Genomic DNA, 57,671 nt, shown 5'->3' on the forward strand with positions numbered 1-57,671 from the left:
GACCTCTGATTCGAAATATTTCGAATCAGAGGTCAGACCCCGATGTGATGCCGGAAACGTTTCGAATCAGAGGTCAGACCCCGGTGTGGTTCTTGCGGTAGGAGACCGGCAAGGCCGGAATCGGCTATGGTATCGGCAGCGCCGGCGTCGGGCCTGGCGCTGATGCCGCGCGACGGCCGAGTAGCGCCATGCCGACCAGCCCGGCCAGCGCAAGCAGCACGGCAATGATCTCCGCCTGGCTCGCATGCACGCCGCCGACGCTCATCACGGGATTGACCCGGATTTGCTCGATCGCAAAGCGCTCGATACCGGCCAGCACCAAATACACCGAGAACAGCCAGCCGCTCCGGAAGCGGTGCTTGCGCAACGCCCACAGCAGCGCGAAGCAGGCCAGCGCCATCGCCGTCTCGTACACCGAGGTCGGATACACGCCCGGCGCGGCGATCACTTCGCCGAAGATATTGTTGTCGTAGGTTTGCGCCCAGAACCAGGCCGGCAGCCACGCGGGTTTCAGCGCCATGTTGGCGACCGTGCCCCAGTCGCCGTCACCGGACACCTGGCAACCGACGCGGCCAAGCGCGTAGCCGAGCATCATGGCCGGCGCCACCGCGTCGAGCAGCGGGCGGATCGGCAATTTCCAGCGCCGCAGGCACACCACGCCGGCCACCGTGCCGAGAATCAGCCCGCCGAACACGCTCAGGCCCGATCGGCTGAAAATCATGCTCCACGGATTGAGAAGAAACTGCTCGGTATGCTCCAGGATATGGAACAGGCGCGCCCCGACAATGCCGACCAGCACCACGATGAACGCCAGGTCGCTGACGATGTCCTGCGGCGGTACCGCCACCTCGGCCACGACGCCATCGTCGCCCTTGACGCGCTTGTATGCCGGCCCGACCCGGCCATCGGCGTGCAGGCGCGCCAGTTCGCGCTTGAGGCAGGCGGCGCCGGCCAGGATGGCAAACGCGACCAACAGGCCGAAGGTGGCGATCGGCAACGGCAGGTCGATGCCGGTCAGGTCCTTGATGACATCGCTGAGATATGGATACGACATAAATTTTCCTTCGTCAGCAGAAAGTGTCGGGTCAGCGCGCTGACCCCAATTAAGAAATAGCTTGTGGAATACAAAACGCCTTCCGCCGGACAGGTCCAGGGGAAGGCGTTATCGCTACGGAATGCGGTGCACTCCGTTGACGTTCGTCAATTACGCGGAATCGCGGCCAGCTTTTTTACGCTCGTGCTCTTTCAGGTAGCGCTTGCGCAGGCGGATCGATTTTGGCGTGATTTCAACCAGTTCGTCGTCGGCGATGAATTCGACCGCGTATTCGAGCGACATCTGGATCGGCGGTACCAAGCGCACCGCTTCGTCGGTACCCGACGAACGCACGTTGGTCAGCTGCTTGCCCTTGATCGGGTTGACGACCAAGTCGTTGTCACGCGAGTGAATACCGATGATCATGCCTTCGTACACCGGGTCGTTGTGGACCACGAACATACGGCCGCGATCCTGCAGTTTCCAGATTGCGTAAGCAACAGCGGCGCCGTCGTCTTGCGAGATCAGCACGCCGTTGCGACGGCCAGCCATTTCGCCTTTCGAGTTGTCGACCGGTGCGTACTCGTCGAACACGTGGCTCATCAAGCCGGTGCCGCGGGTCAGGGTCATGAATTCGCCCTGGAAGCCGATCAGGCCACGCGCAGGAATCTTGTATTCCAGGCGAACACGGCCCTTGCCGTCCGATTCCATGTTCTGCAGGTCGCCACGACGACGGCCCAGTTCTTCCATGACGCCGCCCTGGTTGGCTTCTTCAACGTCGACCGACAGTTGCTCGAACGGCTCGTGACGCACGCCGTCAACCATTTTGAACACCACGCGCGGACGCGATACGGCCAGCTCGAAGCCTTCGCGACGCATGTTTTCGATCAGAATCGTCAGGTGCAATTCACCACGGCCCGAGACTTCGAAAATCGTGTCGTCGTCGGTTGGCGCAACGCGCAGCGCAACGTTGGCTTTCAGTTCGCGGTCGAGACGGTCGCGCAGCTGGCGGCTGGTGACGAACTTGCCTTCGCGGCCGGCCAGTGGCGAGTTGTTGACCATGAAGTTCATGGTCAGGGTTGGCTCGTCGACGGTCAGCATCGGCAGCGCTTCCGGGGTGTCCGGCTGGCAGATGGTCGAACCGATGCCGATTTCGTCGATACCGTTGATCAGCACGATGTCGCCGGCAACCGCTTCGTCGACCAGCACGCGCTCGAGGCCCTTGAAGTTCAGCACCTGGTTGATGCGGCCCTTGATCGGGGTCGAATCAGGACCGTTCAGGACGATCACGTCCTGGCCGGACTTGATGCGACCGCGCGAGATGCGGCCAATGCCGATCTTGCCGACGTACGACGAGTAATCGAGCGAGGTCACTTGCATCTGCAGCGGGCCGTCCGGATTGTCGTCACGCACAGGAACGTGCTTGAGGATGGCTTCGAACAGCGGGGTCATGTCGCCTTCGCGCACTTCCGAGTCCAGGCTGGCGTAGCCGTTCAGGGCCGATGCGAACACGACCGGGAAGTCGAGCTGTTCGTCGGTGGCGCCCAGTTTGTCGAACAGTTCGAACGTCTGGTTGATCGCCCATTCGGCGCGTGCGCCCGGACGGTCGATCTTGTTGACGACGACGATCGGCTTCAAACCCAGCGCCAGCGCTTTACGCGTCACGAAGCGGGTCTGTGGCATCGGGCCTTCTTGCGCATCGACCAGCAGCAGGACCGAGTCGACCATCGACAGCACGCGCTCGACTTCGCCACCGAAGTCGGCGTGGCCTGGGGTGTCGACGATGTTGATGTGGGTGCCTTCGTATTCAACCGCGCAGTTCTTCGACAGAATCGTGATGCCACGTTCTTTTTCGAGGTCGTTCGAATCCATTACGCGGGTTTCGACTGCCTGGTTTTCACGGAAGGTACCGGATTGGCGCAGCAGCTTGTCCACGAGCGTGGTTTTGCCGTGGTCAACGTGGGCGATGATAGCGATGTTACGAATTGCGCGTTTTGGATTTGACATGGTCGTAAGGAACGGAAATGTACGTGGTGTACGAAGGTGTACGGTGCTGCTTAAATCAGGAACCGACTAGTATAGCACGCTAAAGCGGCGTATTGCGCACCACCAATTTGAAAAGCCCTGCAATTTCAATGGCTTGCTGCTTTTTTCACCACAGACACGCACCGGCCCGGTGCAATTGTGCCGGCTTTTCGTGTCCGCGGCATGACAGGCGCCACGATTGCCAGGCCCGCCCCGGCGCAGCATAATCGCCTGTCTTTATAAATTGGAAATCATGATGAACGATCAAGCGGACAACGATAGCGGCACCGGTGGCTGGGACGCCATCAACGCCAGCCTGGCGCAGGCCTATCCCGGCCAGGAGCCACGCCACGCGGCGCCGGTGCTGCCAGCGAGCCTGGGCGGCGGCGATCCTCTGGACGGCATCAGCGCCTATTTCAGCACGCAGGGATGGCCGCACTGGCATTACGTTACCTACGGCCTGTCCGAACTGTACGGCAAGGAGTCCGAGGACCTGGACCACAGCGGCTATGGCCTGGAACTGACCTTCCGCCTGCGCGCGCTGCCGGGCCAGACCGAACCGCCGTCGTGGGCCTTCGATTTTCTGCAGAATCTGGCGCGCTACGTTTTCCGCACCGGCAATGTGTTCCAGGACGGTCACTGGATGACCGCCAACGGCCCGATCGCACTCGATACGCCTACCCGTATCTGCTCGATGGCCTTTGCCAGCGACCCGCAGCTACCGGCCATCGACAGCGTCAACGGCCGCGTCGAATTCGTGCAGGTCGTCGGCCTGACGCTCGAGGAAGAGCGCGCGGCAAACCAGTGGGCGCCAAGAAAATTGCTCGACGCCCTGCTGCCGCACATGCCGCTGTGGATCACCGACCTGGAGCGCGAGAGCCTGTTGGAGGCGCCGGATGTGGCCGAAGCTGTCGCCGCCGGCCTGGCGCGCGACGGCTCCTCCAGCGAGGCCCTGTTTACCGATGTGCTGCAGGTGGCCGAGATGGCCCCCTCCGGCGCCGCCGTCGGCCCGTCGTTCAAGGTCACGCTGGGTGCGCGCCAGGTTGCCAGCCTGCTTACCCTACTGCCCTTGCGACTGCCGTTCGGGCAGTTTTTCGTTTTGTCCGGCAGCGACTGGCAACTGTTCTTCGAGCCTGCCGAAGCCGACAGCGTGGTGCTCGAAGACACCATGCTGGTCGTGCGAATGTGCCCGGCGACGCTGGCCACCTTCACCTCGGCCATGGCGCCGCGCGAAGGTAGTTACCAGGTGGCGGGCCTGGCGCAGCTAACATGGTCGGTCCAGAAGACCCTGATCAGGGATGCCAGCGGGGCCGTGGTGCAAACCATCGGCTGATGCCCTGTCGGCCGGCACGGCAGCAGAGCACTGGCCAGCCATCACTCATACACCGTGCCAATCGCCAGCGGACGCGTCACGGCGTTCACCCTGGCCCCGGCCGGCAGGTCGGCAAAGCGCACCGTGACCACCTGGTACAGGCCCATCGAGCCATCTTCGAACGGATGCGCGGCCTGCGGCGCGAGCGCGCGTGGCGCCTGCGCGCCGTTTTCCAGCGCGACCTCGGGCGTTGATCCGGCCGGATACACGATCGTCACGCCGGCGCACTGCTTGCCCAGCAAGCGCATACGGTAACCCGAGGCGCGCTGCGCCGCCAGCAATTGCTCGCAGGCTTCGCGCAACAGGCTGGCGTCGTACAGGCCGTCGTCGCGCTCGCGGATGCTGTAGCGGCCGCTGAAGTAATAGTTGCCCTTTTGCCGGTTCAGGGTGATGACGGCGTCATCCTCGTAGGCCTGCTTTTCCATCGGCAGCACCGCCCGTCCCATGGCGTCGACCGGCACCTCGAAGCGGGTGCGCGCGCCGGCCACCGACAGGCGCAGGCCGTCGAGCGACAGGTCGGGGCGCAGCGGGCGCACTTGCAGATGCGCCTGGATCAGGGGCCGCGTGCGCACGAACGGGCCGAAGAAGGCAGCGGCCTTGTAGGCGCGCCGGTAGCCGATCCATTCCGGGTCGCGCTGCGCGTTCACTTCCACGGTGGTGATCGTATCAGTATCGGCAACAGGCGCGGCGGCCGGTGCGAGGGCAGGCAGGCAAGCGGCAAGCAAGAGCAATTTCGTCAGCGTTTTCATGAGCGGCAATACAGAAGGCGGGACCGTCATTCTAGTGCAGGGCCGCGCTAGCGCCATGTGCCGGAAGATAGAGACCGCGCATGACTTCCGGCACTGACCGGCGCCACCCGCCGTCACGTAAAATTGCAGCCTTGACAGCAAGCGCTCCCGGCGCATACAGGCGCCATGATGACATTCCGATTCGATCAGCTTTTCCCGCGTGCCGTATGGCCCCTGGCCTGCCTCCTGGTGGCGGGACCGGGCTTGGTGCTGCTATGGGGCTACACGCCCGATGCCGAGGAGTTCCATAGCGTGGGCGGGTACCTGGCCCGCAACGTGGCGGCCCGCTTCACGAGCGCGCCATCGGCCCTCAGCGCCGGCACCGACCGCATCGAACTGACCGTCCTGCTGCTGCGCATCCTGCAGACCGGCTGCGCCATCGGTTTTGCCGCGCTGGCCTGGCTGCGCGCCAGCGGAACGGCCTGCCCCGCCATGCTGCGCTCGCCGGCGGCGCTGGCGCTGCAATTGTGCCTGGCCGTGGTCGGCGACATGGGCCTGATTTATGTCTTCACCGCCCAGCTCGGCACACTTCCGCTGCGCGCCGCCATGCGCTGGCTGGCGGCCGCGATCGTCCTGGCATCGGGCACGACCTTGCTGACGATTGTGGCGCTGCGCATGTCCGATGGACGTTTTGTCATGGCCTGCACGCTCGCGGCCGCCGAAGCGATGATCATGTGCATCGTCACGGCGCTGGTGCTGGTGGCCCTGCGCGAACGGCGCGCGCGCGTGGCGCTGGCCGCGGCGCATGCCGAACTGCAGGCGACCCAGGCGTTGCTGACCGAAGCGGTGCGCGCCAGCGAGCGCATGCGCCTGGCGCGCGACCTGCACGACATGGCCGGCCACCACCTCACCGCGCTCAAGCTGCACCTGGACCTGGCCAGCCGCCAGGCCGGGGCCGCCGCCCCGCCGTCGCTGGCCACTGCCAGCACCCTGGCCGCCACCCTGCTGGCCGACGTGCGCCTGCTGGTGAGCAGCGAACGCGGCGGATGCGATATCGACGTGCGCCTGGCGCTGCAGACCCTGTGCGCCGGCATTCCGGCGCCGCGTATCGCACTCGACATCGGCGAGCGGCTCGGGATCGATTCGGCGGCGGTCGCCCATGCCGTGTTTTGCGCGGTGCAGGAAGCGATCAGCAACGCCATCCGCCATGCGGGCGCGGCGGTCATGACGATCGCCCTGCGGCGCGACGCCAACGGCGACCTGATGCTCGACATCGCCGACGACGGCCGTGGCAGCGGTGGCGCGGCCGAAGGCAATGGCTTGCGCGGCATGCGCGAACGGCTGGACCAATTGGGCGGCACGCTGCTGGCCGCCAACGGCGCGCCGCATGGCTTTGCGCTCAACATCCGCCTGCCGCAAGCGGGAGCGGCGGCATGATCCGCGTGGTGCTGGTGGACGACCAGATGCTGGTCAGGAGCGGCATTCGCGGCCTGCTCGACCTGACACACGATATCCGGGTGGTGGCCGAAGCGGCCAATGGCGATGAAGCGGTGGGCGTGATCGCGCAGGCGCAGGCCGACGTGCTGCTGCTGGACGTGCGCATGCCGCAGTGTTCGGGCATCGAACTGCTGCGCCGGCAACAGGGTTTGCTGCCGCCGACCATCCTCCTGACCACTTTCGACGATGACGAAGCGCTGTTCGAGGGCATGCGCGCCGGCGCGCGCGGCTTTCTGCTCAAGGATATTTCGCTCGAACGGCTGGCCGACGGCATCCGCAGCGTCGCCGCCGGCGCCACCCTGTTCCGCCCGGGCCTGACCGAGCGCACCCGCGCCGCCTACGAACAGGCCAGCGGCCTGGCGGCGCCGGCCTCCGGCGGCGCACGCCTGACCGCGCGCGAGACCGAAATCCTGGCGCTGATGGCGGCCGGCTTGAACAACGCCGAAATCGGCGCCGCGCTCGGGCCGAGCGAAGGCACCATCAAGAACCACGTCTCGAACATCCTCGCCAAGCTCGTTGTGCGCGACCGCGTGCGCGCGGTGCTGCGCGGGCTCGAACTTGGCTACATCTGACCACCCACTCCGACAGGAAACCATGACCATCCCAAGCCCGGCGCGCTACCGCGCCAGTGTCGCCGCCCTCACCCTGCTGGCCGCCATCGGCCTGCCCGCGGCGGCGCAATCGCCCTCCACCCAGATGCCGGAAGGCACCACCGATATCGATCTCAGCCTGATTGCGGCGGTGGTGCCGGTCAGCGAAGGCCGCAGCGGGATGAAGGCAATCGTGCTGCCGAGCATATCGGCGCAATGGAGCAACGGCATCTTCGCCGAACCGGGCGAGCTCGGCATGCAGCTGTCGGAAGACCCGATGCTCAAGTTCGGCCCCGTGCTCAGCTACGGCACCCGCTCGCGCCGCGCCGACGACCACGAAGACAAGCTGCGTCTGGGCATCGAGGTGGGGGCGTTTGCGAATTATCAGTGGGCGCACAACATCGGGCTGCATTCGAGCGTGATGTACGGCGGCGGCGACGACCGCAGCGGCGTGCGCCTGAACCTGGGCGCCGGTTACGGCATGCGGCTCTCGACGCACCAGTCGCTCAATGCCAACCTGGGCATGAATCTGGTCAACAAGGGCTTCATGCAATCGTATTTCGGGATTTCACCGGAGCAAGCGGCGCGCAGCCGCAGGCCGGTCTACCAGGCCAGGGCCGGGATCAAGAATATCGACCTGACGCTACGCTGGAATGTGGACCTGAGCACCAAGTATGCGCTCAGCACCGGCGTGAACGTCTCGCGCCTGATGGGCAGCGCGGCCGACAGCCCGCTGACCGACAGTCCGCACAACGTCGCCGCGTTCACGGCGCTGACCTATCACTGGTGATCGGCGGCGCCACCGTTGCGGCGCTTCCTGAACTGGCGCCAGGTGTCCACCACCAGCCATAGCGCCACCCCCAGCAGGCAGGCCAGGTGCAGCGCGCGCACCGACACCAGCCCGAGGAAAGGGTTGGCGCTCGATAAGGGCCACCAGGGCTCGGTGTCGCTGTGCATGATGGCGTCGAGCACGACATGCGAAAACGTGCCGAGGAAGGCGCCCATGCAGGAGGCGAACCAGCTGATCGACTGATCGGGCGCGCGCACCAGCCGCAGCACGAATTCGCTGACCGGTTTGCCGGTCAGCGCGGCCACGGCGCCGACCAGCAGCGCGCCCGGTACGCTGTGCGTGGGGCCGTGCACGATGCTGCTGCCGGCGATCAGGCGCACCAGCGGTTCCAGGTCCATCAGCACTTGCGCGCCGCCGAACACCATGAAGCTGAAATGACGCCCGCCGATGGCCTTCATCGCCGCGCCGGGGCCAAGATGGAAAGGTGTAAATGGCATCGCTAGCGGCCGTGCACGGCGCGCGCCGGCGCTGTGTCTACCTGACGGCAAAACAGGTCGCATGGTGAGGATAGTAAAATGGCGTTCACCTTAAGGCAGCGTTCATGAAAAAAAATCTACCCGGAATTATAGCGCTGATATACGGCGCGGCACTCGGCCTGGCTTCTCCTTCCGCCCTGGCGGCGTGCGAGGCGCATCCGGGCTATTTGTCGGAATTCGAGGGCACCATCGGCGGCAAGTACCGGATCGGCATGAGCCTCATCTTCGACAACCCGGGCGTCGACGGCGACTATTTTTACGTCTCGCAGCGCAAGGACATTGTCTTGCGCGGAACGATACAAGCCGATGGCCGCATCAAGCTGGCCGAATGGGACGAGCATGGCAAGGAGAGCGCCGACTTCGATCTGAGCCCGTCCAAGGAGTGCAACGCGCTCGATGGCGTCTGGCGCAAACGTGGCTCGGCCACCAGCCTGCCGGTGCACCTGACCAGCACCGGCGGCGGCAAGGGCGGCACTCACGACCGCTACTGGCGCGCCGGCGCCGAGACCGCAGAGGATGTGATGCGGATCAACCACGCAGCCTATACATTCTGGCTGGGCGTCAAGGAAGGCAACAAAAAGGTGGTGGCGGCGCAGATGCGCTATCCGGTCAATGTCAGCGTCGGCGGGCGCCGTACCAAGCTCAAGACCAGCGCGGCCTTGATCGCCAATTACGACGCCATTTTCACCGACAAATACCGGGCCGCCATCCTGAACGGCGTGCCGCACAATATGTCGAGCAACACCCAGGGCGTCATGCTGGGCCGTGGCGAAGTCTGGTTTAACGAGCAGGGCAAGGTTATCTCGCTGAACAACTGAGGACGCCCGGCAGCAACGCGCGGGATCGACCGCCAGCGTGTTCCCGGCAAACTCGCGCAGGCGAGCGGCGCTTCGGCCTCGACGGCGTGGCTGGCTGCTGCGGTCGCGGCGCCGAATAACTCTTGTCGGTGGATGCCGCAAAAAGTGGACGCCCCGTCCGCTTTGCTATTCGGACATCTCGGCCTTCCGGGCCGGGCGCGCCGCGCTCGGGGAGCCAGCGATAACGACCTGGACGGATTGTCCCAATCTTGTCATCAGATCCGACATGGCATCGATCGAGAACTTCTCGACCTTGAAGTGCGTGATATCCGACAGACGCGGGCGCGAAATGTCCAGCATGTTGGCGGCCTCCATCGCCGACAGTCCCCGCCTCGCGATCTCTCGGGTCAACCCGTCGACCATCGCGCGCTTGATGTTGTTGCGCTGCTCAATTTCGCGGTTGACCTTTTCCTGCATTCCTTTGGACGCCTGCTTGCCAAATCCCAGGTCTTCGAACACGCTCCCCCCGACCCGCGTCACGTGCATCACGCCATCGGGGTTTGCCGGCTTCGCTTGGTTTTTCATATCCAACTCCTCAAGGTGTCGTTTTGGGCGCCACAGTCTTCGGGGCCTTGGCCGCAGCCGCTTTCGCATCAGCTTGCGCGAGGGCGTAGCGCCGCTTTCCAATGTCGATGTCTTCTTTCGGCGTCTTGTTCGTCTTCTTTTGAAACGCGTGGAGCACATAGATCGCGTCGCCGAATTTAGCGACATAGAAGACGCGAAACCATCCTCCCGCCTTGTTGATCCTTATCTCGTAGGCGCCAGAGCCGACCTCGCCCATGGGAGCCGCGTCGACCGCATCCTCACCGCATTGGATACGATACAACTCCTCGCCCCCGGCCTGCTTCGCTTCGGCAGGAAATCCGGACATCACGTCTTTCGCGTCCCCCATCCACCGGACCTCTTTTTTGACCACCGGCTCGGCACGTGGGATTTCCGCCGACGGCGCCCTGACATTTTTTCGCACCGCGCGCGCCGGCCCGGGCCTGCTTTCGCTTGCTGAAAGGGGCTTTTTGGCCATCATGATTGTATCAAAACTTATACAGGGCGGGACGCTTTTGTCCAGCGACATGAGCAAGATCAGAGCATAGCGATGGCTAGGAGTCTGCGCGACCAGCGGCGCCTTCCGGAACAGTGCGCTTCGCGCTCCCCCTGCATCGTATAGATGCAAGAGTCGCGCATTCCCTGGAAATTATCAAGCCCAACATCCACATTGGGCATTGGCGGAAAAACGCGAAGACAGTCCCGGCGGGCGCGCCTCGATTGAGGTTCAAGGGCAAGCTCGACATAAGCATGGCCGGATAGTGATGTGGATCGGGCGGCAAATGGGATTCCAACTGCCGCCATGACTGTTCAGTTAAGTCAGTTCGGCTCAGTGCGCGGCGGCGATCAGGCGCTCGGGCGCCAGGATCGCGTATTCCTGCAAGTTCGCCGTGCCCAGCAGGCGGGTCTCGTGGTACACCCGCACCCGGCCCAGGGTTTCCGGCAAAGCCAGTCCTTCTTCCTTGCCGAGTGCCAGGCGCTGGCCTTGCAGGAAGCGCTTGGCCAGTTCCTCGGTCAATTGCACCGCCGGAAAACTCGACAGCAAGGCGTCGACCGGGGCCAGCAGGGTCAGTGGCGCCTCATGCGCCTGCAAGGCTTCCAGCGTCACCATGCCATCGATGGTCAGGGCGCCGACCTGGGTGCGGCGCAGCTGGATCAGGTGCGCGCCGCAACCGAGCGCGTGGCCGATATCTTCGCCCAGCACGCGGATATACGTCCCCTTGCTGCAAGTAACCGCCAACTTCAGCAGCGGCGTTTCGAACGAAATCAGTTCGAGCTTGAGGATGGTGACCGGGCGCGCTTCGCGCTCGAGCGTGATGCCTTCGCGCGCGTATTCGTAGTAGGCCTTGCCGTCGCGCTTGAGCGCCGAATACATGGGCGGCACTTGCATGATGGGGCCACGGAACTGCGGCAGCACCGCTTCGATCTGGGCCAGGGTGACGTCGACATCGCGCATGTCGATCGCTTCGCCTTCGGTGTCGCCGGTGGTGGTGGTGATGCCCAAATGAACCGTGGTCTCGTAGCTCTTGTCGGCTTCGAGCAAGTCTTGCGAAAATTTGGTCGCCTCGCCGAAGCACAGCGGCAATAAACCGGTGGCGAACGGGTCGAGCGTGCCGGTGTGGCCGGCTTTCTTGGCGTTGAGCACGCGCTTGGCCTTGATCAGCGCGTCGTTGGACGACAGGCCGACCGGTTTGTCGAGCAGCAGCACGCCGTCGACCAGGTCGCGCACCCTTTTGATGTGGGCTTGTTTCATGCTGGCTTAGTCGGCGTCGGGCTTGCTGGTATCTTCCGGCACCGGGTCCGGCTCGGCATCGGCGGCGCGGGTGGCGTTGGCCTGGTCGATCAGGAGCGACATTTCCATGCCGCGCGAGGTCGAGGTGTCGTGCACGAAGTGCAGCATCGGCAAGGTGTGGATGTGCAGGCGCTTGCCCAGCTGGTTGCGGATGAAGCCGGCGGCGGCGCCGAGGCCGTCGACCGTGTTCTTGATCGCATCCTTGTCGTCCTTGAACATGGTGAAGAACACCTTGGCGTGGGCGTAGTCGGGGGTGATCTGGACTTCGGTGATGGTGATCATGCCGATGCGCGGGTCTTTCAGACCGTACGCGACGATTTCGGCCAGGTCGCGCTGGATCTGGTCGGCCACGCGCAAGCCGCGGGCGGGAATGGTTTTGCTGTGTTTAGCCATGGTCGTATACTACTCTTTATGATTTTGTAGGGGCGAATTAACGAGGTGCCGTTACGGCTTCCCAGAAAACCTCCGCCCGCAAAACCGTCGTTCCCGCGCAGGCGGGAATCCATAGCACCTATGCTCAGGCGTGCCATGGATCCCCGCCTTCGCGGGGAAGACGGTTTGAAGGTTAGCGACATTTGGACATCTGTCCGCATACCGCTTGAAAATACCGTCCAGAAACATCAAAACCGTCACCCCGCCTGCGCGGGAATGACGGTCTTTTACGTTTGAGGCCACAGTGACTTCATCGGAAGCCACTATTGCCGCTGGGAAGAATTACAGCGTACGGGCGATCTCTTGAACTTCGAACACTTCGAGGACGTCGCCGACTTCGATATCGTTGTAGTTCTTGAGCGACAGGCCGCACTCCAGGCCGGCGCGGACATCTTTCGCGTCGTCCTTGAAGCGCTTGAGCGAGTCGATCTCGCCAGTCCACACAACAATATTGTTGCGCAGCAGGCGTACCGAGGACGAACGCTTGACCACACCATCGGTGACCAGGCAACCGGCAATCGCGCCGACTTTCGAGACCAGGATAACCTGGCGAATCTCGACCTGGCCGGTGATGTGCTCGCGCTTCTCCGGTGCCAGCATGCCCGACAAGGCCGCTTTGATCTCGTCGATCGCATCGTAAATGATGTTGTAGTAGCGAATGTCCACGCCGTTCGACTCGGCCAGCTTGCGCGCCTGGGCGTCAGCACGGGTGTTAAAGCCGATGATGACCGCTTTCGATGCGACCGCCAGATTGACGTCGGACTCCGTAATACCACCCACCGCCGCGTGCACAACCTGAACGCGCACTTCGGAAGTCGACAGTTTTTGCAGCGAGCCGACCAGCGCTTCCTGCGAACCCTGCACGTCGGTCTTGACGATGACCGGCAGATTCTTGACTTCGCCTTCGCCCATGTTGTCGAACATGTTCTCGAGCTTGGCAGCTTGCTGCTTGGCCAGTTTGACGTCGCGGAACTTACCTTGACGGAACAGACCAATTTCACGCGCTTTACGCTCGTCGGCCATGACCATGACTTCTTCACCGGCAACCGGCACTTCGGTCAAGCCCTGGATTTCGACCGGGATCGACGGACCAGCTTCGCTGATCGCCTTGCCGTTTTCGTCCAGCATGGCGCGCACGCGGCCATACGAGGAGCCAGCCAGGATCACGTCGCCGCGACGCAGGGTACCGGACTGCACCAGGATCGTCGCAACAGGACCACGGCCCTTGTCCAGACGTCCCTCGACCACCAGGCCACGCGCTGGCGCGTCGATCGGGGCTTTGAGTTCCAGTACTTCGGCTTGCAGCAGAACCTGTTCCAGCAAGGCATCAATGCCTTCGCCGGTCTTGGCCGACACCGGCACGAATGGCGATTCGCCACCGTATTCTTCCGGCACCACTTGTTCAGCAACCAGTTCCTGCTTGACGCGGTCCAGGTTGGCGCCCGGCTTGTCGATCTTGTTGATCGCGACCACCAGCGGTACGCCGGCAGCTTTTGCGTGAGCAATCGCTTCCTTCGTCTGCGGCATCACGCCATCGTCGGCGGCAACCACCAGAATGACGATGTCAGTCGCTTTCGCTCCCCTTGCACGCATCGCCGTAAACGCTTCGTGACCCGGGGTGTCGAGGAAGGTGATGATGCCGCGCGGCGTTTCGACGTGGTAAGCGCCGATGTGCTGCGTGATCCCGCCCGCTTCACCCGACGCCACTTTGGCGCGGCGGATGTAATCGAGCAAGGAGGTCTTACCATGGTCGACGTGACCCATGACGGTGACCACCGGTGCGCGCGAGACGGCTTCGAAGTGGGCGTGTTCGCCCTGGTCGGCCAGCAGTGCTTCCGGATCGTCGAGTTCAGCCGCAAATGCCTTGTGGCCCATCTCTTCGACCAGAATCATCGCCGTTTCCTGATCCAGCACCTGGTTAATGGTGCACATCTGGCCCAGCTTCATCAGCTGTTTAATGACTTCGGATGCCTTGACGGACATCTTGTGCGCCAGTTCGGCGACCGTGATGGTCTCAGGAACGTGAACGTCCTTGATGACCGCTTCGGTCGGCGCCTGGAAATTGGTTTCGCGGTCATCGCTGTGCGATGGACGACGGCCCTTGGCGCCACCGCGCCAGCTGTCGCGGCCACCCGGCGAACCGGTGTTGCCACGTGGCTTGATCGAGCCCGGCGCGCCGCGTTTTTTCGCGTCGTCCGACCAGGTCGAGGAGACATTGGCCGACTTGATCGACTTCTTGTCCGCCGTGACCGGCTTCTTGTCGCCTGGCTTGTCGCCCGGCTTCTTGTCGGCTGGCTTGTGCAGGGTGCCTTCGGGCGGCTTCGGCTTGATCGCGGCGACCGGCGGCGGAACGGGTTCCGGCGCCTTGATCGCGCGACGCGGCGCATTCATCATGGCCTTGATCTGCGCGACTTCGTCGGCCACGGCCTTGCGGGCGCGGTCGTTCGCTTCGGCGCGGGCCGCAGCTTCTTGCGCAGCGACAGCAGCCTTTTTCTTGGCTTCGTCGGCGGCAGCTTTCTTCGCTTCGTCGGCGGCAGCCTGGTCGGCGCCGGCAGCGGCGGCCGCGGCGGCAGCGGCTACGCGCTTCGCTTCGGCGTCGGCTTCTTTCTTGGCGTCAGTCTCGGCCTGCTTGGCCTGGGCTTCTTTTTCAGCGTCGAGCTTGGCGAGGCGCTCCTGCTTTTCACGCAGGTCGGCTTCCTGGCGCGCAATCAGCTCTTGCTGACGGCGTGCTTCTTCCTCGCGACGGGCCACTTCGGCCGCGTCGATCACCGGTGCAACGGGCGCGACCGGTGCCGGCGCGGGCGCCGGTGCCGGATCGTCGCGCTGCACGAAGGTGCGCTTCTTGCGTACTTCGACCTGGATCGTGCGCGACTTGCCAGTGGCGTCAGCCTGCTTGATCTCGGTGGTTTCTTTGCGCGTCAGCGTGATTTTCTTCTTCTCGGTGTCGGTCGCCGTGCCGTGGGTACGGCGCAGGTGATCCAACAACTTATCCTTATCATCTTTCGACAATGGATCTGACGTCGAACTTTTATCGACGCCGGCAGAACGCAGCTGCGTCAGCAGCAAATCTGCAGGCATCTTCAGTTCGGTGGCAAATTGGGCTACGTTGTTACTCGCCATTCAGTCCTCTTTTCTTTGTGTCGAGACAGATGATAAGGTTACTCAAATTAAGCCTTGACCACTTCTGCCAGGCTCCAGGCTTTCGCCTGCAGCGCCTTGGCGCGGTCGTCATACTTTGAGTCGACCAGCTTCATCTCGTCGTCGGTCACATCATTAAATTCATTCTTGATCAGATCACGTGCACGGTCCGACGCCAGCGCCAAAATAGCGCCAAATTCGTCGTACGCGAGCGCCGCGAACGCCTCAACGTTCTTGATACCGGCCAGGCCCAGCTTGCCCGCAGTGTTGCGGTCCATGCCTTCCAGGTTAACCAGCTGCTCGTCCATCCCTTCCAGGCCTTCTTCCGAAGCAATTGCTTCAGTCACCAGCGCATCACGGGCACGGGTCCGCAGTTCGTTGACGGTATCTTCGTCGAAGGATTCGATATCGAGCATCTCGGAAATCGGCACATACGCGATTTCTTCCAGGCTAGCGAATCCTTCTTCCACCAGGATGTCGGCCACTTCCTGGTCGACGTCGAGTTTTTCCATGAACAGTGCGCGCACTGCCGCGGTTTCCTGAGCCGATTTATTCTCGGACTCTTCCGCTGTCATGATATTGATCTTCCAGCCGGTCAGCTCGGCGGCCAGGCGCACGTTCTGGCCGGAGCGGCCGATCGCGATTGCCAGGTTTTCCTCGTCGACCACGACGTCCATCGCGTGCTTTTCTTCGTCGACCATGATCGACGAGACATTCGCCGGCGCTAAGGCGCCGATGACGAATTGGGCCGGATCTTCCGACCACAGCACGATGTCGACGCGCTCGCCGCCCAGTTCACCGGTCACTGCCTGCACGCGCGAACCGCGCATGCCGACGCAGGTGCCGATCGGGTCGATGCGCTTGTCGGCCGTGTAGACGGCGATCTTGGCGCGAACGCCGGCGTCGCGCGCTGCCGATTTAATTTCGAGCAAGCCTTGTTCGATTTCCGGCACTTCCAGTTCGAACAGCTTCATGATGAATTCCGGCGCGGTGCGCGACAGGATCACCTGCGGGCCGCGCATATTGCGGTCGATGCGCAGGATGTAGGCACGAACGCGGTCGCCGATACGCAGATTCTCTTTCGGGATCATCTGGTCGCGTGGCAGGCGTGCTTCGATCTTGCCCGATTCGACGATCGCGTCGCCGCGTTCCATGCGCTTGATGGTGCCGGTCACGAGCGAGTCGCCACGCTCCAGGAAGTCGACCAGGATCTGTTCGCGCTCGGCGTCGCGGACACGCTGCAGGACCACCTGTTTGGTGTCTTGCGCGAAGCGGCGGCCGAATTCGACGGACTCGATCGGTTCTTCGATGTATTCGTCGACTTCGATGTCGGGGATGTTTTCCTTGGCTTCGAAGTGCAGGATTTCCTGGTCGGGCAGTTGCAGGCCAGCCTCGTCGGGCACGACGTGCCAGCGGCGGAAGGACTCGAACTCGCCCGAATCACGGTCGATGGACACGCGAATGTCGACTTCGCCCTCGTAACGCTTCTTCGTGGCTTGCGCCAATGCGAATTCGAGCGCCCCGAAGACCACATCTTTATCGACATTTTTTTCGCGCGCCAGCGCGTCAACCAATAACAAAACTTCGCGGCTCATGCTTTGCGTCCCTTAAAATCCACTTGCGGCACCAAACGGGCCTTATCCAAGTCGGCGAGCGTAAACTCCAACAGCGCCGGACCATCCTTGCTTTCAAATTCCAATGCGATATTCTCGCCTTCCGGGGCCTGCAAGATACCGGTGTAGGTCTTGCGGTCGGCCGTGCCGGGCATGGCCACGCGCAGCTTCACGGTGCATTCGCAACCGGCGAAACGCGCGAAATCGGCCAGGGTACGCACCGGGCGGTCGAGCCCCGGCGAAGAGATTTCCAGGCGCTCGTAGTTGACGTTTTCCACAGTCAATACGTGCGACAGCTGGTGACTCACGGTGGCGCAGTCCTCGACCGTAATCGGGCCTTTTTCGGCCGCCTCGGCTGCAGTGAAATCGATATACACGCGCAGGATGCCGCGCTCGCCCCGTTCGACATCAACGAGTTCGTAGCCCAGGCCACTGACTGTCTTGGCGATTAATTCAAACTGCTGCAAACAAGTTCTCCAGATCACGGCCCCGCGGGACCACTAAAAACGATTTACCAAAAAAAAAATGGGCATGTGCCCATCTTCCTATACTCCCAACCAGATGAAAGCACTTGCACCAGTGTGTGGTGGGAAGAACTTTTATTAGGCTGCAGATTATAACCTGTTATCGGGCCGTTCGCAATCCGATGACTGGCAAATGAACAGGCATACAACACTTATCAAGTTTAAAACAAAAGCCGCGTTCACGGTGCTGCGGGCAGCGCCGTGCGCGCCGCTTCGGTCACAAAACAACACCGCCACCGTCGTTCCCGGCCCCGGCAAGTCCCTTGGCGGGAACGACGGCTTGCTTAACCCCGGCGACCGCGGCGCGGCATGCCGTGATCGGCGCTGCGTGGACCTTGCGGACCCTGCGGACGACGATTCCCGCCACCCGCATTCCCGAAACCGAAGGTCGTCTGCAATGGATCGGGCTGGCGCGGCCCTTTGGCCCCGCCACCACCATTGCCGCCGTTGCCGCCATTGCCGCCGCCACCACCCGGACGACCGGTGCGTGGCTGCCCATCGCCCTGCGGACGCGCCGAACGCGGCTGGCCGTCACCCTGCGGACGACCTTGGCCTTGGCCTTGGCCCTGGCCACGGCTCTGTCCATCGAAACCGCCGGCGCTGCGCGCCTGCCCGCCCATGCCACCCATGCCGCCCGCACCACCCGGACGCCCTTGCGGACGGCCACCGGCGCCGCGTCCCGCACCGCCACGCCCGTTCGGCGGACCGAACGGATCGGCATTGCGGTTGGCGTCGACGCGGTCGATGCGATTGCCATCGGAACGCTTATCCTCGTCGCTGCGCGGCTTGGCGTCGCTGCGGCCTTTCGGACCGCGCGCGTCGGCGCCGGCGCCGGCGCCCTTCTTCTCGACGCCGAACGCAACGAGCAGGTCGCGCACGGTGTTTTCTTCCATCTCATCCCAACGACCGCGCTTGAGGTTGCTTGGCAGGGTCATGATGCCGTAGCGGGTACGGATCAGGCGCGAGACGGTCAGGCCGACCGCCTCGAACATGCGGCGCACCTCGCGGTTGCGGCCTTCGCCGATGACCACGCGATACCATTTGTTGATGCCTTCGCCGCCGCCATCGGCGATCTTGGTGAACGACGCCACGCCATCGTCGAGCTCGACGCCGGCCAGCAGTTTCTGGCGCATGCCCTCTTCCAGCTCGCCCAGGGTACGCACGGCGTATTCGCGGTCGATGTTGTAGCGCGGGTGCATCAGGCGGTTGGCCAAGTCACCGGAAGTCGTAAACAGCAGCAAACCTTCGGTATTAAAGTCGAGGCGGCCGACGGCCAGCCATTTGCCTGCCTTCATGGTCGGCAGGCGATCGAAGACCGATGGACGGCCTTCCGGATCGTCGTGACTGACGATTTCGCCGGCCGGCTTGTGGTACACCAGCACGCGCGGCGGCTTGCTGCTCACCTTGCGGTGGATCAGCTTGCCGTTGATGCGCACGGCGTCCGACGGCAGGATGCGCTGGCCGATGTGGGCCGGCTCGCCGTTGACCGACACGCGGCCGGCGACGATCAGGTCTTCCATGTCGCGGCGCGAACCGAGACCGGCTTCGGCCAGCACCTTGTGCAGCTTCGGCGCGTCATCGTCGGACGTGAGGTCGCGGCGCACCACCTTGACCGGCTGCGCGCGGCCGCCGTCGGTGGCGTCGAACGCATCCGAGGTGACGTACGAAAACGCCGCATCGGCATCGTTCATCTTGTTCTTGCCGTGGTGCTGCAGGCCCGGATTGCCTTTTTTATTCTTTTTGACGCGCGGCTTGGCGTCCAGGCTGCGCTCGGGGCGCGGACCGCGTTCGGGGCGGGCGACCGGCTCGGCGGGCGCTTCGGCCACCACTTCCGGCTCGCCGGACTCGATACGCTCCATCTGGATACGCGCTTCGCGCTGGCCGCGCAGTTCGCGCATCTGGCGCGGACCGCGTGGCGCACGTGGAGCGTGCTCGCCATTGGCAGGCGCGGCGCCGTCGGCCGCCGGGGCGCCGTCGGCTGCTTGCGCTGCCGGCGCGGCGCTGTCTTTCGGGGCGCGCGGCTTGCGGGCGGCGGGGGCGGGCTTGTCGGTGGTGGCGGCTGCGACGGCCACGGGCGCGCTGGCGGCGACCGGGGCTGCGGCGACAGGCGCGCTGGCGGCTACCGGAGCGGACTCATCCGCTGCCACGGCAACTGCTTTCTTTGCGCGCGGCTTGGCCGGGGCCTTGGCTGGGGCATCCAGCGCGGCGGGCGCGGCGGCCTCGACTTCGGCGACAGCCTTTTTGGCGGCGGCGCGTTTCGGTTTCGGCGCGTCGGCGCCGGCGTCCGCCTCTATCTGTGCCTTGGTGCGGCGTTTTGGCTTCGCTACTGCCTCGTCCATGGCTGCTACGTCGGCGTTACTTGTCTCTGTCGGTTTAGTTGGATTCATTATTCGTTTCTTGGTTGTGCTGACCTGGCGCAGCGTCAACCGTTATTTCTGGCGCAGGGTCGTGAATGAGGACTTCAGGAGATGAAGTGTCGGAGCCGGCCGCATCCGCGACGGCGGGAGGAAATGCCTCCTGCGCGTCGCCGCTACCTGCACCATCGTCGTTTGCGGCCTCCGAGGCCGCCGCTTTATCAAAATTTTCCTGCAAGGCAGCCTCGAGTGTTTCCATGTCGTGACCGCCCCGCATGTCGCTGATTTGCTGCAACGGAGGCAGCTGGGACAGCGAATTCAAACCCAAATCGTCAAGGAACTGCTTGGTCGTACCCAGCAAGGCCGGGCGCCCGATCACATCGCGGTAGCCGATGGCATCGATCCAGCCGCGGTCTTCCAGCATCTTGATCGTCTGCGAATTGACGGCAACGCCACGTATTTCTTCGATATCGCCGCGGGTGACCGGCTGGCGGTAAGCGATGATCGCCAGGGTTTCCAGGGTGGCGCGCGAATACTTCTGCGGCTTTTCCGGGCTCAGGCGATCGAGGTACTGCTTCATTTCCGGGCGACTCTGGAAGCGCCAGCCGCTGGCCAGGCTGACGATCTCGATACCGCGTTCGCTCCAATCGCGGCGCAACTCTTCGAGCATGATCTTGATGGTATCGGCGCCGACCCCGGCGCCGAGTGGGCGGCCATGGTCATCGACATCGACGAACAGCTTCTTCATGCCGTGGATCGACATGGGCTCGCGCGCACAGAGCAAAGCGGTTTCGAGGACCCGTTTGGCCTCATCAGTATTCATAACGATGTCGTATGCGGATGTTGCAATTAGATCTGCAGAGAAAAAACAACCAAATACCATTCAACGCATGGTGGCATGCGTCACCGAAATGACGCCGACAGCATGAAAACACGTTGAAACTGGAATCCGTCGCCTGCGACGAAGCGCGCTGGGCGGGAATGATACAGGTGGCGAGATGCGAACCCTGCCACACGGTTGCCTGCATACCTGGCGAGGCTAAACCGTTGATTTTCAAGACAAACGCTGGTTCGTCGCAGCGGCAGGGAGGCCAAGCTCCGGGCGCGCACTACACGAACGATCGACATCGTTTGCTCCAACAGCGGCCATTGTACCTGATAAAAGCGCGAAAAGGACAATCCCCCGCGTCAGAATCGCCTGCAAATGCCCCGAACAGACCCCAGCCGCCCCCACACCGGGGTCAGAGCTTTGACTTGCAACTAGTTGCCACCCAGATTCAAAACACCCCCCAACCGGGGTCTGACCTCTGATTCGTAATTAGTTACCCGAAGAATGATACCAGCGGCACTATCCGGCCGCGTTTTCGCATGCGCCCTATGCAGGCACGACGATCACGCCATAATTTCGACCGGCAAGCGTGTCGGAATCTCGTTCGCCACGCCGGATTGCACAAATAATTGCTAATCAGAGGTCAGACCCCGGTGCGGGGGGATTGCCATCAAAGTAACTAATTGCCAATTAAAGCTCTGACCCCGGTTGTAGGAATCGGTGAGAGCTTTGGCGGATATTGTAAGAAATATCTTAGCTGCGGAGCTTTTCGGCAAGGATGGCGGAGACGCCGAGGAAGGCCGGGTAGTCGGCCGTAATCACGAATGTCGGCACTTGCGCCAGATAGTTGACGAAGCGCCCTTTCTGCTCGAAGCGGCTGCGGAAGCTCGAGCGCGCAAAGCGCTCGCCCAGCCTCGGCACGATCCCGCCACCTATATAGATACCACCCTGCGCCCCGAGCGTGACCGCGAGATTGCCCGCGACCGTGCCCAGCATGCCGCAGAACGCTTCGATCGCCTGGTCGCACAGGACGCATTCCCCCGCCAGCGCACGCCGCGATATCTCGGGGGCGTCCAGCGCCTGCGCCGCTTGCCCCGTATGGTGCGCCAGCGCCCGGTAGATCAGTTCGATGCCGTCGCCGGAGAGCAGCCGTTCCGCCGATACGTGCTCGTACTGGCGCCACGCAAACTGCAAGATCGCCACTTCGGTCTCGTTGGCCGGCGAAAACGTCACGTGCCCGCCTTCGCTGAGCAAGGCCGTCCAGCTCTCGCCCGCGGGAATCAGTCCCGATACGCCCAGCCCGGTCCCGGCGCCAACCAGCCCCAGCGGCGTGTGCGCGCGCGCCACGCCGCCGCCGACTTGCCGCTTCTGGCTGGCGGCCAGGTGCGGCAAGGCGCGCGCCAGCGCGGTGAAGTCGTTGACCACTTCCAGGGTCTCGAAGCCGCACTCGACCCGCAAGGCGGCAATCGAAAACTCCCAGTGATGATTGGTCATGCGCACCAGGTCGCCCGTGATCGGATTGGCAATCGCCAGCGCCGCGTGACGCAAGCCGTCCACCCCGGCCGCCACCACGGCGGGCGAGCCCAGATAGGCGCGCAAGGCATCGGCCAGGGTCGGGTAGTTGTCACACGGCAGCACGTCGATCAGGCCGACTTGCCCGGGAGCGGTTTCGAGCGCGAAGCGGGCGTTGGTGCCGCCAATGTCGGCCAGCAGGCGCGGGCCGTCGACATAAGCGGAAGGCGGGACAACAGGGTGCGGCGCGGTGGCGTGGTCGGTCATGGTGGCGATTGTTCTATGGACTCGCCAAGCTTAATGGATCACCTGCCCACGGTGCAAGCTTTCTTTGTAGTTATAGTACAGAGAGGCCGGAAATTCCTGCCTTAAGCGGAGTTTTCACCGGTCCGGACGTAGTATAGGTACGCGCGGGGCTTGCGCAAGGGGGCTTGGCGGCCGATATCAGCCGGCCTGGGCGGTGCGCTGTTCGGGGTCGACCGCGTGATGGGCATTCCACGCGTCCAGTCCGCCATGGAGGGGACGGGCCAGGCGGTAGCCGCGCGCGATCAGTTCCTTGGCGACTTGCGCGGCCGTGACGTCGTTCGGGCAGCTGCAGTAAACGACGATGTGGCGCTCCTTGTCGAGCAGGGCCACGAAGCTGTCCGGCGCGCTGGCGTTGTAGATCAACGCGCCGGGCACGGCTTGTTCGAGCTGCTGGGCGGTGATGCTGCGCGCGTCGATGATGATCGGCTGCTGCCCGCCGCGAATCAGCTGGGCCAGTTCGCTCATGCTGATGCGCTCGATCTGCATGCCCTGGCGGAAGCGGCGCCGTTCGATGTACTTGTACAGGACGAACAGTCCCAGCAAGGTCAGCAGGACCATCAGGGCGGTGCCGCCCATGTTTTCGAGCATGACCAGTACTTTGTCGACGCTCTTGTGGAACAGGGCGCCGATGGCGATCCCGGTGCCGCTCCAGAGCAGGCTGCCGGTCATGCTGAAGGCCAGAAAGCGCGCCGTGCTCACGCCCAGCGCGCCGGACATGGGCGAGGCGATGATGTTGAAACCCGGAATGAACTTGGCGACCATCAGCGATTTTGGCCCGAAGCGCTTGAAGCGGTCTTCGGTCTGGCTGACGCAGTAGTCGGGCGAAAGTGAAATCTTGCACAGCAGCCGCAGGATGCGCTTGCCGTAGAAGCGGCCGGCGTTGAACCAGATCACGTCGCTGATCAGGCAGGCGCCGATGGCCACGGCCAGGCACACGCCCCAGCTCATCTCGCCGCCCACGGACAGGGCGCCGGCCACGATCAGGATCGGGAAGGCGGGAATCGGCATACCGATTTGTTCGACCAGCACGATGGCAAACACGATGAGCACACCGTAGAGCTGAAGCAATTCGATAAGATTGGGCATGCCGCCATCTTATCCCAAAATGCGCCGCGCTTCTCCCCCGAAAGTGGTATTGCAGCCCGGCGCCGGCAAACGGCTGTGGCGCCGCACGCACGCATGCACGCGCAGCGGCGGCATGCCGATGTCATGCGCCCGGGATCGCCGCCAGCAAGGCCCGGGTGTACGGATGCTGCGGATTGCGGTACAGCTCGTCCGAATCGGCCATTTCGACCACGCTGCCGGCGCGCATGACCATCACCCGGTCGGCCATGTATTTCACCACCGCCAGGTCGTGCGAGATAAAGATGTAACTCATGCGGTATTCATCCTGCAAGTCTTGCAGCAGGTTGAGCACCTGCGCCTGCACCGACACGTCCAGCGCCGACACCGATTCGTCGCACACCAGGATCTCGGGGCGCATGGTCAGGCAGCGCGCGATCGCGATGCGCTGGCGCTGCCCGCCCGAAAACTCGTGCGGATAGCGCTGCATGGCCTGCGCCGGCAGGCCGACCTTGTCGAGCAGTTGCAGGGCCATGCCGACGCGCTCGCCATCGCCCGCGCCGATGCGGTGGATGCGCATCGGTTCGAGCAGTATTTGCCCGACCGTAAAGCGCGGATTGAGCGAGGCGTACGGGTTTTGAAACACGATCTGGATGCGCCGCTTGTAGGGCAGAAAATCGCGTGCCTGCATGCCGATCAGGTCCTTGCCCTCGAACATCGCCGTGCCGCCGCTGGCCTTGTGCAGGCGCAACAAGGTCAGTCCGAGCGTGCTCTTGCCCGAGCCGGATTCGCCCACCACGCCGAGCGTCTTGCCGCGCGCCAGGGTGAACGAGACGTCGCTCACGGCGCGCAGCTCGCGCTTGCCGAACAGCCCCTCGCGCGTGTAAAAACCCTTGCTCAGCTTGCTCACGACCAGCACCTCCTCGTCATCAAACGCGTAGCCGCGCGCGCGTTGCGCGCCGCCCGCCGCTTCCCGCGCTTCTGAAGTGTGGGCAAGGTAATCGTCCAGCACCGGCAGGCGCAGCGGACGCTGGTCCAGGCGCGGCCGGCAGTGCAGCAGAGCACGCGTATAAGCGTCGGCCGGATGGTCCAGCACCTGGCGCGCCAGGCCCTGTTCGCGCACTTCGCCGTTGCGCATCACGATCACATGGTCGGCGATCTCGCTCACCAGCGCCAGGTCGTGCGTGATGAACAGCACCGACATGGCGCGCTCCTTCTGCAAGCGGGCAATCAGCGCCATGATTTGCTTCTGGATGGTGACGTCGAGCGCGGTGGTCGGCTCGTCGGCGATCAGCAGGGCCGGCTCGCAGGCGATCGCCATGGCGATCATCACGCGCTGCTGCTGGCCGCCGGACAACTGGCCGGGGTAGGCGTCGATCTTGCGCGCCGGGTCGGGCATGCCGACTTCGTCGAGCAAGGCCAGGGTGCGCACCCTGGCCGCTTTCGCGCTCATGCCCAGGTGCTGGCGCAGCACTTCGCCGATCTGGTAGCCGACCGTCAGCACCGGGTTGAGCGACGACATCGGCTCCTGGAAGATCATGGCGATGTCCTTGCCGCACCGGCGCCGCCGCTCGGCGCGCGGCAGCGCCAGCAGGTCGACCCCGTCGAACACGATGCGCGAGGCCGGGTCGATGATGGTGGTTTCCGGCGCCAGCAAGCCCATCACCGCCAGCGAGCTGACCGACTTGCCGCTGCCGGACTCGCCCACCAGCGCCACCGTGGCGTTGCGCGGCACCGAAAACGATACGCCGCGCACCGCCTCGACCGTATTGTGCTTGTCGATGCGGAAGGCGATGCGCAGCTTGTTTACTTCTAGCAGCATGCCGGCCTTTACTTGAGTTTCGGATCGAGCGCATCGCGCAGGGCGTCGGTCAGCAGCGAAAACGCCGTCACCAGCAGCGCCATGGCGCTCGCGGCGGCGGTGAGCTGCCACCATTTTCCGAGGATCAGTTCGTTCTGCGCTTCGTTCAGCATGCTACCCCACGACACCACGCCGACCGGCACGCCGAAGCCGAGAAAACTCAGGATCACTTCGGCCTTGATGAAGCCGACCGCCAGGATCGACAGCTGCACCAGGGCCACGTGGCTGACGTTGGGGAAAATATGCGAAAACATCTTGCGCCAGTGCGAGGCGCCGATGGCGTCGGCCGCCAGCACATACTCGCGCCCTTTGTGCTTCATGTATTCGGCGCGGATCAGGCGGTACGGCCCGGTCCAGCCGGTCAGCCCCAGGATGAGCACGATGGTGCTCACGCCCTTGTGTTGCAGCACGGCCGCCACCGCGAGGATCATCAGGATCGGGGGAATCGCGGTAAACACGTTGTAGAACCAGTTGAACAGGTCGTCGACCACGCCGCCGAAGTAGCCGGACAAGGCGCCGCCCACGGTGCCCAGCGCGACCGCCAGCAGCGCCGCCGCCAGCCCCACCACGATCGAGGTTTCGCCGCCCTTGATGGTTTTGAGCAGCACGTCGTGGCCCCATTTGTCGGCCCCGAACGGCAAGCTGGCCAGGCGCGGCGGAGGTGGGGCGGTGATGGCGGCGCCCTGCGCGGCGATGATGGCGGCGATCTCGCCTGCCAGCGGGTCGAACGCGTTCGGCGGCGGCGGCCCGCTGCGCGCCGCGCTGGCGCCCTCCCCCATGGCCCTGTCCGCACCGATGAACGATGGGGGCGCGTAGGTGACGCCCACCTCGTCTTCCCAGCCGGCCGCGACCAGGCCCGTGCTGGACAGGGCCAGCAGCGCCAGGAACAGCGCCACCACCGCCAGCGACGCCATGGCCACGCGGTCGGCGCGCAGGCGCCGCATGGCCAGGGTCCACAGGCCCGACTGGTGGCCCGGCCTCATGCGAGCTCGACGCGCGGATCGACCGCCTTGTACAGCAGGTCGGCCAGCAAGTTGAATACCATGGTGGCGGCGGCCACATACACGGTAATGGCTTTGATCACCGGAAAATCGCTGCGCTCAACCGCCAGGATGACTTCGCGCCCGATGCCGGGAATGCCGAAAAAGCGCTCCAGCAGGAACGCGCCGATCAGCAGCGCCGGCAGGTTCGCCATGACGTGCGTGATGATGGGAATGGCGGCGTTGCGCAGCACATGCACCCACTTGATGCGGCGCTCGGACAAGCCCTTGGCGCGCGCCGTGCGCACATAATCCTGCTGCACTTCGTCGAGCACGAAGCTGCGGTACAGGCGCAGGGTTGGCGCGACCGACACCGCCAGCCCGATCAGCACCGGCAGCGCCGCGTAGCGCAGCAGGTTTTCGCCCAGCCCGTTACCCCAGCCCTGCACCGGAAACAGCCCCAGCTTGTAAGCGAGCCCGTACTGGAAGGCGATGATGTACACCAGGATACTGACCGACATGCCGACCGTGCAGGCCAGCATCACCGCGCGGTCGGTCAGCGAGCCGCGCACGAAGGCCACGGCCAGCGCCAGCGCGATCCCGGTCACGGTTTCGAGCACGGTCAGCGGGATCAGCACCGTCAGCGACGGCCCCAGCCGGCTGGCGATGATGTGGGAAACCGGCTCGCCGGTGCTCCAGGCATTGCCGAAGTCAAACGTCACGATCTGCTTGACGAAGATCCACAGCTGCACCTGCAGCGGCTGGTCGGTGCCGAGCTGGCGCCGGATATTCTCGATCTCGGCGGCGTCGGACATCTTGCCGGCGAGCAGATACGCCGGATCGCCGCCGATCCAGTTAAACAGTATAAACACCAGCAGCACGACGCCGCCCATGGTGGGCAGCATCTGCCACAGGCGGCGCAGGATATAGGCAAGCATATTGGTGCGGCGCGGTCCTTTCCTGGTGGGCGTGGGGGCTTGTTTCGCAGGCCATGACGATAGCGCATTTCGGCCCCGCGTGGTGATGCCGGGCGAACATGGCCTTGGTTGCCGCACAGAAAATAATCTTCGTTGACGGCAGACAACGCAGACAAATTCAAGTACAAATTTGTAGCGTCGGGAAACTGTTGTTTCGCTGCCAAACTAGCCCGTGTGTACATTGACAGTCAGACATTGAGATGTTGAGATGTGTGCGCTTGGAAAATGTTCTCACCAACTATTTCACAAGAAAACGAGAGACATCATGTATTTTTCGCCGATCTCAGCAAGCCTGTGCTGGGAATCGGGCACAAAGCGAAATATGCATGCAGATATAGAAGTTTTTAACATTGATACCCTCTGGAGTTACACATGTTTAGAAAAACCGTAATGGCGCACGCCGTCTCTGTGGCGCTCGCTTCGGCAGCATTCACCCTGGCCGCACCGGCCATGGCGCAAGACCCGTCAGGCCCGATCCAACGCGTTGAAGTGACCGGCTCGAGCATCAAGCGTGCTAGCGCCGAAAGCGCTTCCCCGGTCCAGGTCATCACCGCGCAAGACATGGCCAAGTCCGGCAAGGGCACGGTCGCCGAATACCTCCAGACCCTGACCGCCGATGGCGCCGGCTCGCTGCCGACCGGTTTCGGCAACGGTTTTGCCGCCGGTTCGACCGCGATCTCGCTGCGCGGCCTCGGCGCCACCTCGACCCTGGTGCTGCTCAACGGCCGCCGCATGGCGCCGTTCGCACGCGCCGACGATGGCCAGAAGAGCTTCACCGACCTGTCGACCATCCCGATGGAAGCGGTCGAGCGCATTGAAGTGCTGAAAGACGGCGCTTCCTCGACCTATGGCGCGGACGCGATCGCGGGCGTGGTGAACATCATCCTGCGCAAGGATTTCACGGGCTTGATCGCCAAGGGCACGCTCGGCCAGTCCAAATACAAAGACGGCGAAATGGCCAAGGGCTCGCTGACCTGGGGCAAGGGCAACCTGGAAGCCGACGGTTACAACGTGCTGGTCAACGCCGAGTACTACACCAACAACGAACTCAAAAACAAAGACCGCGCCGACCGCGCCTGGATCGGCCACGGCGACCTGCGTCCGTACGGCTACAACATGGATACCCAGTTCGCCTCCGGCTACCTGGCCGGCAGCAACAACACCGGCGCCAGCCCGACCGGCTCGATCCGCAATCCGGTCACCAACACCTATGTGTCGCTGCCAGGCTGCACGGCCCTGTCGCAAACCAAGAACAGCGATCCGCAGGGCGGCTGCCTGTGGCACCACGACCAGTTCCGCTCGATGCAGCCCCAGGTCGACGGCTTGAACCTGTACACGCGCGCCAGCAAAAAACTCGGCGACGACCTGCTTGTGTACGGCGAAGTGGGCTACTCGAAACGCGACACCTCGTTCACCCTGGTTCCGGGCGAAATCACGCGCACCTATGCCGGCCCGCCATCAGCGGGCAACCCGACCGGCGTGACCAACTGGGGTTCGGGCGCCGGCACCACCATGCAACTGGCCGCCAACCACCCGCAAAACCCGTACGGCGTGCCGGTCCGGGTGCGTTATTCGGCCTTCGACGTCGGCCCGAGCGAGCGTTCGGTCAACAATGAATTCAACCGCATCGTGGTGGGCCTCAAGGGCGCGGCCATGGGCTGGGATTTCGACACGTCCTACGTGCATTCCGAGTCCAAGCTCGATCTCTTGTACAGCAACATGCTGAACCTGCGCGTGGTGCAGGCGGCGCTGGGCAATTCGGCCAGCCCGTACTTCCCGTACTACCTCGGCGAGCAGGCCGGCAAGAACCCGGCCTCGCTGTACCAGGCCATGGTGCGCACCGCCACCTCGCATTCGACCACCAAGCTCGACATCGTCGACTTCAAGGCTTCGCGCGAGCTGTTCCAGCTGCCGGGCGGCGCCCTGGGCCTGGCCGTGGGCGCCGAACACCGCCGCGAAAAACTCGACAATCCTTCCCTGTCGGGCACCGAAGACGGCTCAATCAACTCGTCCTACGTGGCGGCCAAGGGCGAAGAGAAAATTTCGGCCGTGTTCCTCGAAATCGCGGCGCCGGTCCTGAAATCGGTGGAACTGTCGGGCGCGCTGCGTTACGACAAGTACACCAACTTCTCCTCGACCACGCCGAAACTGGGCGCCAAGTGGACCCCGATCAAGAGCTTCGCCGTGCGCGGCACCTATTCGGAAGGCTTCCGTGCGCCGGGCGCGGCTGAAGCGAGCGCCTCGTCGCGTTCGACCGGCACCGCCACCACGCGCGATCCGGTCCGTTGCCCGGGCGGCACTCCGGCAGCCGGCGGCGGCAGCGCCACCGATTGCTTGATCTCGCTGGCGGCGGTCAAGGTCGGCAATCCGGCCCTGAAACCGGAAACCTCGAAAGGCATGACGCTCGGCATGGTCTGGGATCCGCTGAACGATACCAGCCTGTCGGTCGACCTGTGGAAGATCAAGCGCAGCGACGAGATCAATCCGCTGCCGTACAACGAAGCGGCGGCCCTGCCGACCGCGGTGCGCGCCGATAACAACCTGGTGGTCGGCGGCGTGGCCATTCCGAACACCGGCACCATCCTGATTTCGAACGCGCCGTACCGCAATTCGAGCTACACCGAAATCAAGGGTGTCGACTTCGACATCAAGCAAAAGTTCCGCCTCGGCGACTACGGCCGCGCCAACCTGGGCCTGACCTGGACCTACATCGATTCGTGGATCCGGGCCGAGTCGGCCGCCGTCAAGTACGAGTACGCTGGCACCCACGGCAACTGCGACACCTCCAACTGCGCCGGCACGCCCAAGCAGAAGATCAGCTTCGTGGCAGGCTGGGACTGGAACGACCTGAACGTCACCGCCACCACCAACTACCGTTCGAAGATGAAGAACGTGGGCTTCGAAGGCGACCTGTGCGCATCGAAGTTCGCCAACGGCGCCTCGGCCCCGAACGCGGAATGCACCCTCGCTTCGTTCACCTCGACCGACCTGTCGGTGCGCTACAACGTGTCGAAGAACTTCCAGGTGTTCGGTTCGATCAACAATCTGTTCGACAAGGTCGCACCGCTCGATGCCTACACCTACGGCGGCATGAGCTACAACCCGATGGACGCCAGCGGCGCCATCGGCCGCTACTTCAAGGCCGGCGCGCGCTACCAGTTCTAGCCTGATCCGGTAAGCCATCACAAACCACAGGGGCGGTGCTCAGGCACTGCCCTTTTTCATGCGCGTCTTGTTCATATGTATATGCGCAGCGGGCGTTTGTGTTGCAGCGCAGCAGACAATTCCCGCAGGAACATGCTTGCTGACTGGAAGCTTACTTTGCAATCAAGCTAAACAATTTATCTATTTTCGTTGTATTTCGATCAAACCCAATCTTGTTCGATTGACACCCGCAGTTACTGATGATTCTATAGTCCCCTCTCACTTTTGGATGGAGTTGAACAGCATGATGAAGCCAACCGTATTATCCCTGTCGTTGGGCGCGATGTTTGCAGCCGGCGGCGGTTTTGCAGGCACGGCGTTCGCACAGGACGGCCAGCCAATGCAACGCGTCGAGATCACCGGATCGTCGATCAAGCGCATTCAAAGCGAAACCGCCAACCCGCTCTCCATCATCAAAGCCGACGAGTTCATCAAGCAGGGATTGACCACGGCCCAGGAAGCGCTCTCGCGCATTCCCTCGAACCAGAGCACCATGGGCAGCGGCAACGTCGTTGGCGGCAACAGCAGCGGCCTGCCGACCGGCGGCCAGGCCAGCGCCGACTTGCGCGGCCTGGGCGGCGACAAGACCCTGGTGCTGCTCAACGGCCGGCGCCTCGCCAACCACCCGTACGACAGCTCCAGCGTCGACCTGAACATGATTCCCCTGTCCGCCCTCGACCGGGTCGAAGTGCTGCGCGACGGCGCCTCGGCCATCTACGGCACCGACGCCATCGGCGGCGTGATCAACTTCATCACCAAGCGCTCGGTCACCACCACCACCATCACCGGCGAAATCGTGCGTCCGCGCAAGGACGGCGGCGATGAAAAGCGCGTCAACCTGTCCAGCGGCTTCGGCAACCTCGACAAGGACGGCTTCAACGTCTTCGGCGTCGTCGACTGGCACGAGCAAACATCGATCAATTCGCAGCAGCGCGAATTTTCCAAAACCGGCATCGTCGCCAGCCGCGGCCTGAACCTCACTTCCGGCACTACCTTCCCCGGCAACTACTACGATGCGGGCGCCGACAAGTCCGGCAATCCGGGCTGGGCCACCGGTTGCAATCCGCCCTTCTCGGTACCGAACGCGGCCGGCATCTGCCGCCAGGATTACACGCGCCAGATCGACAGCATGCCCGACCAGGAGCAACTGGCCCTGTTCGCGCGCGGCAGCATGAAGCTCGGCGCCGACCACCTGGCCACCCTGGAATTCTTGCATTCGCAAAACGACGTGACCTCGCGCACCGCGCCGCCGCCGCAGACCGGCCTGATCCTGCCGAACACCAGCAAGTACTATCCGAAGACCGGCGTGTCCGGCCAGCCGCTGTCGGTCAACTGGCGTCCGACCGAAGCGGGCCAGCGCACCATCGATTCGACCGGCAAGGCCGACCGCGTGGTGCTCGGCATGGAAGGCTTGCTGGCGGGCTGGGATTACAAGGGCGGCCTGGCGCACTCGATTTCCAAGTCGAGCGAAGATTTTGTCAACGGCTACGTGGCCGACGCCTCGTTCGCGGCCGGCGTGGCCAATGGCATCCTCAACCCGTTCGCGCTGCAGGATGCGGCCGGCAAGGCTTACCTGGACAGCACCGCCCTGCGCGGACGCGTCCAGAGCGCCGAAGTGAAGAACACCAGCTTCGACTTCAAGGCCAGCCGCGACATCATGGCCATGGGCGGCGGCCAGATGGCGGTGGCGGTGGGCACCGAGATCCGGCGCGAGACGGCCGACTTCAACGTCAACCGCGCGATCGCGTCGCAGGCGTCGAGCTCGGGCTTGTCGGGTTCGCTGTCGAAAACCGGTTCGCGCAATATCCAGGCCGTGTTCACCGAGCTGAACCTGCCGTTCACCAAGGAACTGGAAGTGCAGCTGGCGGCCAGGTACGACCGTTACAGCGACGTCGGCAACACCACCAACCCGAAGATCGGCCTGCGCTACCAGCCGACCCCGCAGTTGCTGGTGCGCGGTTCGGCCAGCACGGGCTTCCGCGCGCCGACCCTGTTCGAAAAGAACGGTCCGCCGTCGCGCAACGATACCAACGACAGCTACAGCGATCCGATCCTGTGCCCGGGCGGCAAGCCGCAGCCAGGCTCGAATCCGCTGCGCGATTGCGACCTGCAACAGTTCAAGCTGCAAGGCGGAAATATCAACCTGAAGCCGGAAAAATCGAAGTCGTTCTCCTTCGGCGCCGTGATCGAGCCGATCCCGAGCGTGACGATCGCCGCCGACTACTGGAACATCCAGTTGAAGGACAAGATCGCCGCCCTGCCGGAACAAACCATCTACGGCAACTACGAAAAGTACAAAGCCTTGTTCCTGCGTAATCCGGACGGCTCGCCGAACGCGATCGAAGACTTCCTCAACAACCTGGGCGAAGTCAAGACCGACGGCGTCGACCTGAGCGCCACCCTGCGCCTGCCGCGCACCAGCGTCGGCAACTTCACCGTGACGGTGGACGGCACCTACGTGCACAAGTACGACTACCAGAACGAGCGCAATGGCGAGTTCATCCACAACGTGGGCCGCTACGCCGACATGGCGCCGGTGTTCCGCTGGCAGCACACCGCCGCGCTGAACTGGAACAGCGGCCCGTGGGGCGCGACCCTGTCGCAATCGTTCAAGTCCGCGTACCAGGATCAGAACCAGGTCGAGCCGGAGTTCAAGCACAAGGTCGAGGCCTACAGCCTGCTGAACCTGTCGGGCAGCTACAGCGGCATCAAGGGCCTGACCCTGACCGCCGGCCTGAAAAACCTGCTCGACGAACAGCCGCCGTTCTCGAACCAGGGCACCCTGTTCCAGAAGGGCTACGATCCGCGCTTCAGCGATCCGATCGGACGCGCGGTGTACCTGCGCGCCAGCTACGCGTTTTAAGCGCTCTTAGCCTTCCAGGCTGACCAAAAAACCGCCGGATGCGAGTCTGGCGGTTTTTTTTCGTGCGCGCGCCGGCGCGGCGAATCGGGCTTGCGCCGCTCACACCATGCGCGCGCAATTTGCAGCGACCGTGCTTGCGATCGCGGCGCGCGTCGCTTTGCGCATTGGATAGTCTGCGAGAACACGGTCGAACGTCAGCGCAATCGATACAATGCGCTCAATGGCACTGCGGGCACGCTCCAGTGCGATGCCATTGCGCTCAGCAAGCTTTAGCAAATGCACTTTTGCCGGATGAAGGCTTTCGCCGTCGACATCCATCTGGTGATGTCCGGCAGGACCGTGGCAATACGTCAGGTCGTAACACGGGGCAAGCGCCCATGTCAGCGACTCATCCATCCTGAAGGAGAAATTCTTGGTGTGGTCGTCCCGATTGTTGAATACGACATTGAAGACGCACCGCTCGTACGCCTTGAGCACTTCGGGCTCACTCAGTGTCAAGGCGCGCGTTGTCCGCAGCAAGGTTTCATAACCGGTATTCGGAAGGCGGAAATTCAGATTCAAGGCCCCCGCCAGCGTGTGAACGGGCACCTTCATTGCGTCAGCGCGGTCAAACCGTTCGATGCCAAATGCGGCCGTTTTGGGCCCCAGCACAAAATGCCTGGTCGCCGGCACATCCAGGCCGCAGTCGCGGGCGGTTTCGGAATAGGCATGTTCAATTGCGCAGACTTCCTTGTGCTCATCTTGCCCAGGAAACTTCACCAGCCACGGCGTACCCGGCCCATCTTCCAATGTGCTGATGATTCCTGACGTCGCGTCGTACTGCACCAGCACTTTTGGCCGGGCGCCGTGCGGCGAGCCGCCGAGCAGGATCAGCTGTTTCAACGCCGCAGTATCCTTATCGGCAACAACAAGCTGGATTTCCTTCGCAAGGTCGACCAGTTTCACATCCTGCGGTGTGAGTGCAATGTCCGTCGCCGGCGAAAAGCTGAGGGCGCCCAGCGCGCGGCTTCCAATGAAGGCTAATCTGTCCAGCGCCGAGATCTCATGCGCGCGCTTTTGGAAGTGTTTCTTGAAAAACCGGTCCATGAGAAGCAAGCCCCATCCGTCCGGTAGTGCATCGGCGAGCAAGCCAGGTAGCTGGAGTTGCTCCCTCGGAAAATCTCTGTAGCTGTCTACCGACAAAGGCATGCGGATCGGGGACAACTCGACGCCCTTGGCGCGTGCCTCGGGCGAGTACTCGAACACCACCTGGCGGCCGTCGCTTGCGATATAGCCCAGCGGCCACGACTGCCCCCATCCGCAAAATTGCACCTGTAGCTTTTGCATCAGCGTCCCTTAGGCCTCAGCTTGCGCGGTGCGCGCATGCGCTTTCCGTGTTCAGCGTCACGCTCCATTTGCGCAATCGACAGGCTTTTCAAAGCGAAGCTGTCCTGCAGCTCGCTTGCCATGCCAAGCGCCAGCACAGCACGAATAAAGTTTTCGAACGTGCAATCGCCACCCGTCTCCAGCCGTTGCAGCGTGGCCTTGCCCATCCCGGCGCGCTCGGCTAACGTTTCCAGGGTAATCCCTTTGATAAGCCGTCGCTGCCTGAGGCGCGCGGTCAGCTCTTCACGAATCTCTTTTTCGGTTGCCAGCGAAAATTCCAACATTGCCCCCTCCCAATCGCCAACTTGGCGGACGAACACGCCAAGCAATCTCATAAAATATCATATTTGATAAAAGATGAAAGGATTCTTTATATAATACATCGATTTTGATATTTTATAGAGTGGACACACATCTTCCCGCGTTGTTCCCAAAAAAGCAGGAACAGCTTACTATCGCGGGAAATGTTATCAGTTTGATCGTGTCGGTCCGGGTCCGTTAAAATTGCCCAAGTACCATGAAATGGTAAGGTCGCCCGGGCCTGCGTGCCGAATGGAAGCATGAGCAATTGTAAGTACTGAACATCCCCCCCTTCCCTTAACACTGGAGCCTTTACCCATGAAGTGCATTCTCGCCAGTCTCATCGTGCTCGCCACCTGCGGGAGCGCCCTGACCGGGGCCGATGAACCGGCGCGCCATTCCTACATGCCCGCGCAGGGCTATGTTCCCGATGCGGCGACAGCGGTGACCATTGCCATCGCGGTACTGTCACCAATTTACGGTGCAAGCAAAATCAAGGGCGAAGCGCCGTTCATCGCGACATTGAAGGATGGGGTGTGGATCGTCAGCGGCACCTTGCCGCCGAACATGTATGGGGGCGTCGCGGTGATCGATATCTCCAGGACTAACGGCACGATACTGCGGGTAAGTCACGGCAAATGAGTTTCAGGCAAGGCTACAGGGGCCACCCGGGTGATCGCTTACCCGTGTGCGATGGTGGCGCGCCTTGAGACGCTGGCCAGACGCCGGCCGCCTTTCACTCGCTGCTCATCGTCGCAACGCTCTTTCCACAAAGGCAGTGTGACGCCGGCGCGCCCGGCCAGGGTCTTGAGAATCTCCGGTTGCCCATTGGCCAGCTCGATCAAGAGCCGGGTCGAGGCGTCAGGATAAGAATCTTCGTTTTCATAGCAAGTACGGATAGCGACGCACCGAGATACATCAAATACAGATCGATACCGCAAGCAACTTTGCGCAAGATCATGAAGCGAGCTCCTCTTCCTCCGATACTGAAAGATTCCCATCCCCGGACCGTGACCATGCTGACTCTGAAAATTGGCGCCGCCCGCGATGGCGACGTGATCATCGCGGGCGCCGGCCCGGCGGGCGCATCCGCTGCCGCCCATCTGGCCGACGCCGGCTTTTCCGTCATCCTGATCGACCACCAGCAATTCCCGCGCGATAAAGTCTGCGGCGACTTCGTCGGCCCGGCCGCCCTGCTCGAACTGCACAGCCTGGGCATCGCCGGGCTGCCCGCGTTCCGGCAAACGAATATCATCGACGAGGCCGCGCTGTACCTGAACGGGCGCCACTTGATCACCCATCCCATCCCGCGCATGCCCGGCATGCCCGCGCACGGCCGGGTCATCGAACGCAAGGCGCTCGACCAATGGATCCTTGAGCGGGCGCGCGCCGCCGGCGCCCGGGTGATCGAAAACACCCGCGTGCAAGGCTTCGCGATCGAGCCCGACGGCGTGTGCGTGAGCCTCAAAGGCCCGGCCGGGCCGGCCACCCTGCGCGCGCAAGCCCTGATCGGCGCCGACGGCAGCAGTTCGGTGGTGGCGCGCCTGCTGCGCGGCCACGCCGTGCCGGACCGCAACCGCATCATCGCCATGCGCGGCTACCTGGACGGCTTGCCGGACACGGGCAACCGCTGCGACCTGTACTTTTCCAACGAAACCTTCCCCGGCTATTACTGGCTGTTCCCCACCGGCCCGCACTCGGCCAATGTCGGCATCGGCATGGTGCGCGAAACCCTGCCGCGCAATGAGGAACACCTGCGCCAGCTGATGCTCGACCTGATCTCTGGCGACCCGGCCCTGCGCGCACGCCTCGGCGGCGCGCAACTGCGCGCTCCGCTGGTCGGCTGGCCGCTGACCACCTACGACGCCGCCCTGCCCTGCGTGGGCGAACGGGTGCTGCTGGCGGGCGACGCCGCCGGACTGATCAACCCGCTCAATGGCGAAGGCATCCAGTACGCCATGCTGAGCGGGCGCTGGGCCGCCGAGACCCTGCTCGCGGCGCGCGCGCGCAACGACTTTTCGCAGCCCAGCCTGCTGCCCTACGCGCAGCGCATCGAACGCGAGCTGCGTTTCGACATGGCGCTGGCGCGCCTGCTCGTGCAACTGATCCGCAACCGCCACCTGACCCCGGTGTGGCTCGAGGCCTTGCACATCATCGTGGCGCGCGCCCGCGTCGACCCGGCCTATGCCGAGATCACCGGCGGGGTGCTGGCCGGGCTGGTGCCGGCGCGCCGCGTGCTGGGCGCCGACATCGTGCGCAAGAGCGCCTTGCAGGCGCTGTTGTCGCTGGCCGGGATGGGCGCGAAACACCTGCTGCGCGGGCGCGCCCACTGCGTGCGCATCGGCCTGCAAACCGGCACGGCGGCGGCCGGCGTGGCCGTGTCGATGGCAGCCGATCCGCGCGCCGCGCTGGCCTGGGGCATGGGGGTGGCCGGCAGCGCGCTGGAACTGGGCGGCGGCATGGCCGGCGCGCTGCTGCGCCCCGCCGCCCAGGCGATCACGCCGATCGATGCCGATTACAAATCGCGCTCGATCATGTAAAGCACCACCTCGCGCAAGAAGCGCTTGTGCTCGGAGTCGGGCAGCGCGCCGAAGTGCTGGTCGAATTCGTGCAGGGCCGCGCCGGCCAGCTGGCGCGCGCTGCTGCGCGCATGGGCGATGCTGTCGTACTTGTCCATCGTGGCGCGCAGCCAATCGACCTCGGCTTGCCGGCGCGCGGCGCGCGGCACCGACAGAAAATCCCGGATGCGTTGTTTCTCTCCGTCGCTGGCATGCCCGACGGTGTGGATCAGCATCAGCGTGCGCTTGCCTTCCCAGAGATCGCCGTTGATTTCCTTGCCGTATTTGCCCTCGTCGGCGTCGAGGTTGAGGATATCGTCCTGGATCTGGAACGCCGCCCCCATGTAATAGCCGAAGCGGTCGAAGCGCTCGAGCGCGATGGCCCCGCCGCCGGCGACCAGGGCGCCGATGCGCAGCGGGTGCATGCAGGTGTACCAGCAGGTTTTCTTGAGCACCATGCGCAGGTAGTCTTCTTCGCTCAGCTCGGCCACGTTGTCGCGCACCCAGCCCAGTTCCAGCGCCTGGCCTTCCACCGTCTGGCACACCATGTGTTCGATCTCGTTGACGATGCGCCAGGTCAGCTGCGGGCCGACGATGCCCAGGTTGTTGAGCAGCAGGCGGATGCACAGCACCTGCATGGCGTCGCCCACGTTGAGCGCGACCGCCAGGCCCTGGTCGGCCTGCAGGGTAGGCAGTCCGCGCCGGCTTTCGCTGCCGTCTTCGATGTCGTCGTGGATCAGGAAGGCATTGTGGTACAGCTCGATGGCGACGGCCGACTCGAGCACCCGCCGCACCTCGCCGCCAAACGCGCAGCAGGCGGCGATGCACAGCGCCGGGCGCAAGCCTTTGCCCGAGCGCAGCGGATACACCGGCAACAGGTCGTACAGATAGCGCCGCGGCTCCTTGCTGGGCAGGTATTCCAGCAGGCGCGCCATGGTCAGTTCCTTGTAGCGCGCCAGGCTGGCCTCGACAAAACGGGACCGTCCGGCCGCCTCACTCACCGGGCGACTCGACCCGCACGGTGAGCACGGCGCGCACCTGGTCCAGCTGGCTGGCCAGCAGCAGCCCGGAATAGGTGCCCGGCGCCGCATCGGGCGGCACGCTGACGGTAATGAGCACCGTGGCCGAGCCGCGCGCGGGGATGGACAACTCCTCCGGCGCGAAACCGATCTGGACCGCCGCCAGACGGGCGCCGCTTTCGCTGAGCAGGTCGGAGCAGTGGAAGCGCAAGGTCGCGGTCGGCACATCGGCCGCGTTTTCCAGGGTCATCGGCACGCTCAGCGAGCCGCCCGGCGCGATCGGCTGCGGCATGGTGAGCGATGCGGTGGCGTCGCCGCCTTGTTTCGGCGCCGCCGCGCCGCCGGGGCGCACCGTGACCACCCGCTCCGACAGCGCACCGAGCGAATTGCTGGCCAAGACCACCATGTCGAGCAGGATGTCGACCACCTCGTGCGCATCGCGGCGGAAGCGCTGCATGACGTCGGCGGGGTCGCCGGCGCGCAGTTTTTCCACATCCACGAAACGCATTTCGACCCGTTTGGCGGCGGCCACGCCGAGGGCGATTTCCTCTTCCAGTGTCGAGGCGGCCTGCTGCACGATGCGCGAGGTGGTACCGGCCATGCGCACCAGGTAATCGAGTTCGGCCCGGCTCATGCTGATGTTGTCGCTTTCATTGCTTGGCATTGCTCACAGCTCCTGATGATGGTGATAACGGTTGTAAAAGCGGGGATGATCGGGCCTCGCCAGCGACCTCAGCCCGGCACCGGCACCGGCGTCGGCGTCGGCGTCGGCGTATCGTCGCGGCAGGCGAACAGGCGCGTGGTGCCGCGCACCGAAATGCTGGCAAACGGGTTGCCGAACACCTCGATGCCGATGGTGTAATCGCTACGCGCGCAGATCGGTTCGCACACGGTGATGCACACCGGTACCGGCTCGCGCGCGACCAGCTGCATGTTCATGCTGACCTGGAGCGGACGCTGCGGGTCGCTTGATAGCGTCACGTTGGCCGGCGCCGGCTCGAACGAGATCGAGACCGGGCACGGCTTGTCGAGTTTGAAGGTGTGTTCGAGCTGGGCCGATTGTTTCGGCCAGGACGTGATCGAGAGGGTTTGTTCGGGCATGATGGTTCTCCTTACAGGGTAAAGTTCAGGTTGCGGAGCGCGCGGCGCCGGCCAGTTCGCGCGGCAGGGCGAACACGACATGTTCCCGCACGCCGGGCCGATTGAGCACCGGGCCGGCGCCCCACTCTTCCAGGCGCGCCACCACCTGCCCGAGCAGCACTTCGGGGGTCGAGGCGCCGGAGGTGATGCCGACGCAGCGCCGGCCCTCGAACCACGCGCGCTGCAACTGGTCGGCGTGATCGATCAGATGGGCGTCCACTTGCTGCTGGGCGGCGATCTCGCGCAGGCGCTGCGAATTGGCGCTGGCGGGCGAACCGATCACCAGGATCAGGTCGCAGATGGCGGCCAGTTCCTTGACGGCCGACTGGCGGTTCTGGGTGGCGTAGCAGATGTCTTCCTTGCGCGGCCCGAGCAGCGCCGGAAAGCGTGCTTGCAGCGTTTGCAGGATCGGCTTGATGTCGTCGATCGAAAACGTGGTCTGGGTGGCGTACGCCAGGCGCGTGCCGTCCTGCACCTGGAGCCGCGCGGCTTCCTCGGCGGTGCCGACGACGTAGATGGCGCGTGCGCCCGCGCCGCTGTAGTGGCCGAGCGTGCCGATGATTTCGGGATGCCCTTCGTGGCCGATCAGGACCACTTCGCGGCCGGCGCGCGCGTGGCGCGCTACTTCCATGTGCACCTTGCCGACCAGCGGACAGGTGGCGTCGAACACGTGCAGGCCGCGCTGGCGCGCCTCGGCCGCGACCTCGGGCGCGATGCCGTGCGCGCTGAACACCACGATGCTGTGCTCGGGCACCTGCGCCAGTTCGTCGACGAATACCGCGCCGCGCTCGCGCAGCGCAGCGACCACATGGCGGTTATGCACGATTTCGTGGCGCACATAGACCGGCGCGCCGAACACGTCGAGGGCGCGTTCGACGATGTCGATGGCCCGCTCGACCCCGGCGCAAAAGCCACGCGGATTGGCCAACACGATTTGCATACGTCCTCCGGAGCGAAGACTGGATCAGTCCGCTTTAGAGCTTACGTGCGTGAGGTCGGGCGAGCTTGCGCCAAATCAAGCTGGTGATATTTCGCAAACACAAACGCCCAAGAAAAAACCCCGCCGGACACGAAGTCCGGCGGGGTTTTTAACGCCCTACAAGTTTCTTACAACAGTACGCGATGGCTGTCTGTCAACCGCCGCGCACGGCGGCAATTACAGGAACTTGTAGTTCAGACGTGCGTAGAACGTGCGACCGAGCGGGTTGGTGAACGAGGCGTCGTAACCGACCTGGAAGTTGGCGCCATTGCGCGACGATGGTGGATCTTCGTCGGCGATGTTTTTTACGCCAAATGTCATGCTCAGGTTTTTCATCGGTTTCCAGCCCAAGGTGGCATCGAAGGTCGAGTAGTTGTCGACCTTGCGCAGCTCCGGGTAGGTCGCGGCGATCAGCGACGGATCGGTGTAGTCCCAGTAACCTTTGGTGTAATTGTGGGTGAGCGAGCCGGTCCATTGACCAACGCCGTAGGTCAGGCCCAAGGTGTGGCGATAACGCGGGGTCGGGCCGAAATCCTTGAAGTTGCCCAGGTCGCTGACTTCCTTTTCGCCTTCATACTGATAGCCGTGCTTGGTATAGTAAGTCGAATCGTAGTTCGCACCCAGCGTGCCCATGTCACCGAACTTCTGGCGATAATTCAGGTTCAGATCGACACCAGCCGCATAGAACTTACCGGTGTTTACACGTGGCAGGGCAACGTAAGCAAGCGGGAAGTCCTTGTTGGCATTGGCTTTATAAGGCAAATCACTGCCGCCGACCGGCACTGGAGGCGGTGGCAAGTTGTTTAGCTCAGCCAACGCCTTGTCATCCTCATACTGCTTCTGGATTTTCGGGTCGTAGCGATAGAACTGGCCCAGATTGGCCACCGGATCGCCGAACACCGTGTTTTCGGACATGGCGTTGATCGATTTATCGATCTTGACGTTCCAGTAATCGAGCGAACCGCTGATGGTCGACGTTGGCTGGAATACGAGGCCCAGGGTGTACTGTTTCGATTTCTCAGGCTTGAGATCCGCGTTGCCGCTGTTCTGGGTAGTCAACTGAACAGAGCACTCGTCCTGCAAGGCGCCGACCTTGTTCACACTGGTTACTTCCACGCCGTTCGGGCAGCGCACCGGGTCGTTAAAGTTCGACGAGGTGTTGTTCAGCGCCTTCGGATTGAGGTTATCGACCAGGGTCGGTGCGCGGAAACCGCGCGCCACCGAACCGCGCGCCATGATCATGGTGCTCGGGCGATAGGTGAAGCCGAGTTTCGGGCTCAGGTTGTCGAACTCGGTGCCGAAACCATTCTTGTACTTGTCGTAGCGCGCAGCAGCAGTCAGTTCCAGGTCCTTGACGACCGGAACCACGACTTCGGAGAACAGGCCGAACACTTTGCGGTCGCCAGTCACGCCCGGAATTTCGCCCGCGCCGCCAACCTCGTCACCTTTACGCAGCACTTCCGACGACACCTGGGTCAGCTCTTCCTTGCGGAACGAGGTGCCGACCGAGAAGCCAACCGCGCCGGCCGGCAGGTTGAAAATTTCTTTGGACATTTTGAAATCGAACTCTTTCGAGATCGAGCTACCGCCATTTTCAAAGCCGCTCAGCTGCGAACCGAGCAAGGCCGCCAGGCTGGCCGCATCTTGCGTACCGAACACGTTGATTTCGCCTTTGGCGAGCAAGGGATCGAGCTTGGCGTAGCTGAACTTGCCCGGACCGAACTGGATCTCCACTTCGTTCTTGCCGTAAGTGAGGGCGGTCTCGTAATCCCAGCCCGCGATCATCCCCTTGGCGCCGACCACGACGCGGGTGTTCTCGGTCTTGGTCAGGTCATTACGGCCGCCACCGGCGACGGTACGCCAGGTGCCGCCGATTTCGCCGGTCGGCACCACATCCATGTCGGCGGCAAGTACGGTGTCGGCGGTTGTGACGGTACCGTTCGGCATTTTGTAGCCAGCCGGGAGTTTCAGACCCTTGGGCAGTTTGACGCTCGCCGGATAGAAGCGGCCCGTGGCCGGATACTTCATGGCCTTGGTGTACGGCGCCGGCGACGACGCCGCGATCATCTTGTCCTTGGTGTAGGCCGCTTCGGCGAACAGTTCCAGGCTGTCGCTGACCTTGAACACGCCGCGCGTGACCAGGTTGGTATGCTTGGCTTCGGGAACCAGGTCGATGTACTTGACGTAGTCGGTACCGCAGCCTTTTTCGCTGTTGACCACCAGGCTGAATTCGTCGTTCTTGCAACCGTTGTAGCGGAACGGATTCACGCCCACATATTCGTTGCCGAGCTTGTCGGTGAAGTTCAGGTTAGGCACGCCGTTACGCGGCGACGACTTGTTGATGCCCAGGTCGGGACGCACGGAGGTGGTCGAGAAGCTGCGGTCGGAGGCAAGCAGTTTTTCGTTTTCTTCGTGGTTGGCGCTGACCAGCACGTTGAAGCGGTCGGTCGCGATGTCGCCGAAGCCGGCCGTGATGTTAAAACTCTTGGTGTTGCCGCCGCCCTGGTCGACGTGGGTCTTGTAGGCGGACATTTCCACGCCCTTGTAATCCTTGCGCAGGATGAAGTTGATCACGCCGGCCACCGCATCGGCGCCGTACACGGCCGAGGCGCCGTCGCGCAGCACTTCGATGCGTTCGATGGCCGACAGCGGGATCGAATTCAAGTCGACCGGGTTGTTGCCGACCGCATAGTTGGCCACGCGGCGGCCGTTCAGCAGCACCAGCGTGTAGCGGGCGCCCAGGGCGCGCAGGTTGGCGGTCGACGGCACGCCGGAGGCGCCGACGTTGTTGGCGGTGACGCCACCGCCGAAGTTACCGGGAATCAGGTTAACGAGGTCTTGGGCGGAGGTGGCGCCGGTGCGCTCGATGTCTTCGCGGCGAAGAATGGTGACAGGCAGCGCGGTTTCAGCGGCAACGCGTTTGATCGACGAGCCGGTGATCTCGACGCGCTGCATCGAATTGTCCTGGGAAGCGGTCTGGGCGACGGCTGGCAATGCCGCAAGGCCGAGGCCGACTGCGATACCGCCCGAGAAGACCAAGCGCAGTGAACGCGATAAAACGGTTTCTGTCATCATTTGTGAATCCCTTGATTTTATATAATATTAGTATTAACACCATCTCTTTTGGAGGGTGCATCAATTTAAGTAGCGAACCTCGCGGTGCCACGTTCCGGATCGCGGATACGTGCCGGTGCAAGGTACAACAGCCGAGTTCTTGGTCATGCTGTCTCCGTCGGCTGAAACTTCTTCACTTCGCTTAAAGCGACTTTCTCCAACTGGCGTCGCACTTCTGTGCTTTTCTGCCAATCAAGCCCAAGATAGAAACATATGGGAATAATTGATGTCAACGGTAAACACACAATATGTATATAAACAACAGCCGTGGTCGCGTGCATACGATTGCATTGTAGTTTCTTGCATACGGAACACGAATTTGTGATTGAATAAAGGTAATGAATTGCAGGTGTTGGCAATGCACAGCCGCGCCCGCTGGAAAAGTGGCGCGTCGAAGCGCGCCATGCTGTGCATGGCGGCGTGCAAAGTGGGCGCCGGTTGCGGCGTGGGAATGTTGAACGGGCGGCAGCGCCGCCGTGAGGCCATATCAGGACGCCGCGCGGATGCAACAGCAAGCGCGCGGTTCATCCGCATATCTTATTCGTCGTGCATACGCGGTCGCGCCGGCTTCAGCCCTGCGCACCCTGGCGGCGCTGGCGCACCGCCTCGGCCAGGCCTTCGAGCACGGCCACGCTGCTGTCCCAATCGATGCAGCCATCGGTGATCGACTGGCCGTACACCAGTTCCTTGCCCAGCACCAGGTCCTGACGCCCGGCCACCAGGTGCGACTCCACCATCACGCCGACGATACGGCCATCGCCCCCGGCCACCTGGGCCGCGATATCGGCGCACACCGGCACCTGGTTTTCCGGCTTCTTGGAACTGTTGGCGTGCGAGGCGTCGATCATCAGGCGCGCGGCCAGGCCTTGCGCGGCGATCTGCTGGCAAGCCAGTTCCACGCTGGCGGCGTCGTAGTTCGGCGTCTTGCCGCCGCGCAGGATGATGTGGCAATCCTCGTTGCCGTTGGTCGACACGATTGCCGAATGGCCGCCCTTGGTCACCGACAAGAAGTGGTGCGGCTGCGAAGCGGCCTTGATCGCTTCCACCGCGATCTTGATATTGCCGTCGGTCCCGTTCTTGAAACCCACCGGACACGACAAGCCGGACGCCAGTTCGCGGTGCACCTGCGACTCGGTGGTGCGGGCGCCGATCGCGCCCCAGCTGATCAGGTCGGCGATGTACTGCGGACTGATCACGTCGAGGTATTCGGTGCCGGCCGGCAAGCCGAGTTCGTTGATGTCGCGCAGCAGCTCGCGCGCCATGCGCAGCCCGTCATTGATGCGGAAACTGTTATCCATGTACGGATCGTTGATCAAGCCCTTCCAGCCGACCGTGGTGCGCGGCTTTTCGAAGTACACGCGCATGACGATTTCCAGCTCGCCCTTGAAGCGGTCGCGCTCGCCGGCCAGGCGGCGCGCGTATTCCATCGCGGCCTTGGTATCGTGGATCGAGCATGGCCCGATCACCACCATCAAGCGGTCGTCCTGGCCGTGCAGGATGCGGTGCAGCGCCACGCGCGAACCGGCCGCGGTCTGCTCGGCGCGCTCGCCGCAGGCAAACTCGCGGATCAGATGGGAAGGCGGCGTCAGTTCCTTCATTTCGCGGATGCGTAGATCGTCGGTGCGTGGCATGGTGTTCTCCGTGGCTGGGTCATTCAAATGGTCGGGCTAAAAAAAAACCGCCATGGCTGGCGGTTTATCTGGATATTGCAAGATCTCGTTGTTGCTACGTGAACCTGCCGCTACTCCACCGCCTTTGGGTTGGAATTGCTAAAGTAAAAGTAGCAGGTAAAGAAAACGACGTTGTGCATGGCAAGATCCGAAAGTGGTGCAAGGACTATAACAACAATTCCTGCAATTTGGCAAGCTGTTTTATCGGCGTCCGTCAAGACCGCACGGCACAAGCGGTTGCGCCTTTCCCACAACAGCGGCGCCGATGCTTGTCACATTTGATCCAGATCAGTTGCGCAAACGCGCCCGGTGCAAAACTCAGTCACCGAGCCCCCTGCCGGACTTTGCGCCAGATCAAATGCGATCGACTTTTCCAGTCAGATAGATTGACTTGGATCATGGCTTTTCAAAGCGGACGGGGCAGTCATACGCTTTGTGGAGCCTGTCATGAAACACACCATCTTGTCCCGTTCGCTGCGGGGCCTGTTCGCCGGCGGTGGCGCCGCCGGCTTGGCCCTGCTCGCGTGCCCCGCGCGCGCGCAAGCACCGGCGCCGCCGGCCCCCATCCCGCGCGTCGAAATCACCGGCACCCTGATCCCGCGCGCGACGCGCGAAACGGCGGCCGCCGTCATCACCCTCAACCGCAACGATATCGAGCGTTCCGGCAAGACCACCGTGGCCGAGCTGCTGCAAACACTGGCGGTCGACAACCAGGGCTCGGTGCCGTCGAGCTTCGGCGGCGGCTTCGCCAGCGGCGCCTCCGGCATCTCGCTGCGCGGCCTGGGCGCGGCCTCCACCCTGGTGTTGCTCAACGGGCGCCGGGTGGCCCCCTACGGCCTGGCCGACGATGGCCAGAAAGTCTTTTCCGACCTGAACATCATCCCCACCGACGCCGTCGAGCGGGTCGAAGTGCTCAAGGACGGCGCCTCGGCCATCTACGGCTCGGACGCGATCGCCGGCGTGGTCAACGTGATCCTGCGGCGCGACTTTCGCGGCACCACCGTGCGCGCCAGCTTCGGCCAGTCGCGCGAGCACGACGGCAACGACGGCGTCGCCTCGCTCACCTGGGGCAAGGGCGACCTGCAGGCCGACCGCTACAACCTGCTGGCCAGCCTCGAGTACGGACGGCGCGCCGAGATCTGGAACCGCGACCGCGCCGAGCGCGCGTACATCGGGCGCGGCGACCTGCGCCCCTGGGGCTTCAGCGCCCAGGAGTCGCTCGGCGGCACCGGCGCCATCACCGCCAACAACGCCGGGGGCAGCGCCATCAACGGCAATGTGCGCAACCCCGATACGCTCGACTACGTCAACCGCGGCAACCTGGCCGGGGCGGGTTTCACCCGCACCTTTCCGGGCGCGGCCTGCGCCAACTTCACGCGCCACCCGCAGGGCGACCCGGGCGGCGGCTGCCTGGTCGACGCGGCGCAGTTGTACAACCAGATCCAGCCGCGCCAGGAGCGGGTCAATTTCTTCGGGCGCGCCACCTTCCAGGCCACGCCCGAGGTGCAAACCTACGCCGAACTGAACCTGTATCGCAGCAAATCGACCTCGTCCTCGACGCCGTCGGCGCTCAGCGGCGCGGTCGGCTATCCGGGCGGCCCGGTCAACAGCGCCAACGTCATGCTGGGCGCGACCCATCCCGACAATCCCTACTTCGGCACGCCGGCGCGGCTGCGTTACACAGCCGCCGATGTGGGCCCGCGCGTGAGCGAGATCGATTCCGACTTCGTGCGCTTGCTGGCCGGCGTCAAGGGCAGCGTGGGGCCGTGGGAGCTCGACACCGCCCTGCTGTTCTCGCAAAACCAGGTCAGCCAGGAACGCAGCCGCTACCTGCAGCGCGACGTCATGTACGCGCTGCTCAATCCGAGTCCGGCCAATGTGGCGGCGGCCAGCGCCAACCCCGCCTATGCCGCGCTGCCGCCCGGCAGCGTGTGGCGCATCGCCGAAAACGCCGGCGTCAATTCGCCGGCCCTGTACGCGGCGCTGGCGCCCTCACTGACCAACGACGCCAAGAGCCGCATCGCCCAGCTCGACCTGCTCGCCTCGCGCGAACTGGCCCAACTGCCGGGCGGGCCGCTCGGCATCGCGCTCGGCGGCGAATTCCGGCGCGAAACGGCCGAACTGGAACCGACTCCCGGCACCGAACGCGGCAACATCATCGGCCTCGGCTACTCGGCCTACAAGGGCGGCCGCAACGTGGCCGCACTCTACGGCGAAGTGCTCGCGCCAGTGCACCCGACCGTCGAACTGTCGGCCGCGCTGCGGGCCGACCACTACACCGACGCCGGCGACGCCTACAATCCCAAGTTCGGCGTCAAATGGACCCCGGTACGCACCTTCGCCTTGCGCGGCACGTATGCGCGCGGCTTCCGGGCCCCGAGCACCGCCGAAAACGGCGTCGGCGGCCTGGCCGCGTTTTCCACCGCGGTCGACCCGCTGCGCTGCAGCCTGGGGGTTGAGATCGCCTGCAACCCGGCCGCGATCGCCATCATCACCTCGCCCAACCCGGCGCTGTCGCCCGAAAAATCGCGCAGCGTCAACGTCGGCATGGTGTGGGACCCGTACAAGCGCACCAATATCGCGCTCGACCTGTGGGAAATCAAGCGCAAGAACGAGATCAACCAGGAGCAGAGCGACGCCGCCATCCAGGCCGGGCGCATCGCGCGCGATCCCAGCGGCGCCACCCGTCCCGGCGACCCCGGTCCGATCACGGCGGTGCTGGCCAGCTACGTCAATTCGGCGCGCACCGAGGTGCGCGGGGCCGACCTGGAATTGAACCAGCGCTTCGACTTCGGACCCGGCACCGGCGAAGTGACCATGAATACCAAGTGGACCCACCTGTTCAAGTGGCTGCGCACCGAGCAGGACGGCAGCGCGCGCGACTTCGCCGGCACCCACGGCAACTGCGATGTCACCAACTGCGTCGGCACGCCCGAGGACCGGGTCAACTTCGGCCTGTCGTGGGAGCGCGCGGCCTGGCGCGTGGCGGCCAACGTGAATTACCGGGGCGACCTCAAGAACACGCTGTTCAAGAACGACCCGGCCGGTTGCGCCAGCCATCTCGCCAATGGCGATGCGGCCCCGGCCGGCTGCGAACTGCCATCCTTCACCACGGTCGACCTGACGTTCCGCTGGAAGCCGAGCACGCGGGTGGAAGTGTTCGGGTCGGCGCAAAACATTTTCGACAAGATCGCCCCGCTCGACCCGCTGACCTACGGCGCGACCGCCTATAACCCGCTCGACTACGCCGGCGCCGTCGGGCGTTTCTTCACGGCCGGCGTGCGTTACACCTTCTAGCGACATCCGGGGGCATCGGAAAACCGTGGCGCAGTCAGTTCTTCGAGGTCCCCATCCCTTCACCAACCGTTTAACCACCCCACCGGAGCAGTCCATGATTGAAAAAGCCTTATCCGCCGCCATTCGCCGCCTGTGCGCCGGCGGCGCCCTCCTCGGCGCCGGCGTGCTGGCCTTGCCGGCCCAGGCCCAGTCCCCCGCCGAGGGCGCGCAGCCGATGCAAAAAGTCGAAATCGTCGGCACCTCGATCCGCCAGCGCCTGGCCAGCCAGACCGCGCTGCCGATCAGCACCATCCGCGCCGAAGACTTCGCCAAGCAGGGCCTCTCGACCGTGCAGGAAGTGCTGGCCACCATTCCCATGAACCAGACCTCGGTCGGTTCGAGCCAGTCGGTCGGTTCCGGCACGGGCGGACGCGCCGAGGCCAACCTGCGCGGCCTCGGCAGCGACAAGACCCTGGTGCTGCTCAACGGCCGGCGCCTGGCCAACCACCCCTTCTTCGCCGACACGGTCGACCTGAACATCATTCCCGTGGCCGCGCTCGAACGGGTCGAGGTGCTGCGCGACGGCGCCTCGGCCATCTACGGCAGCGACGCCATCGGCGGCGTGATCAACTTCGTCACCAAGCGCTCCTACCGGGGCATGGAAGTGAGCGTGGAAGCACACGAACCGGCCGGCTCGGGCGGCGGCGACGAGCAGCGCATCAACTTCACCGGCGGCTGGGGCGACCTGGGCACCGACGGCTACAACCTGCTCGGCATTGTCGACTTTCACCGCCAGTCCACCCTCATGGCCACCGACCGCGACTTCGCGCGCACCGGCGTGCGCCCCGAGCGTGGCCTGTACCAGACCAGCGGCACCACCTTTCCCGCCAACTTCTTTTCCGACGAAGGCATTGCCGGCAATCCCAGCTACGCCAGCGGTTGCCGGCCGCCCTACTCCATTCCCAACCAGAGCGGCGCGCCGAACTGCCGCTTCGACTCGACCCAGTTCGTCGACCTGATTCCGCTGACCAAGCAGGAAACCTTCCTCGGCCGCTTCAGCAAAAAAATCGGCGCCGAGCACACGGCCACCCTCGAATACCTGCACAGCCGCAGCACCAACGAAGCGCACGTGGCGCCGCCGCCGCTGGCCGGCATCGGCCTGACCATGAGCAATACCAGCCCCTTCTACCCCGGCGCCGGCATCACCCCCGCCGTGGCCGGCCTGACCGGCGAACCGCTCGACGTCAGCTGGCGCCCGCTGGTAACGGGCAAGCGCGAAGGGCTCGACGTCAGCCTGACCGACCGCCTGCTGGCCGGCATGGAGGGCACGGCCGGCGGCTGGGACTACAACCTTGGCTTGTCGTATGCGGTGGGGCGGGCGCGCAGCGCGTTCACCAACGGCTACGTGGTCGATGCGCGCATCATCGAAGGGGTCGGCAATGGCTTGCTCAATCCCTTCGGCGAACAAACGCCCGCCGGCAACGACTACCTGCGCCAGTCGCTGCTACAAGGCGAATACCTGCGCGCCAAGATCAAGAGCGGCGCCATCGACTTCAAGGCCAGCCGCGAACTGATGACCTTGCCCGCCGGCGCGCTCGGCTTCGCGCTCGGCGGCGAATTCCGGCGCGACGAAGCCGATTACCGCGTCAACCGCGAACTGGCCAGCCAGGCCTCCAGTTCCGGCTACGCCGACGCCCAGGACCAGAGCGGCAGCCGCAATATCGGCGCTGTCTTCACCGAGCTCAACATCCCGGTCATCAAGGACCTGGAAGTGAACCTGGCCGCGCGCTACGACGACTATACCGATTTCGGTCACAGCTTCAATCCCAAGGTGGCGCTGCGCTGGCAACCGAGCAAGCAGGTGCTGCTGCGCGGCTCGTTCAACAAGGGCTTCCGCGCGCCCACCCTGTACGACCTGCACGGACCGCAGACGACCACCAATACCGGCAATCCCTGGAACGATCCGGTGCTGTGCCCGGGCGGTAAGGCGGTGCCGGGGGCCAACCCGAATATTTCCTGCGACCAGCAGCAGAACATCCGCGGCGGCGGCAATCCCGAGGTCAAGCCTGAACGCTCGCGCACCTACAGCGCCGGGGTCGTGCTCGAACCGACCACCAACCTGACGCTCACGGCCGACTACTGGGATATCCGGCTCAAGGACCAGATCAGCGCATTGGCGGAAGAATCGATCTTCGGCGAATACCAGAAATACCAGAACCTGTATTTCTACAATGCCGCCCGCACCCGGCTCGATTACGTGCTGGCGATCACCCAGAACCTGGGCGAGGTCAAGACGCGCGGCGTCGACCTGGGCATGTTGTGGCGCTTGCAGCGCGACCAGCTGGGTAACTTTACGCTCGGCGTGGAAGGCACCTATGTCGACCGCTACGACTACCAGAACGAGCGCAACGGGCCGTTCACGGTCAACGCGGGCCGCTTTGCGGACGCCAGCCCGGTGTTTCGGTGGCGCCACACCGCCACCCTGGGATGGACCCGGGGACCGGTGAACATGACCTTGTCCAACCGCTACCTGTCCGGCTATGACGACCAGCCCGACGCCGAGGGCGTGGTGCCCGGGCGCGTGGGACATTACTCGACCTGGGCGCTGGCGGGCACGTACACGGCCAACCAGAAGGTCAGCGTGACGGCCGGAGTGAAGAACCTGCTGGACGACGACCCGCCTTTCACGGTTCAGAGCACAACGTTCCAGCAGGGCTACGATCCGCGCTACACGGACCCGCTCGGGCGTACGTTTTACGTGAGGGCGACCTACAAGTTCTGAGTAGGGCCGGCAGACACGCCGGCCACCAACGCAAAGGGGCGCACCACCAGTGCGCCCCCTTGGGAACTTTCTTGAGCAAGGTCATCGCCGGCACGGCCGGCGATGACGGCGTGCGATTTACGCGGTGCCGCCCACGATCACGTCTTCGATGCGCAGGGTCGGCTGGCCCACGCCCACCGGCACGCTCTGGCCTTCCTTGCCGCACACGCCCACGCCCGAATCGAGGCGCATGTCGTTGCCGATCATCGATACGCGGTTGAGCACGTCCGGACCGTTGCCGATCAGGGTCGCGCCCTTGACCGGATAGGTGACCTTGCCGTTTTCGATCATGTAGGCTTCGCTGGCCGAGAACACGAACTTGCCGTTCGTGATATCGACCTGGCCGCCGCCGAAATTGACCGCGTACAAGCCGTTCTTGACCGAGGCCAGGATTTCTTCCGGGTCCTTGTCGCCGCCGAGCATGTAGGTGTTGGTCATGCGCGGCATCGGCAGGTGCGCGAACGATTCGCGGCGCGCGTTGCCGGTCACCGGCATCTTCATCAGGCGCGCGTTCATGGTGTCCTGGATGTAGCCTTTCAGGATGCCATCTTCGATCAGGGTGGTACACTGGGTCGGATTGCCTTCGTCATCGATATTGAGCGAACCGCGGCGGTCGGCCAGGGTGCCGTCATCGACCACGGTGACGCCCTTGGCGGCCACGCGCTCGCCGATGCGTCCCGAAAACGCCGACGAACCCTTGCGGTTGAAGTCGCCCTCCAGGCCATGGCCGATCGCTTCGTGCAGCAGCACGCCGGGCCAGCCCGGCCCGAGCACGATGGTCATCGGCCCGGCCGGGGCCGGACGCGCGTCGAGGTTGACCACGGCCGCCTTGACCGCTTCGTCGGCGTAGCGCTCGAGCACCACATCGTCGAAGTAACCGTAGTTAAAGCGTCCGCCGCCGCCCGACGAGCCCATTTCGCGCCGTCCGTTCTGCTCGACGATGACGGTCACCGAGACCCGCACCAGCGGACGGATATCGGCCGCCAGCACGCCATCGCTGCGCACCACCAGCACCACGTCGTATTCACCGGCCAGGCCGGCCATGACCTGCACCACGCGCGGATCTTTGGCGCGTGCCATTTTTTCCACGCGTTCGAGCAATTTGACCTTGGCGGTCGCGTCGAGCGAGGCCAGCGGATCGTTGGGCAGGTACAGCGAGCGTCCGCCCACCGGGGTCATCGAGGACGCCACCTTGATCTTGCCGGCGCCGGCGCGCGCAATGGTGCGCGTGGCCGCGGCCGCGTCGAGCAGGGCGCGTTCCGAGATTTCGTCGGAGTACGAAAAGGCGGTCTTGTCGCCGGACACGGCGCGCACGCCGACGCCCTGGTCGATCGAGAAACTGCCGGTCTTGACGATGCCTTCTTCCAGGCTCCAGCCTTCACTCTTGGTGAACTGGAAATACAGGTCGGCGTAATCGACCTTGTGGGTGAACATCGTGCCCAGGGTGCTGAGCAGCTTGCCTTCGTCGAGGCCAAAGGGCGTCAGCAGCACATCGCGCGCGACAGCCAGGGAGGAGAGATTCGGTTCGAACGGTGTCATTTTGCGGGTCTTTCAATGTGGATCAGCCATTGTGCCATAGTCGGCCTGTTGTAGTAGCTCACAGGGTAGCTCACAGCGTGGTTCACAGCTTTCTGTGCTTGAGTGCGGGCAAGCTTTCGCGCACACCCGCCAGGAAAGCGGCGTCGAGCGCGCCGCTGACGACGCCTTCGCCCTCTTCCAGCAGCGCCTTGACCTCGCCCCAGGGGTCGATCAGCATGCTGTGGCCGAAGGTGCGGCGCCCGTTCACATGGGTGCCGCCCTGGGCCGAGGCCAGCACGTAGCACTGGTTTTCGATGGCGCGCGCGCGCAGCAGCACTTCCCAGTGCGCAAGACCGGTGGTGTGGGTGAACGCGGCGGTGACCACGATCAACGCGCACTCGCCCATGGCCCGGTACAGCTCGGGAAAGCGCAAGTCGTAGCAGACCGACAAGCCGACCCGCCCGAACGGCGCCTCGAAGGCCACCACCGCCTCGCCCGGCACGATGGTGCGCGCCTCGTCGTAGCTTTCAAGCCCCTTGGTAAAGCCGAACAGGTGGATCTTGTCGTAGCGCTGCACCGGCGCGCCCTGCGGGTCGTACACCAGGGTGGTGTTCATGACGCGCCCGGCGTCCTTCGACACCAGCGGCAAGGTGCCGCCGATCAGCCAGATGCCGTGCTCGCGCGCCAGTTGCGCCATGCAGGCCTGGATCGGCCCCTGTCCGGGCGCCTCGGCGTGGGCCACCTTGTCGGTGTCGCTCATGCCCATGATGGGCCAGTATTCCGGCAAGGTCACCAGGGTGGCGCCGCGCGCCGCCGCCTCGCCCACCAGCCGGCGCGCCGTGGCGATATTCTCGGCGACATCGGGGGTGCTGATCATCTGTACTGCGGCCACGCTCGTCATGTCTCGCTCTCCGGTCGGTCGTTCTGTTGCGTCAGTCGTTCTGTTCAGTTCGTCTCGGGTTTCACGTTGGTCGCCGGCAGCACCAGCGGCGGCGGACCTTTGGGCGCACCGAGCTTGGTGATGACCGGCGCCTTCCACGGGCCGGTGATCTGCATTTCGTAGGTCAGCGCCTTCATCACGGGCGCGCGCAGGAACAGTTGCGCGAGAAAACTGCCCAGCCCGACCACCGGATTGACCGCCAGCGCGTACACCAGCGGGCCGGTGCCCAGGTTGAATTCGGGGATCACCACCACATGCAGGTTGGTCGACTCGTTGGCAATGTCGGCGGTGCCGGCCATGAGCACGGTGGCCGCCACGCCATGCATTTTGAGATTGTCGGTGCGCACCACGCCGCGCGTGATGCTGGCGTTGGCGGTGATGCCGTCGAAGGCCAGCCCTTCCGAAAACACATCGTGGAAATCGAGCTTGAGCAGGCGCGGCAGCATTTGCAGGCTCAGCACGCCCAGCAGCTTGGCCGCGCCCGGGTCTTGCTTGAGGAACTGGCCCGCAGCCACGCCCATTTCGATCTTGCCCGACAAACTAGGAATGTCCAGCGAATACGGCAAGCCATTCCAGGCGATCTCGCCCGCCATCTTGCCCTTGCCGCGCCGCAGCGTTTCAGGGAAACCGAAGCGGTCCAGCAACTTGCCGGCATCTTCGATGTCGAGCACGAACTTCAGGCTGGTGTTGCTGTGCCCTTCCCCGGTCACCCACTTGCCGGTGCTGCGCAGCACGCCGTCGGGATTGGCCAGCAGCAAGCTGTTAATCTGCCACTCGCGCCCGCTGGCCAGCTGGGCGTTGCTGGCGACCAGTTCCAGGCGCCCGAGTTTCTTGTTGAACAGTTCGAAATGCTCGGCCACGATATCGAGCGCGGGAATGGTGGCGGCCGCGCTCTTGCCGCCTTCGAGCAAGTCTTTCACGCCGGCGGCGGCCGATTCGGGAATGATCAGCGAAGCCAGGCGCGCCGTGACCTTGCCCAGGCCCTGGCCGCTCGGCCCCTCGGCCCAGGTGACGTGGCCGGCCACCTGGCGCGCATCGACGTTGGCCTGCCAGGTATCTTTCACGTGCGAGGCGCCCACCACCACGTTGTCGAGCTTGCGTTCACTGATGATCAGTTCGTTCGCGCGCGCGGCCAGCACATCGGCCACCACGTACTGGGCCAGGTCGATGCCCTCGCCCGGGGCGCCGGCCGCCGGCGCCGGCTCGGGTGCGGCGTGCGCCACCGACGAGCCGATCGCGATCCACTGGTCGACGTTGATGGTTTTCATATCGGCATTGATCATCAGGCCGCTGTCCGGGATCGGGGCCGGCACGTTCACGCCGATGCCGCCGCTGTCGACCTTCCACGCTCCCTTGCCCAGCTTGCTGCGCTGGTAGCGCGCGCTGATGTTCGGCCCCAGCGCCAGCCGGATCTCGTCATGCGCCACGCCGGGGTCGGCGCCCGCCAAGCCGGTCAGGGTGAAATGCAGCGGCAGGCTGTCGGCGGCCGCCTTGTTGAGCGGCGCCGGCAATTCCACGCCCATGCCGGCCAGGGTCGAGTCGACCGTTACCTGGGCCTGGTGATCGCGCACCACCACCGCGCCGTTGTAGCGGGCGGCGCCCGAGACCAGCCCCAGCACGTGCTGCAAGGCGGCCGACGGGTAGGTCTTGCGGATGCCGTCGGCGGTGGCCGTGCCGGCCAGCTTGATCACGATCGCATTGTCGCGCTGCGTGCCGCCGGTCAGCGCCAGCGGCCCGCCCAGGAAGCTGGCGCCGACGCCGTTCAGGTTGATGCCTTTTTCGTTGAATTCGAGCTTGCCGATGGCCGACTGCAGCGGCGGCAAGGGATCGAACAGCACCACGTCGTTGTTCATCAGCTGCAAGGTGCCCTGGACTTTCGATTCGATCAGGTGGGCCAGCGGCAGTTGCAGCTTCAATCCCAGCTTGGCGTTGCCGCTCGCGCGCGTGTGTTCGGTAAAGCGGCCGATCCAGTTCAGCACCGGGCTCGCTTCCACGTAGCCGAGGAAATCCTGCATCGGCCCGGCGGCGTTGCCGTCGATTTCCAGCACCTTGTCCGGGTCGGCCAGGTCGGCGATCACGGCTTTGACCGCGCTCAGCGCCACGCCACGGGTTTTCGCCGTGTCGCCCTTGATTTCCATGCGCGTGCGGTCGAACAAAAAGCTGCCGTTGATCTGCTCGGCCTGCGGCCACACCGGCGCCACCCCATCGGGCGCGAAATGGCCGGGCGCGTAGTTCAGCCTGGCGTTTTCCAGGCGTCCGCCAACCCGGAATTCGCCCTTGCGCTCGCCCGGCGTATTGCTGCGGAACGGGAAGTGCGCCAGGTCGCCGCGCAGGCGGAAGGTGGCGTCCTGCGCCATGCCGTCTTCCAGCGCGCCGGTCAGCCAGCCGCGCAGGTGTTCCGGGGTTTTCAGGGGCAGGTAGCGCCCGATGGTGTTGATCGCGAAGCCCGACAAGGTGCCGCTGACGTCGACGATGTCGGCCGGCTTGCCGGCCTGGCTTCCCAGGGTCATCTGGTGCGTGCCCGACAGCGATCCGGTCAGCGTCCCTTGCGCAAAATCGAGGCTCTCTAGTTGCACCAGCAATTTGTTCTGGGGCGCAAAGGTCCAACGGGCGCGCGCGTCGAATTGATCGAAGGCCATGGCCGGGTCGGCAAACCAGGCCGGCAGTTGCAGCACCAGTTGCTGCGAATTGAGGGTCAGCATGCCACCCTTCTCGCTCGCGTCCAGGGCGCCGGACAAATTCTCGATGCCGGGAATCGGCGGAAACGCCGCCCGCGCCGGGCTCGACGCGGTCCTGGCCACGGCCGGCCGGGCCGCCTGGGCGCGCATGCCCAGGCCGTCGAGCTTGCCGCGCACGCGGTAGCTGGCGAGGTCCGGGAACTTGCCCTGCCACTCCACCGAAAAATCGCTGACCTTGCCGCGCAGGCCGCCGTCCACCAGCAACTGGCGCTGCACAGCGGTCAGCGGCAATTGGCCGGCCAGGCGCGACAGGGTTTCCAGGTCGAGTTGGCGGGCACTCACTTTCACCTGCTCCGGCGCCTGGCCGCGCGCCGGGGTGTAGGACTCGGACAAGGTGGTCGGCGCCAGGCTCAGGCCGTCGGCGGTGAGCAGGGAAAAATCGGTGAGCGTCACTTCGTGCCCGTGCGTCCCGAAAGCCGGGGTGCCTCGATTACTGCCGGCGGCAAAGGTTTCGCGCGCGGACAAGCGGCCGCGCACGCGCGCCAGCGCCAGCGCCGGCAAGTCGCGCCCCAGGCGCGCACTGACGCCGGCCAGCGCCACGTCGGCGGTGAACCCGGCCAGCTTGGCCCGGTCCAGGCTCAGCCAGGCGCGCACCGATCCCTGGCCCTGGCTCACCTTGACCGGGTAATCGAGGTAGGGGGTCCAGGCGGCCAGGTCGGTATCGGGCAGGTCGGCGTACAGCTCGCCTTTCCACTGGCGCATGTCGGCCATGCGCGCCGTAAAGCGCGGATGGGCGAAGTCGGCGCGCACATCGAGCGGCCCGGCCAGGCTGGCCGGCGGCGTGGCGCGCAGGCCGAAGCGGTGGTGCTGCCAGC

At 64.1% G+C, this 57,671-nt stretch carries 41 protein-coding genes (1 of these 41 running past the window's edge); 11 read left to right on the top strand and 30 right to left on the bottom strand.

Features of this window, described 5'->3' with window-relative positions:
- Nucleotides 1-124: 124 nt before the first annotated feature.
- Together F0185_RS26700 and typA are read right to left on the bottom strand one after the other, a co-directional pair.
- Nucleotides 125-1,054 carry a prolipoprotein diacylglyceryl transferase gene (locus F0185_RS26700; RefSeq protein ID WP_167229778.1) on the bottom strand — a complete coding sequence of 310 codons (930 nt, stop codon included), beginning with the start codon at nucleotides 1,052-1,054 and terminating at the stop codon, nucleotides 125-127.
- Nucleotides 1,055-1,204: 150 nt separating this feature from the next.
- Complete coding sequence (gene typA, locus F0185_RS26705) at nucleotides 1,205-3,040, bottom strand: translational GTPase TypA (protein WP_166894942.1); 1,836 nt, start codon at nucleotides 3,038-3,040, stop codon at nucleotides 1,205-1,207.
- Between the two features lie 274 nt (nucleotides 3,041-3,314).
- Between typA and F0185_RS26710 the strand changes: the two genes are divergently transcribed.
- Nucleotides 3,315-4,391, top strand: a complete 1,077-nt coding sequence (locus F0185_RS26710) for a suppressor of fused domain protein (RefSeq protein ID WP_167229781.1) — start codon at nucleotides 3,315-3,317, stop codon at nucleotides 4,389-4,391.
- A gap of 41 nt (nucleotides 4,392-4,432) precedes the next feature.
- Here F0185_RS26710 and F0185_RS26715 read toward each other — a convergent pair whose 3' ends face one another.
- Nucleotides 4,433-5,179: a hypothetical protein gene (locus tag F0185_RS26715; RefSeq protein ID WP_167229784.1), complete on the bottom strand. Its 747-nt coding sequence runs from the start codon at nucleotides 5,177-5,179 to the stop codon at nucleotides 4,433-4,435.
- Between the two features lie 165 nt (nucleotides 5,180-5,344).
- On the opposite strand from F0185_RS26715, the gene F0185_RS26720 reads away from it, so the two are divergent.
- From F0185_RS26720 to F0185_RS26730, 3 genes are read left to right on the top strand one after another with little or no spacing between them, the layout of a single operon-like run.
- Entirely contained in the window at nucleotides 5,345-6,595 is a 1,251-nt protein-coding gene (locus F0185_RS26720; protein ID WP_167229785.1) for a sensor histidine kinase, read from the top strand.
- Nucleotides 6,592-7,227, top strand: coding sequence for a response regulator (locus tag F0185_RS26725; RefSeq protein WP_167229788.1), 636 nt, complete (start codon nucleotides 6,592-6,594; stop codon nucleotides 7,225-7,227). The genes F0185_RS26720 and F0185_RS26725 overlap by 4 nt, the downstream gene beginning before the upstream one ends.
- A 22-nt stretch (nucleotides 7,228-7,249) precedes the next feature.
- Nucleotides 7,250-8,035, top strand: coding sequence for a MipA/OmpV family protein (locus tag F0185_RS26730; protein ID WP_167229790.1), 786 nt, complete (start codon nucleotides 7,250-7,252; stop codon nucleotides 8,033-8,035).
- On the opposite strand, the gene F0185_RS26735 is transcribed toward F0185_RS26730, so the two are convergent.
- Complete coding sequence (locus F0185_RS26735) at nucleotides 8,026-8,532, bottom strand: metal-dependent hydrolase (protein ID WP_223164586.1); 507 nt, start codon at nucleotides 8,530-8,532, stop codon at nucleotides 8,026-8,028. The genes F0185_RS26730 and F0185_RS26735 overlap by 10 nt on opposite strands.
- Nucleotides 8,533-8,636: 104 nt before the next feature.
- Between F0185_RS26735 and F0185_RS26740 the strand changes: the two genes are divergently transcribed.
- A complete protein-coding gene (locus F0185_RS26740) occupies nucleotides 8,637-9,389 on the top strand; it encodes a hypothetical protein (RefSeq protein WP_167229795.1) in 753 nt (250 codons plus the stop codon).
- A 165-nt stretch (nucleotides 9,390-9,554) separates the two neighbouring features.
- Here F0185_RS26740 and F0185_RS26745 read toward each other — a convergent pair whose 3' ends face one another.
- The 14 genes from F0185_RS26745 to F0185_RS26810 all read right to left on the bottom strand — a co-directional run bounded on the left by F0185_RS26745 (nucleotide 9,555) and on the right by F0185_RS26810 (nucleotide 27,312).
- On the bottom strand, nucleotides 9,555-9,953 hold the full coding sequence (locus tag F0185_RS26745; protein WP_167229798.1) for a helix-turn-helix domain-containing protein: 399 nt from the start codon (nucleotides 9,951-9,953) through the stop codon (nucleotides 9,555-9,557).
- A gap of 10 nt (nucleotides 9,954-9,963) precedes the next feature.
- Complete coding sequence (locus tag F0185_RS26750) at nucleotides 9,964-10,452, bottom strand: type II toxin-antitoxin system RelE/ParE family toxin (RefSeq protein ID WP_229477205.1); 489 nt, start codon at nucleotides 10,450-10,452, stop codon at nucleotides 9,964-9,966.
- Nucleotides 10,453-10,800: 348 nt separating this feature from the next.
- Nucleotides 10,801-11,724: a tRNA pseudouridine(55) synthase TruB gene (gene truB, locus F0185_RS26755; RefSeq protein ID WP_167229801.1), complete on the bottom strand. Its 924-nt coding sequence runs from the start codon at nucleotides 11,722-11,724 to the stop codon at nucleotides 10,801-10,803.
- Nucleotides 11,725-11,730: 6 nt separating this feature from the next.
- Nucleotides 11,731-12,156 (bottom strand): 30S ribosome-binding factor RbfA, encoded by a 426-nt coding sequence (gene rbfA / locus F0185_RS26760; RefSeq protein WP_167229804.1) that lies wholly within the window; start codon nucleotides 12,154-12,156, stop codon nucleotides 11,731-11,733.
- Between the two features lie 321 nt (nucleotides 12,157-12,477).
- Nucleotides 12,478-15,315 (bottom strand): translation initiation factor IF-2, encoded by a 2,838-nt coding sequence (gene infB / locus F0185_RS26765; RefSeq protein ID WP_166894923.1) that lies wholly within the window; start codon nucleotides 15,313-15,315, stop codon nucleotides 12,478-12,480.
- Nucleotides 15,316-15,362: 47 nt separating this feature from the next.
- Entirely contained in the window at nucleotides 15,363-16,928 is a 1,566-nt protein-coding gene (gene nusA, locus F0185_RS26770; RefSeq protein ID WP_166894921.1) for a transcription termination factor NusA, read from the bottom strand.
- Nucleotides 16,925-17,413, bottom strand: a complete 489-nt coding sequence (gene rimP, locus F0185_RS26775) for a ribosome maturation factor RimP (RefSeq protein ID WP_166894919.1) — start codon at nucleotides 17,411-17,413, stop codon at nucleotides 16,925-16,927. Before rimP ends, nusA begins: the two co-directional genes overlap by 4 nt.
- 341 nt (nucleotides 17,414-17,754) lie before the next feature.
- On the bottom strand, nucleotides 17,755-19,857 hold the full coding sequence (rluB, locus tag F0185_RS26780; RefSeq protein ID WP_167229807.1) for a 23S rRNA pseudouridine(2605) synthase RluB: 2,103 nt from the start codon (nucleotides 19,855-19,857) through the stop codon (nucleotides 17,755-17,757).
- Entirely contained in the window at nucleotides 19,844-20,647 is an 804-nt protein-coding gene (scpB, locus tag F0185_RS26785; protein ID WP_166894915.1) for an SMC-Scp complex subunit ScpB, read from the bottom strand. Before scpB ends, rluB begins: the two co-directional genes overlap by 14 nt.
- 759 nt (nucleotides 20,648-21,406) lie before the next feature.
- Entirely contained in the window at nucleotides 21,407-22,432 is a 1,026-nt protein-coding gene (locus tag F0185_RS26790) for a glucokinase (protein WP_167229810.1), read from the bottom strand.
- A 177-nt stretch (nucleotides 22,433-22,609) separates the two neighbouring features.
- A complete protein-coding gene (locus F0185_RS26795) occupies nucleotides 22,610-23,557 on the bottom strand; it encodes a VTT domain-containing protein (RefSeq protein ID WP_167229812.1) in 948 nt (315 codons plus the stop codon).
- Between the two features lie 121 nt (nucleotides 23,558-23,678).
- Nucleotides 23,679-25,355: an ABC transporter ATP-binding protein gene (locus tag F0185_RS26800; RefSeq protein ID WP_167229814.1), complete on the bottom strand. Its 1,677-nt coding sequence runs from the start codon at nucleotides 25,353-25,355 to the stop codon at nucleotides 23,679-23,681.
- Between the two features lie 8 nt (nucleotides 25,356-25,363).
- Nucleotides 25,364-26,377 carry an ABC transporter permease gene (locus F0185_RS26805; protein ID WP_167229817.1) on the bottom strand — a complete coding sequence of 338 codons (1,014 nt, stop codon included), beginning with the start codon at nucleotides 26,375-26,377 and terminating at the stop codon, nucleotides 25,364-25,366.
- Nucleotides 26,374-27,312, bottom strand: a complete 939-nt coding sequence (locus tag F0185_RS26810; protein ID WP_167229820.1) for an ABC transporter permease — start codon at nucleotides 27,310-27,312, stop codon at nucleotides 26,374-26,376. The genes F0185_RS26805 and F0185_RS26810 overlap by 4 nt, the downstream gene beginning before the upstream one ends.
- A 411-nt stretch (nucleotides 27,313-27,723) precedes the next feature.
- On the opposite strand from F0185_RS26810, the gene F0185_RS26815 reads away from it, so the two are divergent.
- Nucleotides 27,724-30,516 (top strand): TonB-dependent receptor, encoded by a 2,793-nt coding sequence (locus F0185_RS26815; protein ID WP_223164587.1) that lies wholly within the window; start codon nucleotides 27,724-27,726, stop codon nucleotides 30,514-30,516.
- Between the two features lie 283 nt (nucleotides 30,517-30,799).
- Nucleotides 30,800-33,418, top strand: a complete 2,619-nt coding sequence (locus F0185_RS26820) for a TonB-dependent receptor (RefSeq protein ID WP_167229822.1) — start codon at nucleotides 30,800-30,802, stop codon at nucleotides 33,416-33,418.
- Nucleotides 33,419-33,517: 99 nt separating this feature from the next.
- Here the strand turns inward: F0185_RS26820 and F0185_RS26825 are convergent, their stop codons facing one another.
- Together F0185_RS26825 and F0185_RS26830 are read right to left on the bottom strand one after the other, a co-directional pair.
- The gene (locus tag F0185_RS26825; protein ID WP_167229825.1) at nucleotides 33,518-34,744 is read right to left on the bottom strand and encodes a type II toxin-antitoxin system HipA family toxin; all 1,227 of its coding nucleotides are present in this window, start codon (nucleotides 34,742-34,744) and stop codon (nucleotides 33,518-33,520) included.
- Nucleotides 34,744-35,118, bottom strand: coding sequence for a helix-turn-helix domain-containing protein (locus tag F0185_RS26830; protein ID WP_167229827.1), 375 nt, complete (start codon nucleotides 35,116-35,118; stop codon nucleotides 34,744-34,746). Before F0185_RS26830 ends, F0185_RS26825 begins: the two co-directional genes overlap by 1 nt.
- 283 nt (nucleotides 35,119-35,401) lie before the next feature.
- On the opposite strand from F0185_RS26830, the gene F0185_RS26835 reads away from it, so the two are divergent.
- Nucleotides 35,402-35,725 carry an NTF2 fold immunity protein gene (locus F0185_RS26835; RefSeq protein ID WP_167229830.1) on the top strand — a complete coding sequence of 108 codons (324 nt, stop codon included), beginning with the start codon at nucleotides 35,402-35,404 and terminating at the stop codon, nucleotides 35,723-35,725.
- A 38-nt stretch (nucleotides 35,726-35,763) separates the two neighbouring features.
- Here F0185_RS26835 and F0185_RS26840 read toward each other — a convergent pair whose 3' ends face one another.
- Nucleotides 35,764-35,928 (bottom strand): hypothetical protein, encoded by a 165-nt coding sequence (locus F0185_RS26840; RefSeq protein ID WP_167229833.1) that lies wholly within the window; start codon nucleotides 35,926-35,928, stop codon nucleotides 35,764-35,766.
- A gap of 171 nt (nucleotides 35,929-36,099) precedes the next feature.
- Here F0185_RS26840 and F0185_RS26845 point away from each other — a divergent pair, with 171 nt between their 5' ends.
- Nucleotides 36,100-37,623, top strand: coding sequence for an NAD(P)/FAD-dependent oxidoreductase (locus F0185_RS26845; RefSeq protein ID WP_167229836.1), 1,524 nt, complete (start codon nucleotides 36,100-36,102; stop codon nucleotides 37,621-37,623).
- Here F0185_RS26845 and F0185_RS26850 read toward each other — a convergent pair.
- The 6 genes from F0185_RS26850 to aroG form a co-directional block, all read right to left on the bottom strand.
- On the bottom strand, nucleotides 37,599-38,642 hold the full coding sequence (locus tag F0185_RS26850; RefSeq protein WP_223164588.1) for a polyprenyl synthetase family protein: 1,044 nt from the start codon (nucleotides 38,640-38,642) through the stop codon (nucleotides 37,599-37,601). The genes F0185_RS26845 and F0185_RS26850 overlap by 25 nt on opposite strands.
- Nucleotides 38,635-39,324, bottom strand: coding sequence for a COG1470 family protein (locus F0185_RS26855; RefSeq protein ID WP_167229841.1), 690 nt, complete (start codon nucleotides 39,322-39,324; stop codon nucleotides 38,635-38,637). Before F0185_RS26855 ends, F0185_RS26850 begins: the two co-directional genes overlap by 8 nt.
- Before the next feature lie 68 nt (nucleotides 39,325-39,392).
- The gene (locus tag F0185_RS26860) at nucleotides 39,393-39,761 is read right to left on the bottom strand and encodes a hypothetical protein (protein WP_167229844.1); all 369 of its coding nucleotides are present in this window, start codon (nucleotides 39,759-39,761) and stop codon (nucleotides 39,393-39,395) included.
- 25 nt (nucleotides 39,762-39,786) lie between these two features.
- Entirely contained in the window at nucleotides 39,787-40,740 is a 954-nt protein-coding gene (ispH, locus tag F0185_RS26865; protein ID WP_167229847.1) for a 4-hydroxy-3-methylbut-2-enyl diphosphate reductase, read from the bottom strand.
- A 216-nt stretch (nucleotides 40,741-40,956) separates the two neighbouring features.
- Nucleotides 40,957-43,854: a TonB-dependent receptor plug domain-containing protein gene (locus tag F0185_RS26870; RefSeq protein ID WP_167229850.1), complete on the bottom strand. Its 2,898-nt coding sequence runs from the start codon at nucleotides 43,852-43,854 to the stop codon at nucleotides 40,957-40,959.
- A 608-nt stretch (nucleotides 43,855-44,462) separates the two neighbouring features.
- Nucleotides 44,463-45,524, bottom strand: coding sequence for a 3-deoxy-7-phosphoheptulonate synthase AroG (gene aroG, locus F0185_RS26875; protein ID WP_167229852.1), 1,062 nt, complete (start codon nucleotides 45,522-45,524; stop codon nucleotides 44,463-44,465).
- Nucleotides 45,525-46,010: 486 nt separating this feature from the next.
- Here aroG and F0185_RS26880 point away from each other — a divergent pair, with 486 nt between their 5' ends.
- Together F0185_RS26880 and F0185_RS26885 are read left to right on the top strand one after the other, a co-directional pair.
- On the top strand, nucleotides 46,011-48,860 hold the full coding sequence (locus tag F0185_RS26880; RefSeq protein WP_167229855.1) for a TonB-dependent receptor: 2,850 nt from the start codon (nucleotides 46,011-46,013) through the stop codon (nucleotides 48,858-48,860).
- A 94-nt stretch (nucleotides 48,861-48,954) separates the two neighbouring features.
- Complete coding sequence (locus F0185_RS26885; protein WP_167229858.1) at nucleotides 48,955-51,621, top strand: TonB-dependent receptor; 2,667 nt, start codon at nucleotides 48,955-48,957, stop codon at nucleotides 51,619-51,621.
- Nucleotides 51,622-51,738: 117 nt separating this feature from the next.
- Here F0185_RS26885 and tldD read toward each other — a convergent pair whose 3' ends face one another.
- The 3 genes from tldD to F0185_RS26900 all read right to left on the bottom strand — a co-directional run.
- A complete protein-coding gene (gene tldD, locus F0185_RS26890) occupies nucleotides 51,739-53,199 on the bottom strand; it encodes a metalloprotease TldD (protein WP_167229861.1) in 1,461 nt (486 codons plus the stop codon).
- Between the two features lie 82 nt (nucleotides 53,200-53,281).
- Nucleotides 53,282-54,079: a carbon-nitrogen hydrolase family protein gene (locus F0185_RS26895; RefSeq protein ID WP_167229864.1), complete on the bottom strand. Its 798-nt coding sequence runs from the start codon at nucleotides 54,077-54,079 to the stop codon at nucleotides 53,282-53,284.
- A 44-nt stretch (nucleotides 54,080-54,123) separates the two neighbouring features.
- Nucleotides 54,124-57,671 carry the 3' portion of a YhdP family protein gene (locus F0185_RS26900; protein WP_167229867.1) on the bottom strand. 646 nt of this gene lie beyond the right edge of the window, so the window shows 3,548 of its 4,194 coding nt (coding positions 647-4,194); its start codon lies off the right edge, out of view; the stop codon is at nucleotides 54,124-54,126.

The sequence above is a fragment of the Massilia rubra genome (assembly GCF_011682065.1).
Taxonomy (GTDB): domain Bacteria; phylum Pseudomonadota; class Gammaproteobacteria; order Burkholderiales; family Burkholderiaceae_D; genus Telluria_A; species Telluria_A rubra.

Bases quoted from the DNA above. Each gene is read 5' to 3' on its own strand.
- F0185_RS26700 (WP_167229778.1), bottom strand. From the start codon at position 1,054: ATGTCGTATCCATATCTCAGCGATGTCATCAAGGACCTGACCGGCATC.
- typA (WP_166894942.1), bottom strand. From the start codon at position 3,040: ATGTCAAATCCAAAACGCGCAATTCGTAACATCGCTATCATCGCCCAC.
- F0185_RS26710 (WP_167229781.1), top strand. From the start codon at position 3,315: ATGAACGATCAAGCGGACAACGATAGCGGCACCGGTGGCTGGGACGCC.
- F0185_RS26715 (WP_167229784.1), bottom strand. From the start codon at position 5,179: ATGAAAACGCTGACGAAATTGCTCTTGCTTGCCGCTTGCCTGCCTGCC.
- F0185_RS26720 (WP_167229785.1), top strand. From the start codon at position 5,345: ATGATGACATTCCGATTCGATCAGCTTTTCCCGCGTGCCGTATGGCCC.
- F0185_RS26725 (WP_167229788.1), top strand. From the start codon at position 6,592: ATGATCCGCGTGGTGCTGGTGGACGACCAGATGCTGGTCAGGAGCGGC.
- F0185_RS26730 (WP_167229790.1), top strand. From the start codon at position 7,250: ATGACCATCCCAAGCCCGGCGCGCTACCGCGCCAGTGTCGCCGCCCTC.
- F0185_RS26735 (WP_223164586.1), bottom strand. From the start codon at position 8,532: ATGCCATTTACACCTTTCCATCTTGGCCCCGGCGCGGCGATGAAGGCC.
- F0185_RS26740 (WP_167229795.1), top strand. From the start codon at position 8,637: ATGAAAAAAAATCTACCCGGAATTATAGCGCTGATATACGGCGCGGCA.
- F0185_RS26745 (WP_167229798.1), bottom strand. From the start codon at position 9,953: ATGAAAAACCAAGCGAAGCCGGCAAACCCCGATGGCGTGATGCACGTG.
- F0185_RS26750 (WP_229477205.1), bottom strand. From the start codon at position 10,452: ATGATGGCCAAAAAGCCCCTTTCAGCAAGCGAAAGCAGGCCCGGGCCG.
- truB (WP_167229801.1), bottom strand. From the start codon at position 11,724: ATGAAACAAGCCCACATCAAAAGGGTGCGCGACCTGGTCGACGGCGTG.
- rbfA (WP_167229804.1), bottom strand. From the start codon at position 12,156: ATGGCTAAACACAGCAAAACCATTCCCGCCCGCGGCTTGCGCGTGGCC.
- infB (WP_166894923.1), bottom strand. From the start codon at position 15,315: ATGGCGAGTAACAACGTAGCCCAATTTGCCACCGAACTGAAGATGCCT.
- nusA (WP_166894921.1), bottom strand. From the start codon at position 16,928: ATGAGCCGCGAAGTTTTGTTATTGGTTGACGCGCTGGCGCGCGAAAAA.
- rluB (WP_167229807.1), bottom strand. From the start codon at position 19,857: ATGAATCCAACTAAACCGACAGAGACAAGTAACGCCGACGTAGCAGCC.
- scpB (WP_166894915.1), bottom strand. From the start codon at position 20,647: ATGAATACTGATGAGGCCAAACGGGTCCTCGAAACCGCTTTGCTCTGT.
- F0185_RS26790 (WP_167229810.1), bottom strand. From the start codon at position 22,432: ATGACCGACCACGCCACCGCGCCGCACCCTGTTGTCCCGCCTTCCGCT.
- F0185_RS26795 (WP_167229812.1), bottom strand. From the start codon at position 23,557: ATGCCCAATCTTATCGAATTGCTTCAGCTCTACGGTGTGCTCATCGTG.
- F0185_RS26800 (WP_167229814.1), bottom strand. From the start codon at position 25,355: ATGCTGCTAGAAGTAAACAAGCTGCGCATCGCCTTCCGCATCGACAAG.
- F0185_RS26805 (WP_167229817.1), bottom strand. From the start codon at position 26,377: ATGAGGCCGGGCCACCAGTCGGGCCTGTGGACCCTGGCCATGCGGCGC.
- F0185_RS26810 (WP_167229820.1), bottom strand. From the start codon at position 27,312: ATGCTTGCCTATATCCTGCGCCGCCTGTGGCAGATGCTGCCCACCATG.
- F0185_RS26815 (WP_223164587.1), top strand. From the start codon at position 27,724: ATGTTTAGAAAAACCGTAATGGCGCACGCCGTCTCTGTGGCGCTCGCT.
- F0185_RS26820 (WP_167229822.1), top strand. From the start codon at position 30,800: ATGATGAAGCCAACCGTATTATCCCTGTCGTTGGGCGCGATGTTTGCA.
- F0185_RS26825 (WP_167229825.1), bottom strand. From the start codon at position 34,744: ATGCAAAAGCTACAGGTGCAATTTTGCGGATGGGGGCAGTCGTGGCCG.
- F0185_RS26830 (WP_167229827.1), bottom strand. From the start codon at position 35,118: ATGAGATTGCTTGGCGTGTTCGTCCGCCAAGTTGGCGATTGGGAGGGG.
- F0185_RS26835 (WP_167229830.1), top strand. From the start codon at position 35,402: ATGAAGTGCATTCTCGCCAGTCTCATCGTGCTCGCCACCTGCGGGAGC.
- F0185_RS26845 (WP_167229836.1), top strand. From the start codon at position 36,100: ATGCTGACTCTGAAAATTGGCGCCGCCCGCGATGGCGACGTGATCATC.
- F0185_RS26855 (WP_167229841.1), bottom strand. From the start codon at position 39,324: ATGCCAAGCAATGAAAGCGACAACATCAGCATGAGCCGGGCCGAACTC.
- F0185_RS26860 (WP_167229844.1), bottom strand. From the start codon at position 39,761: ATGCCCGAACAAACCCTCTCGATCACGTCCTGGCCGAAACAATCGGCC.
- ispH (WP_167229847.1), bottom strand. From the start codon at position 40,740: ATGCAAATCGTGTTGGCCAATCCGCGTGGCTTTTGCGCCGGGGTCGAG.
- F0185_RS26870 (WP_167229850.1), bottom strand. From the start codon at position 43,854: ATGATGACAGAAACCGTTTTATCGCGTTCACTGCGCTTGGTCTTCTCG.
- aroG (WP_167229852.1), bottom strand. From the start codon at position 45,524: ATGCCACGCACCGACGATCTACGCATCCGCGAAATGAAGGAACTGACG.
- F0185_RS26880 (WP_167229855.1), top strand. From the start codon at position 46,011: ATGAAACACACCATCTTGTCCCGTTCGCTGCGGGGCCTGTTCGCCGGC.
- F0185_RS26885 (WP_167229858.1), top strand. From the start codon at position 48,955: ATGATTGAAAAAGCCTTATCCGCCGCCATTCGCCGCCTGTGCGCCGGC.
- tldD (WP_167229861.1), bottom strand. From the start codon at position 53,199: ATGACACCGTTCGAACCGAATCTCTCCTCCCTGGCTGTCGCGCGCGAT.
- F0185_RS26895 (WP_167229864.1), bottom strand. From the start codon at position 54,079: ATGACGAGCGTGGCCGCAGTACAGATGATCAGCACCCCCGATGTCGCC.